We start from the raw sequence: 57,671 nt of genomic DNA on the forward strand, positions 1-57,671 counted from the left end.
GATAACCGCATCTATTCGATTGGCCTGCTCGGCAGTTTTACCGGCCGCATCGGTAGCGGCATGCTGCCGTTTATGACGCCGATCTTCCTGCAGGTCGGTCTTGGCTACAGCCCGTTCCACGCCGGTTTGATGATGATTCCGATGGTGCTCGGCAATATGGGAACCAAACGCGTGGTGGTGCGCATCGTTAACCTGTTTGGTTATCGCAATGCTTTAGTCGGCGCGACCCTTGCGCTGGCGTTAGTGGTGCTGCTGTTCCCGCTGGTGGCGCTGCTTGGCTGGATCTGGCTGCTGCCGGTGGTGCTTTTAATGCAAGGCATGGTGAATGCGATTCGCTTCTCCTCGATGAACACCTTGACGTTAAAGGAACTGCCGGACGATCTGGCTTCCAGCGGCAACTCGTTGTTATCGATGATCATGCAGCTGTCGATGAGTATTGGCGTCACCGTAGCCGGTTTGCTGCTGGGTGCATTCGGTCACGGCGTGGTGACCGACAGCGCGGCGGCGCATCAAACCTTCATTTACACCTATCTGTGCATGGCGCTGGTGATTGCGCTGCCGGCGCTGGTGTTCTGGCGCGTACCGAAGGATGTCAGTAAAAACGTTGACCTTAGAGGCAGGAGCAAAGGATGAAGCGGCCGGTAAAATGGGGCATTGGCGCCAAACTGTTTGCGGCGATTTTTTCCACCTGCATGTTGGTGATCATCACCATGCATTGGGGCGTGCGGCTCAGCTTTGAGCACGGCTTTGTGGACTACATCAAAAAAGGCAACGAGCAGCGCTTAACCCTGCTGAGCGATGCGTTGGCCGATCAGTATGAGCAGCACGGTAGCTGGGATTTTCTGCGTACTAATGACAAGCTGATTTTTTCTATTTTGCGTTCGCTGGAGCAGAATCCTGGCAGTGTTAATCAGTTACCGCCGCACGGCTGGCGCACACAGTTCTGGATTATCGATCAGCAATACAAAGTGCTGTCAGGGCCGCGGCAGCCGGTGCCGCCGGAAGGCACCAGGCGCAATATCACCACCAGCAACGGCAAGATTGTTGGCTGGGTGATTGCCTCTCCGGCTGAACGTCTGACGCGCAGCACCGACATCAACTTTGATCAGCAGCAGCGACGCACCAGCTGGATGATCGTTGCGCTAACCGGTTTACTCGCTGCGTTGGTCACCTGGCTGTTGGCGCGCGGTTTACTGGCACCGGTGAAACGACTGGTAGATGGTACGCACCATCTGGCGGCGGGCAATTTCGCGACCCGCGTGGAAGTCGGCAGCAGCGATGAACTCGGTCAACTGGGCCGCGACTTCAACCTGCTTGCCAGCTCGCTGGAAAAGAATGAAAGCAACCGCCGCGCCTTTATGGCCGACATATCCCATGAACTGCGCACGCCGCTGGCGATTCTGCGCGGTGAGCTGGAAGCGATGCAGGATGGCGTGCGCAAGCTGACGCCGGAAGCCATCAGCTCGTTGCAGAGCGAAGTGGTGGTGCTGACTAAACTGGTCGACGATCTGCATCAGCTGTCGCTGTCCGACGCGGGCGCCCTCGCCTATCGCAAACAGCCGGTTGATCTGGTTAATCTGCTGGAAGTGGTGGCCGGCAGCTTCGGCGAACGCTATCGCAGCCGCGGCTTAACGCTCAATCTGGCATTGCCCGCGCAGGCGGACAGCTTTGGCGATCCCGATCGCCTGATGCAGCTGTTCACCAACTTGCTGGAAAACAGCCTGCGTTATACCGACAGCGGCGGCGCGGTGCAGCTTTCCATGCAGCTGGCCGGCGATAACTGGCAGCTGAGGTTTGCGGATAGCGCGCCGGGCGTCGATCCGGCCCATCAGGCACAATTATTTGAACGATTTTTCCGCGCGGAAAGTTCGCGAAATCGCGCCAGCGGCGGCTCGGGGCTTGGCCTGGCGATCTGTAAGAATATCGCTGAAGCGCATGACGGCAGCATCAGTGCGGATCACTCTGATTTAGGTGGACTGCAAATCACGCTAAACTTGCCGTATGTTCCTCACTAGATATCACTTATGAGCCCGGAAAATAGCGATCCTCTGATCCTTGTTGTAGAAGATGAACCCAAACTGGCGCAGCTGATGATTGATTATCTGCAGGCGTCCAACTATCGCACGCACCACATTGCCGACGGTAACGAGGTGCTGAGCTATGTGCAGCAAACGCCGCCGGATCTGATGCTGCTGGATTTGATGCTGCCCGGCCGCGATGGCTTAACGCTGTGCCGCGAAATTCGTCGTTTCTCTGAGCTGCCGATCATCATGGTGACCGCGCGTACCGAAGAGATTGATCGCCTGCTGGGGCTGGAAATCGGCGCGGATGACTACATCTGCAAGCCGTTCAGCCCGCGTGAAGTGGTGGCGCGCGTCAAAACCATTTTGCGTCGCGTCAAACGTTCGCCGGAAGAAGCGCAACAGGAATCGCATCTGCATATCGATGAAAGTCGCTTTCAGGCGAGCTGGCGTGAACAGCAGCTGGAGCTGACGCCTGCGGAGTTTCGTCTGCTGAAAACGCTGGCGCTGGAGCCGGGAAAAGTGTTCTCGCGCGAGCAGTTGCTCAATCATCTTTATGACGATTATCGCGTAGTCACCGATCGCACCATCGACAGCCACATCAAAAATCTGCGCCGCAAGCTGGAAAGCCTCGATGCGGAACAGCCGTTTATTCGCGCGGTGTACGGCATGGGCTATCGCTGGGAAGCGGACGTCTGCCGCTTGCTGTAGCCTGCAGCGGCTTACATTGATCCAGGTCAATTTACATCGGGTGCGGGCCTGCCTACAATTCCCCACCTTTTGCAGGGCCGTATAATGCGGCCGCTGCACCTGCCATCCACGATGGCATGCTGACCTGATATCAGTGAGAAAATCCATGTTAAAACCTGAACTGCTTTCTCCAGCGGGATCGCTGAAGAATATGCGCTATGCCTTTGCCTACGGCGCTGACGCCGTCTATGCCGGCCAACCACGCTACAGCCTGCGCGTACGCAACAACGAATTCACCCACGAGATTCTGGCCAAGGGCATCAATGAAGCCCATGAACTGGGTAAGAAATTCTACGTAGTGGTCAACATTGCCCCGCACAATGCCAAACTGAAAACCTTTATCCGCGATCTCACTCCTGTGGTGGCGATGCAGCCGGACGCGCTGATCATGTCCGATCCCGGACTGATTATGCTGGTGCGTGAAGCCTTCCCGCAGATGCCGATCCATCTGTCGGTACAGGCCAACGCGGTTAACTGGGCAACGGTAAAATTCTGGCAGCAAATGGGGCTGACGCGCGTAATTCTGTCGCGTGAGCTGTCGCTGGATGAGATCGCCGAAATCCGTCAGCAGGTACCGGAAATGGAGATTGAGATCTTCGTACACGGCGCGCTATGCATGGCTTACTCCGGCCGCTGCCTGCTCTCCGGCTACCTTAACAAACGCGATCCTAATCAGGGAACCTGCACCAACGCCTGCCGCTGGGAATATAAAGTGGAAGAAGGCAAGCAGGACGAGGTTGGCAATATTGTCGGATTCCATGAACCGGTTAAGGTGCAAGAGCCCACGCTCGGCGTCGGCGCGACCACCGACCGCGTGTTCCTGCTGGAAGAGAAGATGAAACCGGGTGAAGTGATGAGCGCCTTCGAGGATGAACACGGCACCTACATCATGAACTCAAAAGATCTGCGCGCGGTGGCGCACGTTGAACGTCTCAGTCAAATGGGCGTGCATTCGCTGAAAATTGAAGGCCGCACCAAATCCTTCTATTACTGCGCGCGCACCGCACAGGTTTATCGTCGCGCCATCGACGATGCCGCGGCGGGCAAACCGTTCGACCCAGCGCTGCTGGAGACGCTGGAAGGTCTGGCGCATCGCGGTTACACCGAAGGTTTCTTGCGTCGTCATACCCATGACAGCTATCAGAACTACGAGCAAGGTTTCTCTATCTCCGAGAGCCAGCAGTTTGTCGGCGAATTCACCGGCGAACGTCGCGGTGACTGGGCGCAGATTGCGGTGAAGAACAAGTTTATGCTCGGGGATGCTGTCGAGATCATGACGCCAGAAGGCAACCTCAACTGCACGCTTGAAACCATGCAGAACGATAAAGGATCGGCGGTGGACGTGGCGCCAGGCGATGGGCATCGCGTGTGGATTCCGGTACCGGAATCAGTCAATCTCGCCTTTGCCCTGCTGCTGCGTAATTTCACCGATGGCAACAGCACCTACGATCCACACGGGAAAAATCGCACTTAATGAAAAGATTTCGGCGAAGTTAGATTAGGATCACAGACCACCTCTTCGCCTCGCTTTAGAATCCCGCCTGCTGCTAACGAGTAAGAATAAAAGCAGGTAGTACCAGGAACCACCTCATTCACCCGCCCGGCTCCCCCGTGCGGGTTTTCTTTTTTCTACGCCACCCAATTTTTCGTCGCCCGCCGATAAAGTTCTCTCCCCGGCTATGCTATAACCTGTGCTCTGTATCTCGCATCAAGGAACTGATAATGCAAAACAAACCGCTGACGCTGCTGATCCTCAATGGGAAAGGCGCAGGTAATGAAGATTTGCGCGCTGCGGTGAATACGCTGCGTGATGAAGGCTTTAATCTGGCGGTGCGCGTCACCTGGGAAAAGGGTGATGGCGATCGTTATGTTCAGGAAGCGGTTGATTTGCAGGCAGAAACCGTGGTGGCCGGCGGCGGCGATGGCACCATCAATGAGATCGCGACTGCGCTAGCGCGCTTGCCTGAACAGCAACGCCCAGCGCTGGGCATTTTACCGCTCGGTACTGCCAACGATTTCGCCACCAGCGTCGGTATTCCTGAAGGCATGGAACCGGCGTTGCGTTTAGCATTGGTAGGAAAAGCGACAACCATCGATTTGGCGCGGGTGAACGGCGATCGCTACTTTATCAATATGGCGACCGGCGGATTTGGCACGCGCATCACCACCGAAACCCCCGAAAAGCTGAAATCGGCGCTCGGCGGCGTATCGTACTTTATTCATGGATTGATGCGCGTCGATGCGCTGAAACCGGATCGCTGTGAAATCAGCGGACCCGGCTTTAACTGGCAAGGCGATGCGCTGGTGATAGGCATTGGCAATGGACGTCAGGCCGGCGGCGGGCAAAAGCTCTGCCCGGATGCGCTGATTAATGATGGCCAGCTCAATCTCAGCATCGTTACCGCGCAAGAGCTGCTCCCAACATTGCTACATTCGCTGACGCGTGATGATGAAAATCCGAATATCGTCAGCGCGCAGTTGCAGTCGCTCACCATCCGTTCACCGCATGAGATGACGTTTAATCTGGATGGTGAACCACTGACCGGAAGTGAGTTTGAGATTGAAGTGATGGCAGGCGCACTGAGCTGCCGCTTGCCGCCGCAATGCCCGTTATTAGCGTGATTTTTCGCGGGTCGCCAATCATGGCGACCCGGTTTCTGATTTACACCTTCATCCAGCGGCGTTCCAGCGCGGAAACCGCTACCGCTTCCAGCACCTTCTGCACCTGCAATCCTTCGGCGAAATCTGGCCACATGCGATCGCCAGCGGCAATGCCATTGATCAAATCGCGGATTTCAACGGTTTTCTGATCGTTGAAACCGATGCCGTGTCCGGCAGAAACGCAGAAATTGGCGTAATCCGGATGTGCCGGACCGGTCAAAATGGTTTTGAAACCCTGACGTCCTGCCGGTTCATCGTGAATGTACAACTCCAGCTCGGCCATACGTTCCTGGGTATAACGCAGCGTGCCTTTAGTACCGGTGACCACATAGGTCAGGCCCATTTTGCTGCCGCAGGCGATACGCGAAGTTTCAAACACGCCGTGCGCGCCGTTTTTAAAGCGCAGCAAGGCGCTGGCCTGATCTTCATTTTCCACTGGCAGCAGACGCGACGTGTCTTTCGGGTCCGGACGCTCTTTTATCACCGTCATCATATCGCCGCTGACTTCTTCAATATCACCGACCAGATAGTGCGCCATATTCACAATATGCGCAGCCAGGTCGCCTAACGCGCCTAATCCCGCCAGCGCTTTCTGGCAATGCCAGTCGAGCGGCGTTTCCGGACGTGCCAGATAATCTTCGTTGTGCGTGCCGTAGAAATGCACCACGTCGCCGATTTCACCGCGAGCGATAATCTCGCGTGCCAGCTGGCTGGTCGGGTTTTTCATGTAGTTGAAACCAACCAGCGTTTTCACGCCCGCCAGCGCCGCCGCTTGCACCATCTCTTCCGCGTCGGCCACGGACAGCGACAACGGTTTCTCGGAGTAAACGTGCTTGCCGTTGCGAATCGCTTCCAGCGCCATCTCTTTGTGCAGGAAGTTTGGCGCACAGATATCAACCACATCGATGTTTGGATCGCGTACCAGCTCACGCCAGTCGCCAGTAGAACGTGCAAAGCCAAAGGTTGCCGCTTGTTTCGCCGCCAGCTCTGGATTAACTTCCGCCAGCATCTCACGCACGATCTCGCCTTTCAGGGCAAAAACTGTGGGTGCCTGAGCGTAGGCAATTGCATGACAACGACCGATGTAACCACTGCCAATCATACCGATTCTGACTTTGTTCATGACTAATCCTGCATTCGGGTAAGAGTTGATGTGGAATATATGTTTCGCTTTTTGCCCCGACAACGGTGAAATGAAATATCTGTGATCATGCATGCGAGGTATCTGACAAAATCGACAAATCAGAATGTAATTTTGCATAGAGTTAGTGATCATCATCACAAAACCGATTCTGTCAGCCGTAATTTTGCCGCGCTGAGTTCGCTCATAGCGTGCAATTGACGCTTTATTCAGCAGTCAGAACGAATTGTGAAAAAGAGTTTTGACAAGGCGAGGTCCGCTCGATAATATGCGCCCCGTTCAAACGATTCCTCTGTAGTTCAGTCGGTAGAACGGCGGACTGTTAATCCGTATGTCACTGGTTCGAGTCCAGTCAGAGGAGCCAAATTTAAAAAACCCGCTCAGGGAAACCTGAGCGGGTTTTTGTCTTTGTAGGTTCGCCATTTAGGGTGACCGCAATTCCCTGGTCGCCATGAATGGCGACCCTACGTGACTGTTCCTCTGTGATTCTGTTCACAACTCTGTAACGCCGACTTGTATGGTAGTATTAGTGCGCGTATTTTTTCATCATTGCATTCCCGTTGGAGTAGATGATGAAAAGTGTAGTGATAGAGCAACCGGGTGAATTGGTATTGGCTGAGCGTCCGCTGCCGCAACCCGCAGCAGGTGAAGTACGCGTGAAGGTGCAATTTGCCAGCATCTGCGGTTCCGATGTGCACATCTGGCACGGTCACAATCCTTTCGCCAAATATCCGCGCGTCATTGGTCACGAATTTTTTGGCCTGATCGATGCGGTCGGCGCTGACGTTGCCGCCAGCCGCATTGGCGAACGCGTAGCGGTCGATCCGGTGGTTAGTTGCGGCAACTGCTATCCCTGCTCCATTGGTCGCCCAAACGTCTGCAAAGAGTTGCAGGTGATTGGCGTGCACCGCGACGGTGGCTTTAGCGAATATGCCGTCGCACCGGCTAAAAACGCCTTCCGCCTGCCGGATAGCATTCCCGACAAACTCGCCAGCATGGTCGAACCTTTCACCATCGCGGCCAATATCACCGCCTTCCTCAAACCACAGCCAAACGATGTAGCACTGATTTACGGTGCTGGTCCCATGGGCCTCACCGCCATTCAGGTGCTGAAAGGCGTGTATGGCGTTGAACAGGTATTGGTGGTTGATCGTCTGCCAGAACGTCTGACGCTGGCGCAGGAAAACGGTGCCGATCAGGTGTTCAACAACAGCGAGATTCCGCTCGCCGCGCAGCTGGAAGGCGTGCAGCCGACGCTGATTATTGATGCCGCCTGCCATCCTTCGATTCTGGCCGAAGCCGCCGCCCTCGCCTCACCGGCGGCGCGTATTGGCCTGCTGGGCTTTTCTGGCGAGCCGTGCAGCATTACGCAGCAAAGTCTCACCAGTAAAGAGCTGTCGCTGTTCACCTCGCGTCTCAACAGCAATCGCTTCCCACAGGTGATTGAGTGGATTGAGCAAGGCCAGATCCAGCCGGAGAAACTGGTAACGCACTATTTCCCGCTGGCCGAGGTTGAGCAAGCCATGACGCTGTTCGAAAAAGATCCCCGCACCTGCTGCAAAGTGATCCTACAAATGGGTTAAGTTAACCCGCACACCAGGTGTCCCCATGCCGGTCCCTTACCCGCCGGCATTATTACTATAAAAAATGACGATGACGGAGTTTCTATGTTTAAGAACCTGCGCTGGACCCTCGTACTGCTGTTGTTCCTGGTGTTTATGATCAACTACCTTGATCGTATCGCCCTCTCTCTGACCGTACCGCTGGTGGAAAAAGACCTGATGATCAACGCCGAACAGTTCGGCATGATTTTCGGTAGCTTCTTCTTCGGTTATGCCCTATTCAACTTCATCGGTGGCTTAGCGACCGATAAATTCGGCCCGACCATCGTGCTCGGCACCGCCGTTGGCATGTGGTCGCTGTTCTGCGGCCTGACCGCGATGGCGACCGGCTTCTGGTCTATGATGATTCTGCGCGTGTTGTTTGGCATGGCGGAAGGCCCCATCTCGGCGTCGGCGAACAAAGCCATTAACGGCTGGTTCCCGAAAAAACAGGCCGCCACTGCGATGGGCTTACTCAGCTCGGGTTCACCGCTGGGTGGCGCGGTTGCCGGTCCGATTGTGGGTTATCTGGCGCTGTCGTTCGGCTGGCGTCCGGCGTTTGTGGTGATCGCCGCGATTGGTTTTGTCTGGCTGGCGCTGTGGTTCTTCTTCGCGTCCGATAACCCGGCGAAAAGTAAGCGCGTATCAGAGGAAGAGCGTGCCTTGGTGGAAAAACTGAAAGCCGAAGAACCGGCTGACGTCATCGACCCAAGCGGCAACGCGCACGGTTTGGGCTTCTATCTGCGCCAGCCGATCATTCTGGTCACCGCCTTCGCCTTCTTCTGCTACAACTACATTCTGTTCTTCTTCCTGAGCTGGTTCCCGGCGTATCTGGTGCAGGCGCACGGCCTCGACATCAAAGCGATGAGCATCACCACCATGATTCCGTGGATTGTTGGCTTCGTTGGCCTGGCGTTGGGTGGCTGGATTTCCGATAAGATTTTCAACATCACCGGCAAGCTGCTGCTTTCACGAAAAATTGTGCTGGTGGTTTCACTTACCGCCGCTGCGATTTGCGTGGCGTTGGCAGGTACGATAAAAGAGGTCAACTCGGCGGTGATCATGATGTCGATCTCGATCTTCTTCCTCTACATCACCGGCGCGATTTACTGGGCGATTGTGCAGGACGTGGTGCATAAAAGCCGTGTCGGCAGCATCAGTGGCTTTATCCATCTGATTGGTAGCCTGTCAGGCGTAATCGGCCCGGTGGTGACGGGCTTCATCGTGCAGCACTCGGGTAAGTTTGACAGCGCCTTCATCCTCGCGGGTGCGGTTGCTGGCGTCGGTGCGCTGCTGGTGTTGCTGGTAATTCGCGAACCCAAGGCCAACAATAAACCGGTTTCAGTGTAAATCTCATGGGGCGCTGAGCGCCCCATTTGCCAAAAGGAATGATTATGTTAGAGCTTGAACGCCTCCCCGCTGATGTCCAACGTCCCGCTTACCATCGCAGCCAACTGAAAACCCGCATGGTGCACATCGGCTTTGGTGCCTTCCATCGTGCGCATCAGGCGCTGGCAACCGATAAGCTGGCTGCACAAGGCAGCAATTGGGGTTACTGCGAAGTGAATCTCAACAGCGGCACGCTGATTCAGGCGCTGCGTCAGCAGGATCTGCTCTACACGCTGACCGAAATGGCCGATGAGAGTTTACACACGCGCGTGATTGGCGTGGTGACGCAAGCGCTGCATGGCAAAGGCGACGGCATTGATTCAGTGATTGAGGCGATGAGCCAGCCGGATGTGGCGATTGTCTCGTTGACCGTGACCGAGAAAGGCTATTGCTACATGCCCTCGAGCGGCAAGCTCAATCCCGATCATCCCGATATTGTGCACGACCTCGCGAATCCTACTGAGCCACGTTCGCTGCCCGGCCTGATTCTGGCGGCCATTATCCGTCGCCGCGAACGCCATCTGCCGCCGTTTAGCGTGATGTCCTGCGACAACATGCCGGAAAACGGCCATGTCACGCGTAACGTGATTACTCAGCTGGCCGAGCGCCACAGCGCTGAACTGGCGGATTATATCCAGACGCACATCACCTTCCCTTCAACCATGGTTGATCGCATCGTCCCGGCAATGACCGATGCGGCATTCGACGCGCTGGCCGAACGTTTAGGCAGCCGCGATCCGGTGGCGGTAGAAGCTGAGCCATTTTTCCAATGGGTCATTGAAGACAACTTTGTTAACGGACGTCCGGCGTGGGAAAACGCCGGTGCGGAGCTGGTCAGTGACGTGCTGCCTTTCGAAGAGATGAAGTTGCGCATGCTTAACGGTAGCCACTCGTTCCTCGCCTATCTCGGTTTTCTCGCCGGTTATGAGCACATCAGCGATTGCATGGCCGATGCCAGCTATCGTGCGGCGGCGCGTGCATTGATGTTGCAGGATCAGGCACCCACGCTGCGTACGCAGGGCGTCGATCTCGAAGCCTATGCCGATTCCCTGATTGCGCGTTACGAGAATCGCGCCATCAAGCATCGCACCTATCAAATCGCCACCGATGGCACGCAAAAGCTGCCGCAGCGTCTGCTGGATAGCGCACGCTGGCATCTGCGCAACGGCACTTCATGCGACTTCGTGTTGCTGGGTGTGGCGGGCTGGATGCGCTACGTCAGCGGCGTGGATGAGCAAGGCCAGGCGATTGAGATTCGCGATCCGCTGAAAGATCAGCTGGCAAACATTGTGGCTAACAGTGAAGACGGTGCAGCGCGCGTTAAAGCATTGCTCGGCCTAAACGCGGTGTTCGGCGACGATCTGCAGCAGCAGCCGGCCTTTGTCTCACGCGTGACCGAACTCTATCAGCAGCTGGTGCATCAGGGCGCGCGCGCCACGGTGCAAAGCCTCGTCACACAAGGCTAAGCGCCTGCACAAATGTGTAGCGCAGACGCAGCGTGCTGATTAGACTGAACCTTTCTTAACGGGCTGGCAGATGCCAGCCGTAATACGGATATTGCTGCATGTCGACTGCCTATACCATAACCACCAGCGAACCGGTAAATCAGCAGATCTATCGTTATCTGCGCAAAGATATTGTGACCTGCGTAATTCATCCGGGCTCGCTGCTGTCGGAGAAGGAAGTGTCGGCGCGTTTTAACGTATCGCGTCAGCCGGTACGTGAAGCTTTCATCAAGCTGGCGGAAGCCGGATTGGTGCAGGTGTTACCGCAGCGCGGCACCTTCGTACGCAAAATCTCTGCCCAGCGCGTGGCTGACGGTCGCTTTATCCGTGAAGCGGTAGAGATCGCCGTGGTACGCCGCGCCGCGCAGGAGATTGGTGCCAGCGGATTGATGGCGCTGGAGCATAACCTGCAGCTGCAGCGTCTCGCCGCTGAACGTCATGACAGCCAGGCCTTCTTAGGGCTGGATGATGAGTTTCACCGCCTGATTGCGGAAGGGATTAACTGCCTGCTGGCGTGGGAAACGGTAGAGAACATTAAAGCCACCATGGACCGCGTGCGTTTTCTGACCTTAAGCGAAGTGTCGCCGCCGGAGCGTTTGATTCAGCAGCATGAAGATATTTATAACGCGTTGAAAGCGCATGATGTTGAAGCCGCTGAGAGCGCGATGCGCCGTCATCTGCAGGAGATGATTTTGACCATTACGCCGATTGCCGAGCGTAATAGTGAGTGGTTTGAAGCGCCGTGATTTGAAGAGGTCGCCATGAATGGCGACCCTAAGTAAGGTCAGCATTTATGCTGACCTTTTTACATTTAGGCTATGGTCACATCTTTTGACAGATAAACATCCTGCACCGCATTAATCAGCTGCACGCCCTCTTTCAGCGTCTTCTTAAACGCCTTGCGCCCCAGAATCAGCCCCATACCGCCAGCACGCTTATTGATCACCGCCGTACGCACTGACTCCGCGATATCCGTTTCCCCGGCAGAAGCGCCGCCAGAGTTGATCAATCCCGCGCGGCCCATATAGCAGTTCGCCAGTTGGTAACGCACCAAATCAATCGGGTTCTCGCTGGTCAGCTTGCTGTAGACGCGCTCATCGGTGTGACCAAACTTCACCGCGTTATAGCCGCCGTTATTCTCCGCCATCTTCTGCTTCACAATATCCGCGCCGATAGTCGCCGCCAGATGGTTGGCCTGGCCGGTTAAATCGGCGCTGGCGTGATAATCGACGCCGTCTTTCTTGAACGCATCATTACGCAGATAGGCCCACAGCACCGTCACCATTCCCAACTCGTGCGCGCGTTCAAAGGCCGCCGAGATCTCTTCAATCTGACGACGCGATTGCTCGGAGCCAAAGTAGATGGTGGCGCCAACCGCCACCGCGCCGAGATTAAAGGCCTGCTCAACGCTGGCGTACAGCGTCTGATCGTATTGCGTCGGATAGCTCAGGGTTTCGTTGTGGTTAAGCTTCACCATAAACGGAATGCGGTGCGCGTAGCGACGAGAAACAGAGGCCAACACGCCGTAGGTGGATGCCACGCAGTTACAGCCAGCTTCAATCGCCAGCTCAACGATGTTTTTCGGATCGAAATAAGCCGGGTTCGCCGCAAAGGAGGCACCCGCCGAGTGCTCAACGCCCTGATCGACCGGCAGAATCGACAAATAGCCGGTGCCAGCCAAACGTCCGGTGTTGTAAAGCGTTTGCATGTTGCGCAGTACGGTGGGAGAACGATTGTTGTCGATCATCACGCGATCAACATAATCCGCGCCTGGTAAATAGAGGCTATCCGCTGGAATGGTCATGCAGCGATGTTGAAGAAGGCTGTCCGCCTCTTTGCCCAATAACTGTACGATGTCCGTCATGTTCGCTCCTGATAAATGGCTGGATTGGAACCGGCCGATGCCGATTCGCCCCCAACAGCCTGGACCGGAAAGCGCCAGGCTGGCAAATTGCTGACTCCATTTTTCAGACGGATGCGCAGTGAAAAAGCGGCAATCTGGCGTTACGCCCTACCACCATTGATGGAAATGGTGCACCGGCCCAATGCCTTTACCGACCTCCAGCGAATCGGCGTGCAACAGCGCCTGTTGTAGCCACGCCTTGGCTTCGGCCACCGTTGCCGCCCAATCATCATGACGCGGACGCAACGCCGCCAGTGCGGCGGAGAGCGAGCAACCGGTGCCGTGCGTGTGGCGCGTATTAACACGCGGCGCGGTAAAGCGCTGGCGTCCGTCGCGGGTAATCAGCCAATCCGGACTTTCGGCATCGCTGAGATGCCCACCCTTCATCAGCACCGCTTCACAGCCGAGATCGAGCAGCGCATCGCCCTGCTGCAACATGGTCTTCTCATCCTGCGCCATAGCGCGTCCCAGCAGCGCCGCGGCTTCCGGCAGGTTCGGCGTGATCAGCGAGACCTGCGGCAGCAGCAATTCACGCACGCTGGCTACGGCATCTGGCGACAATAGCGCATCGCCGCTTTTGGCAATCATCACCGTATCCAGCACCACAAACGGCAGGCTGGCCCGTTTCAGCCGCTCGGCGACCACCTCGACTATCGCGGTTTCGGACAACATGCCGATCTTCGCGGCATCAATGCGCACATCATCCAGCACCGAATCGAGCTGTGCGCCGACAAAATCCGGTTCGATGCGATAGACCGACTGCACGCCACAGGTGTTTTGCGCCACCAGCGCGGTAATAACGCTGGTGCCATAAGCGCCCAATGCGGAGAAGGCTTTGAGATCGGCCTGAATACCCGCGCCGCCGCTCGGATCGGTGCCGGCAATGGTCAAGGCGTTGATGCGTTTCATGCTTTCACCTCCAGCGTCCACAGCGTATCGAGGAAGGTGGCGACAAAGCTGCCCGGCCCTGAAACCTGGCGTGCTGTCAGCTCACCGGCCAACGACATCACGCGGCAAGCCGCAGCCACATGTTGCAGGCGATCGCCTGGCAAGCTGGTGAAGGCCGCCACCACCGCTGACAACGCGCAACCTGTACCAACCACGCGCGTCATCAGCGGGCTGCCACCGGGAATCGAGAATGTCTGCAAGCCATCGGTGACGTAATCGACTTCACCGGTCACCGCCACAATTGTGTTGAAATCACGCGCCAGCTGCTGAGCGGCGCTCAGCGCGGCATCGGCCTGATGCAGGCTGTCGACGCCGCGTCCGCCGGTGGCCTGATGCGCCAGAGCGAGAATTTCTGAAGCGTTACCGCGAATCGCTGCCGGTTGCAGGCTCAGCAACTGCTGGCAGAAGGCGGTGCGCAGGCTTAATGCGCCGACCGCCACCGGATCCAGCGTCCACGGCGTGCCTGCCGCTTGCGCTGCTTGCACCGCCGCCAGCATCGCATCACGACGATCGCAGGTTAAGGTGCCTACGTTGATCAACACCGCATCGGCAAAACCGGCAAACTGCGCCGCTTCCTCAGGATCGATCACCATCGCGGGCGAGACTTGCAGTGCCAGCAGCACGTTAGCGGTAAAGGTTTGCACCACGTCATTGGTCATGCAGTGCACCAGCGGCGCTTGCTGACGCAGCAGTTGCAAAGAGTGCGCGAGTTGCGCGGGGGAAAGAAGGTCAGGCTGTTTCATAAGGCTCCCAACCGGCGATCAAGAAGGCGAATGCGGTCAGGCATCTGACTTCCCTACGCTGGCATTATCCAGATCAGGTCAGCGGGTGTATCTCAGCCCTGTATTAGAGGGGCACCCCGAGTCAAAACTACGTTGGCGAGCATAGGGAACAAGCCAGATTAAAGCAAGCAATCGCCACTTTCTCTGTGGATCTTGCTCGAAAAGTTACATTTTACGCGTTCATCTAACTGATTGAATAAAGTCCTTAAAAACCCTTCTTTTTGCGTGCCATGTCATATTTTGTAATAAATTCCATTGATAATTCGCGTCGCGAAAAATAGCATCCCTCGCAACTTGTTTCATGACGAAACAATACGGATTTATTAATTGTTCATGGAAGCATCACGGAGGATTTGCTATGCGTCGGATTCCACGCGCCCCGCTCTCTGCGGCTATTATCTCTGCCCTGTTTGCCGGTACTTTTGTGCCTGTTCCCTCTGCCCACGCCACGGGTTTTGTCGAAGACTCATCGCTCACTGGCAACCTGTTTTACTGGCAACGTCAGCGCGATCGCAAAGAGATGGATCCGCAAAAAGGCGCGTACGGTCAGTATGATGCCAATCTGCATCACGCCTCTGCTAACGCCAATCTCGACTTCTCATCCGGTTATGCCGGTGATGTGATTGGCCTCGATCTTGCGGCATTTGGCGCAGTGGAGTTAAGTAATGGCGGCCCGGCAGCACCGAATGAAATTGGTTTCAGCAACGCCCGTACGCGCTGGGATGAGGACTGGAGCGGTGATAAGAGCGGCTTAAGTCTTTATAAAGCGGCGATCAAGGCAAAATGGCAGGATAACTGGCTGCGCGCCGGCTATCTGCAACCCAGCGGGCAGACGCTACTGGCACCGCACTGGAGTTTCCTGCCCGGCACCTATCGCGGTGTTGAGGCTGGCACCGTCTTCGATTTTAGCGATGCGGGCGCCCTTTCCGTCTCCTGGATGTGGACGGACGAATACAAAGCGCCGTGGTATCGCGACATGTACAACTTCCGCAAGGCCGATGGCGTGACGGAGATTCCGTGGCTGCAATCCTTTGGTGCCAAATACGATTTCAAAAACTCGCTGGTGCTGGAAGGCGCATACGGCCAGGCGGCGAATTACATGGATCAGTATTTTGCCAAAGCCTCTTATCAGTTGCCGCTGGCCGATGCGCCATTGCGCACCAGCTATCAGTTTTACGGCGCGAAAGATCGTGACAACAGCGGCGTGGGCCAGGTCAACGATGTTTACGATGGCCTCGCCTGGCTGCAGGCGCTGACGTTCGGCTACACGATGGGCGCGTTCGATTTCCGTCTCGAAGGCACATGGGTAAAAGCCGAAGGTAATCAGGGCTTCTTCCTGCAGCGTATGACGCCGTCCTATGCCAGCTCGAATGGCCGCATGGATGTGTGGTGGGATTCCCGCTCTGACTGGAACGCCAACGGTGAGAAAGCGTTGTTCGCCGGTGTGATGGTCGATCTTGGGCACTGGCAATTTCCCGGCTGGCAAGTCGGCACTTCATACGCCTATGGCTGGGACGCGAAGCCTTCCACCAATCCGATTTACGACCAAAACCAGCGCCTGAAAGAGTCGGCGTGGAGCATGGACCTGGTTTACACCATCCAGCAAGGCCGCGCCAAAGACACGCAATTCAAACTGCATTACACCCGCTACGACAATCACAGCGATCTTCCCAGCTACAGCGGCGGTTACGGCAACATCTTCCAGGACGAAAAAGACATCAAATTTATGGTCGTCGCGCCATTCACCCTGTTTTGACCCCGATCTGGCAGGAGCCAGAGACTTACCTCCGTGGAGAAGGATAACAGTATGAAAAAGTTAAAAATTAGTTTACTGGCGCTGAGCGTGATGGGCCTTGCCGCCTGCAGTTCATCCCCGCGCAGTAATCAGCAGGTCGTCGACCAAATCAGCCAGTTCGGCGTGCAGTATCAGGTCACTGACAACCAGGCGGCCGATCACGGCGTGAACTGCGCGAAACTCGGCGCCGATTGGGCATCCTGCAATACCGCCACCATCACGCTGACCAACAACGGCCCGGCGCTCACCAGTAAAAACTGGGCGATCTACATGAGCAACGTGCACGAAACGCTGCGGGTCGATAACGATCAGTTCAAAATGACGCACATCGTCGGGGATCTCACCCGCCTGGAACCCACGGAAAAATTCAAAGGCATCGCGGCTGGCGAGTCGATTGAGATCCCGATCGTGAATGAATACTGGCAGCTGTTTATCACTGACGTGATGCCGCGTTGGTACGTCACCGCCGCCAATGCCTCGCCAAAAATCATCACCAGCACCGATACCGAAAACCTCAGCGACTTCGTTAAGCCGTTTGGCGAACAATGGAAGCGCATCGTCGACGATAAAAACGTGCTGATGCTGCCGCAAAGTCGTTTCACGAAGAATGCCGATGTGGCGCAACTGCCTGCTAACGCGTTGCGCGGACAAATCACCCCAACGCCGCGCTCGGTGAAAGTTCATGCTGCCGATGTTGATCTGAGCCGTGGCGTCGCCTTGCATCTTGAAGTGCTGGCAAGCAATCAAGCGGATGCGGTTAAGCAGCGTTTCGATTTGATGGGGCTCAAACAGCAGTCAGCGGGTTATGCCGTTCATACTCGTATCGCCGTTAATCATTTCCGTGGCGCAGATGCGGTTTCTGGTGCTTATGAACTGCGCATCACACCACGCGGTACCGATATCATTGGTTACGACCAGGCTGGCGTTTATTACGGCTTGATGTCGCTACTCTCGCTGGTACCCGCTGAAGGCAAACCAATTATCGCCACGCTCGAGGCGAAAGATGCCCCGCGCTTTGCCTATCGCGGCGCCTTCCTCGATGTGGCGCGTAACTTCCACAGCAAGCAAGCGGTGCTGCGTATGCTCGATCAGATGGCGGCATGGAAGATGAATAAATTCCACTTCCACCTGACCGATGATGAAGCCTGGCGTATCGAAATTCCCGGTCTGCCAGAGTTGACCGACGTGGGCAGTAAGCGTTGTCATGATCTCACTGAACAGCAATGTCTGCTGCCGCAATTGGGCTCCGGTCCGTTCACGGATAACAACGGAACCGGGCATTTCAGCCGCGCGGATTATATCGAGATCGTCAAATACGCTCAGGCGCGCAACATTGAAGTCATTCCGGAAATCGATATGCCCGCGCACGCGCGCGCTGCGGTGATTTCGATGGAAGCGCGTTATCAGCAGTATATGAAAGCGGGTAAACCGCAGCAGGCCAGTGAATATCGTCTGGTGGATCCAACCGATACCTCGAATACCCGTTCCGTGCAGTTGTACGACCGCACCAGCTATCTCAACCCTTGCCTCGATTCCTCAAAGCGCTTTGTCGATAAAGTGATTGGTGAAGTGCAGGCGATGCACCGTGAAGCGGGCCAACCATTGACCACCTGGCACTTCGGTGGTGATGAAGCGAAAAACATTCGCCTCGGTAACGGCTACAGCGATGTTAAGAACCCGAAAGCGGGAACGGGCATTTTAGACCAAAGCAAAGAAGACAAACCATGGGCAAAATCTCAGGTCTGCCAGGCGGTAGTGAAGTCCGGCAAGGTTGAAGATTTGGAGCATTTACCGAGCCACTTCGCGCTGGAAGTGAGCAAGATGGTAAAAGCCCACGGCATTCCGGTGATGCAGGCCTGGCAAGATGGGCTGAAAGATGCAGCTAACGCGCACGCCTTCGCCACCTCGCGCGTACGCGTTAACTTCTGGGACACGCTCTACTGGGGCGGCTTTGACACCGCTAACGACTGGACGCTGAAAGATTACGAAGTGGTGATCTCGAATCCGGATTACGTCTACATGGACTTCCCGTATGAAGTGAATCCCAACGAGCGCGGCTATTACTGGGGCACACGCTTCAGCGATGAGCGTAAGATGTTTGGCTTCGCGCCAGACAACCTGCCGCAGAACGCTGAAACCTCGGTGGATCGCGATGGCAAAACCTTTGATGCCACCTCGAATAAGCCATGGTCAGGCGCATACGGCATTTCAGTACATCTGTGGAGTGAAACCACGCGTACCGATCAGCAGATGGATTACATGGTGTTCCCACGCCTGCTGTCGGTGGCCGAACGTGGCTGGCATCGCGCGGAGTGGGAGCTGGATTACCAACAAGGCCGCACTTTCAAAGGCGGCGAAACCCAGTTCGTTAACCAGCAACAGCGCAATCAGGATTGGCAGCGTTTCGCCAACCTGTTAGGTCAACGTGAGCTAGGCAAGATGGATAAAGCCGGTATTCACTATCGTCTGCCGGTGCCGGGCGCGCGCGTGGAAAATGGCACGCTGACCATGAACATTGCCTTGCCGGGCCTGCCGCTGGAGTACAGCGTGGATAACGGTAAGAACTGGCAACGATATCTGCCACAGGCCAAACCGACGATTACCACCAACAATAAAGTTTGGGTGCGTAGCGTGAGTCCGGATGGCAAACGTTTCAGCCGCGCCGAACCGTTGTAAAATCAATGCCCCTTGCTACCATGCAAGGGGCAAACTAACCAAAATAATGATCAAGACCGTCTTTTATTAAAAACATAAAGTGATGGAGAATCGCTTTTATATCGGCTAAATCAATTTTTATAAAAACAATATTCTCCACCCCTTTTATTTCTCTTTATCACCAGCATTTAAATCGTAAATTTGAGACAGACCTCGTTTCAGCTTGATAAATATCAATCTCGCATCAGGAGAAAATCGGCCTAATTGCATCCCGGACTTGAAGACCGACACCGCCCCCCAAATCCGGTAGCGATAATGAAATTAAAATTCTTCAGCTTTATTCCGCATGCACACAAATGGCACAACATCCGTATTTCCCGTAAAGGCGCTATTTCACCCACTGGACGAGCCTATTTCTCAACCCATGTTGAAGCTCAATGTAAAGGCTGCGGCGAACGGCTGCATAAAATCTATTACCGCGATATTAGCGATGCGCAAGCCATTCGCTGGATAGGGTAATTATTGTCTGTTTTGAAATAAAAAAAACCCCGCAACACAGGTTGCGGGGCTATTGCGTGGCTATCGCAAAACTTATTCAGCCGGTTTGGTGCGAATCAGATAATCAAAGGCGCTGAGTGAGGCTTTCGCGCCTTCACCGCTGGCGATGATAATCTGCTTATATGGCACCGTGGTGCAGTCGCCTGCGGCGAATACGCCTTTCAGGCTGGTTTCGCACTTGGCATCAATGATGATTTCGCCCATCTTGTTGCGCTCTACCGCACCTTCGAGGAAGGTGGTGTTTGGCAACAAACCAATCTGCACGAAGATGCCGCTCAGCGCGATTTCGTGGCTAGTCTGGTTGTTACGGTCGATGTAAGTCAGGCTGGTGACTTTGCTGCCATCGCCTTTCACTTCAGTGGTCTGGGCGTTCAGAATCACATCAACGTTTTTCAGGCTGCGCAGTTTGTCCTGCAGCACTTTGTCGGCGCGCATTTCACTGGCAAATTCCAGCAGCGTCACGTGTTCAACAATACCGGCCAAATCGATTGCCGCTTCCACGCCTGAGTTACCGCCGCCGATCACTGCGGTGCGTTTGCCTTTAAACAGCGGACCGTCGCAGTGCGGGCAATAGGTTACGCCCTTGGTGCGATACTGCTCTTCGCCCGGTACGCCCATGTTGCGCCAGCGTGCGCCGGTAGCAATGATAATGCTGCGTGATTTCAGTACCGCGCCAGATGCGGTTTCAATCGCGTGCAAACCGCCCTCTTTCGCCGCTGGAATCAGCTTGATGGCGCTCTGGGTGTCAATCACATCGACGTCGTAATCATCAACGTGAGCACGCAGAGAACCGGCCAGCTTCGCGCCTTCGGTTTTCGGTACAGAGATGTAGTTTTCGATGTCTACGGTGTCCAGCACCTGACCACCGAAACGTTCGCCCATCAGGCCAGTACGGATGCCTTTACGTGCAGAATAAATGGCCGCAGCCGCGCCCGCCGGGCCGCTGCCGACGATCAGCACTTCGTAGGCATCACGTTTGTTCAGCTCTTCTGCCGCACGCTTCTCTGCGTTGGTGTCCACTTTACCGACGATTTCCGCCAGGCTCAGACGGCCCTGACCAAACTCTTTGCCATTGAGGAACACCGCCGGCACGCCCATCACGTTGCGTTCGGTGATTTCGTTCTGGAACATACCGCCGTCAATTGCGGTATGGCTGATGCGCGGGTTCAGTACCGCCATCAGGTTCAGCGCCTGTACCACGTCAGGACAGTTGTGGCACGACAGTGAATAATAAGTTTCGAAGTGGAAGTCGCCTTCCAAAGCCACAACCTGATCCAGCAGGCTCTGCGCTTCTTTCGAAGGGTGTCCACCGGTTTGCAACAAAGCTAAAACCAGTGAAGTAAATTCGTGGCCCATTGGCGAACCGGCAAAGCGCGGACCGCTGTGGCTGCCTGGATTAGTGATCAGGAAAGAGGGTTTACGAACCGGACGATCGTTCTCTTCACGGAAGCTGACTTTGTCTGACAAGCCCGCGATATCGGCCAACAGAGAGCGAATCTCTGCGGATTTGGCGCCATCATCCAATGTGGCAATCAACTCAACCGGTTTCGTTAGTTTCTCAAGGTAAGCCTTGAGTTGGGTTTTTAAATTGGTGTCGAGCATAGTGAGTTCCTGTCATGAAAATCGGGTGCCGTAGCACCCGATAGAGAAAGATCGAATGGCGCAGTGTTGACTTAGATTTTGCCAACCAGGTCCAGTGATGGAGCCAAAGTTGCTTCGCCTTCTTTCCATTTTGCCGGGCAAACTTCACCTGGGTGAGAAGCAACGTACTGTGCTGCTTTCACTTTGCGGATCAGGTCAGATGCGTCACGGCCAATGCCTTCTGCAGTGATTTCGATCGCCTGGATGATGCCTTCCGGGTCAACGATGAAGGTACCGCGATCTGCCAGACCTTCGTCTTCGCGCATGATTTCGAAGTTACGGGTCAGCGCGCCAGTTGGGTCACCGATCATCGCGTATTTGATTTTCGCGATGGTGTCTGAAGAACCGTGCCAGGCTTTGTGGGTAAAGTGCGTGTCAGTAGAAACAGAGTAGATATCTACACCCAGTTTCTGGAACTCTTCGTGATGGTCTGCAACGTCACCCAGTTCGGTTGGGCATACGAAGGTGAAGTCAGCCGGGTAGAAGAAGAAAACACTCCATTTACCTTCAACGTCTTTCTCGGTGACTTCGATGAATTCGCCGTTTTTGAACGCTGCGTTTTTAAATGGTTTGATCTTGGTATTAATGATGGACATGGTGACCTCCGTTAAAAGATGTGATGCAGGCTACAGAATTTTCGGGCCAACTTCTAATATGCAGACGTTATCAATTAGATAACCAAAAGCTATCAAAGCGCCGACGCCAGCTTTCATGCGGCTCGCGCGGGCATTCTACACAAAAATGGCGCGGTTCTGACAGGCTTTATCTTTTTGCGGTGAAACTGCTACTTTTACGTTGGGTAATAGACATGAGGCGGTCGCCATGAATGGCGACCCTACGATTTAGCGGGTATGGGTTTCGTAGGGTGCGCATTTATGCGCACCTGGCAACGTCACAGATTACCCCCCAAATGGAGCTTTTGCGTGCAAATCCGTTTTTTTGACGAAGCCGATCGGCCTTTTCTGCGCACACTGTACCTTGCCGCGCGACGCCATAACTGGACGTGGCTGGATGGCGATGATTGGCAGTTAGAAGATTTCGATGCGGTGATTTTGGGCGAAACCGTGCTGGTCGCCGAACTGGACGGACATCGCGTGGGTTTTGCGGCGGTGCTGGATAATGACAACTTCCTGCATAGCCTGTATGTCGATCCAAATGCGCAAGGACAAGGCGTGGGCAGCGCGCTGTTAGAAAAAGTGCAGTCGCGATTTAGCTCGACTGGCGCATTGAAATGTTTGCAACAGAATCAGGCGGCGCTGGATTTCTATCTCAAACACGGCTGGCGGCGTGAAGCGGTTGGCGAGAGCGAGCAGGGAAAATATGTGCTGATGCATTTTCCGCTGGCGACACGCGCCAGCGGAAATGGACGACGTTAAACGGCGCGGAAGGCAATATCGCCAGGGATAATTTCTCCCTGCCAATAGAGCTGCGCCGCGACGCGCCCCGCCAGCTGGCGGTAGAGCGCGGTGAAATCACTCTCCGGACGGCGCACTACGGTAGGTTCGCCATCATCCAGATCTTCACGCAACGTAATGTGCAGCGGCAGTTGTGCCAGCAAACGCGTGTTGTAATCTTCCACCAGCTTCTGCGCCCCGCCGGTGCCGAAAATCGGCTCGTGATGTCCGCATTGGCTGCAGATGTGCATGCTCATGTTCTCGACTACGCCCAGCACCGGCACGCTGACTTTCTCGAACATCACCATGCCTTTACGTGCATCAATCAAGGCAATGTCCTGCGGCGTGGTGACCACTAACGCGCCGGTCACCGGCACGTTCTGCGCCAGCGTCAGCTGAATATCGCCGGTGCCTGGCGGCATATCGAGGATCAGATAATCAAGATCCGGCCACATGGTTTCGTTGAGCAGCTGCATCAGGGCTTTGCTGGCCATCGGCCCGCGCCACACCATGGCGTTGTCGTCGGTGACCAGATAACCAATTGAATTAGTTGCCAGGCCATGCGCCATGATCGGTGCCATATGCGTGCCATCCGGTGAAGTCGGACGCTGGTTTTCGGTGCCGAGCATGTTAGGAATCGACGGACCATAAATATCCGCATCGAGAATTCCCACGCGCGCCCCTTCGGCAATCAGCGCCAGCGCCATGTTCACGGCGGTGCTGGATTTACCCACGCCACCTTTGCCTGAACTGACGGCGATGATGTTCTTCACACCGGTCGCGCCCGGATGATTTTTCACCCGCTTCAGCGTGGCTATATCGTGACGCAGCCGCCAGTCAATGGCGCTGGCATCGGTCAGGCGCAGCAGCTCGGCGCTGGTTTTCGCTTTCAGCTCTTCAAAGGCGCTGGCCCACGCGAACGGCATCACCAGTTCGATATGCAGCTTGTCATCCAGCAGCGCGACGTGGCGCAGCGCTTTCAGCGTGGTCAGGTTGTGTTGCAGCGTCGGATGTTCAAAGTCACTCAGCACGCCGATAACCAATGCTCGCAGCGCTTCAGGTGAATGATGTTGCTGGGATTGTGAAGTCATCCCCTCTCCTTGTTTATTCTTCACGCCAGATTGCGGCGGTGTCTGTTCAATAGTATCAGATAGGCGCTAAAAGTGATGGGGATGTGCAGCTGTGTTTACGGCAGAGGGTGCTTCGGTTACCATCATTCCCCTAAATAATTCGTGTTGCAGGAAGGCGGCAAACGAGAGAATCCCAATGAGCTTACTCAAGTAAGTGATTTGGGTGAGCGAGAGAAGACAACGCGCCTGCAACGCGAAGTATGACGGGGAAACCCGCTTTTTCATCAATGGAACGCTACGCAATCATGACTATAGTCACTAAAAAAATTCTGGTAACGTGCGCGCTGCCGTACGCAAACGGTTCAATCCATCTCGGTCACATGCTTGAACACATTCAGGCTGACATTTGGGTCCGTTACCAGCGAATGCGTGGCAACCAGGTTCACTTCATCTGTGCAGACGACGCCCACGGCACGCCAATTATGCTGAAAGCGCAGCAGTTGGGCATCGCGCCGGAGCAGATGATCGCAGAGATGAAGCAGGAGCACGAGACCGATTTCGCCGGCTTCAACATCGGCTATGACAACTATCACTCCACGCACAGCGATGAAAACCGTCAGCTGTCCGAACTGATTTATGGTCGTCTGAAAGAGAACGGTTTCATTAAGAACCGCACCATCTCTCAGCTGTACGATCCTGAGAAAGGCATGTTCCTGCCGGACCGTTTTGTGAAAGGCACCTGCCCGAAATGTAAGTCACCGGATCAGTATGGCGATAACTGCGAAGTGTGCAGCGCGACCTACAGCCCAACCGAGCTGATCGACCCGAAATCTGTTGTTTCAGGCGCGACGCCGGTGCTGCGTGATTCCGAACACTTCTTCTTTGATCTGCCCTCTTTCAGCGCGATGCTGCAGGCATGGACGCGCTCTGGCGCACTACAAGAGCAGGTGGCGAACAAGATGCAAGAGTGGTTCGAGTCTGGCTTGCAGCAGTGGGATATTTCGCGCGATGCGCCTTACTTTGGCTTTGAAATTCCTGGCGCGCCGGGCAAATACTTCTACGTCTGGCTGGATGCGCCAATCGGTTACATGGGTTCATTCAAAAACCTGTGCGACAAGCGCGGCGATATCGATTTCGACGAGTTCTGGAAGAAAGATTCCACCACCGAGTTGTATCACTTCATCGGTAAAGACATCGTCTATTTCCACAGCCTGTTCTGGCCGGCGATGCTGGAAGGCAGCAACTTCCGCAAGCCAACCAACCTGTTCGTACACGGTTATGTGACGGTGAACGGCGCGAAGATGTCCAAATCGCGCGGCACCTTTATTAAAGCCAGCACCTGGTTGCAGCATCTGGATGCCGACAGCCTGCGTTACTACTACGCGGCCAAGCTCTCCTCGCGCATCGACGACATCGACCTGAATCTGGAAGATTTCGTGCAGCGCGTGAATGCAGATGTGGTGAACAAAGTGGTGAACCTGGCGTCACGTAATGCGGGCTTCCTGACCAAACGCTTTGGCGGCAAGCTGGCGAGCGAACTGGCCGATCCGGCGCTGTATCAGACCTTTGTTGATGCCTCTGAGAAGATTGGCGAAGCCTGGGCGAGCCGCGAATATAACCGCGCGATCCGTGAAATCATGGCGCTGGCCGATCTGGCGAACCGCTATGTCGATGAGCAGGCACCTTGGGTGGTGGCGAAGCAAGAAGGCCGCGATGCCGACCTGCAAGCGATCTGCTCAATGGGTATCAACCTGTTCCGCGTATTGATGACCTGGCTGAAGCCGGTGCTGCCATCGCTGACCGAACGCACCGAAGCCTTCCTGCAGAGCGAGCTGAGCTGGGATGCGATTGCCCAACCGCTGCTGGATCATGAAGTAGCACCGTTCAAAGCGCTGTATGGCCGTATCGAGATGACCAAAGTTGACGCGCTGGTTGAGGCCTCGAAAGAGGATGCAGCTGCGGCGAACAAACCTGCGGCAACAGGTCCTTTGGCGGATGCGCCGATTGGCGACACCATCACCATCGATGATTTCGCCAAGGTCGATATGCGCGTGGCGCTGATCGAGAAAGCTGAGCTGGTTGACGGTTCCGACAAACTGCTGCGCCTGGAGCTGGATTTGGGTGGCGAGAAACGTCAGATTTTCTCTGGCATTCGCGCAGCCTATCCGGATCCTTCTGTGCTGGTCGGCAAAATGACCATTATCGTGGCTAACCTCGCGCCGCGTAAAATGCGCTTCGGTATTTCAGAAGGCATGGTGCTGTCCGCGGGCCCAGGCGGCAAAGACCTGTTTGTGCTGTCCGTCGATAGCGGCGCAGTACCGGGAATGCCGGTTAAGTAAGCTAACAAGCCGCCTCAGGGCGGCTTTTTTGTGCCTGTTGATCCTACAAAGGATTGGCGCGTTTTTCGTAAGGCCGCCATTTATGGCGACCAGCTCAGACAGTACTGTGATCGCTAGCACGCTAATCGCTTAATGCGTATGATAAAGCGCTACGAAAACAGGAGCCTGACATGCCTGCCGTTCTCTCTGCTTGTTGGCGCTATGTGCGCGCCTTCGTCATCATCTATGCAGCGCTTTATGCCGGAATAGGGATTTCTGCCCTGCTCCCGATAACCATTCCTGGCAGCATCATCGGCATGCTGCTGCTGTTCCTGTTACTTGGGCTGCAAATCATGCCGGTAGAGTGGGTGAAACCCGGATGCCATTTACTGATCCGCTATATGGCGCTGCTGTTTGTGCCGATTAGCGTCGGCGTGATGGGCTATACCGATATTCTCACCGCGCAGTTTGGACCGATTGTGGTGTCGTGCATTGTCAGTACTTTTATGGTGCTGCTGATTGTGGGGCTCAGCGCAGAACGTTTGCAGCGCCCGCAGGAGAAGCCGAATGAGTGATGCATGGTGGTCGCTGCCGCTGACCGTAATCGCCTATTTTCTGGCGCGTAAACTGGCGGCGAAAATCAATATCTCCATCGTCAATCCATTGCTGGTGGCGATGGCGATTGTCATTCCGATTCTGCTGCTCACCAATCTGCCTTACACGCGCTATTTTGCTGGCAGCAGCCTGCTCAATCAGTTGCTGCAACCGGCGGTTGTCGCGCTGGCGTTACCGCTGTATGAGCAGATGCATCAGATTCGTGCGCGCTGGAAAACCATCATCAGCGTCTGTTTCATCGGCAGCATTACGGCGATGGTGTCGGGTACCGCGATTGCGCTGTGGATGGGCGCAACGCCGGAAATCGCCGCCACCATTATGCCGAAATCCGTCACCACGCCGATTGCGATGGCGGTCTCTGCTTCGCTGCACGGTATTCCCGCTATCAGCGCTATCTGCGTGCTCATCGCTGGTGTACTGGGTGCGGTGTTTGGCCATATGCTGCTTAATCTGTTTAAGGTGAAAAACAAATCTTCGCGCGGATTGGCAATTGGTAACGCTTCGCACGCGTTAGGCACCGCGCGCGCCGCCGAGATCGATTATCAGGAAGGCGCCTTCAGCTCACTGGCTTTGGTGATTTGCGGCATCATCACTTCGTTACTGGCACCGTTCCTTTTTCCGCTATTAATGCATTGGTGGGGCTGAAACTTGCGAGAGATCTCGCAAAGTTGAAACAACCCAATCAGCTTGCATTGTCAGAGCGACTTGGATCACATATAAAACCTCTGGCGGCGCATCGCCGCTAACGCGTAACTGAGGCCATCACATCATGCATTCACGATTCCTTACTGCTTTTTCTGCCCTGCCCGCTGCGCTGCAAGCTGCGATTCAGCCGCTGCTCGATGCGCCGGATTTCCATGGCGTATTGCGTCCGCAGGATGTCGCGCAACTGAAACAGCTTACCGGTCTGGATGATGATGCGCTGGCGCTGGAACTGCTGCCGCTGGCGGCGAGCTGCGCGGTGGCAACCGTATCAAATTTTAATGTCGGCGCGATCTCACGCGGCGTCAGCGGCCATTGGTACTTCGGCGCTAACATGGAGTTCCTGCACACGCCGCTGCAGCAGACGGTGCACGCCGAGCAAAGTGCCATTACGCATGCCTGGCTGTGCGGTGAAGAGAAACTGGCGGCGATTACCGTCAATTACACGCCGTGCGGACATTGCCGTCAGTTTATGAACGAGCTGAACAGCGGCACGGCGATTCGCATCAGCCTGCCGGGACGCGCCGTTAGCACGCTGGGCGACTATTTACCGGATGCGTTTGGTCCAGCCGATCTCAACATCACAGAACGTTTGCTGACGCCGATCGACCATGGTTTTGCGCTTGCAGGCGATGCATTGCAACAGGCTGCCATTACCGCCGCCAATCACAGTCACGCGCCATACAGTAAAAGCTACAGCGGCGTGGCGTTGCGCAGCCAGAGCGGCAAGGTCTTTACTGGCCGCTATGCGGAAAACGCCGCCTTCAACCCAAGCTTGCCGCCGCTGCAGGCCGCACTGATTTTGATGAACATGAGCAATGTGGCGCTGGAGACTATTCAGCAAGCGGTTTTGGCAGAATGTCAGGAGAGCACGCTGAGTCAGCTGGATGCGACACGCGCTACGCTCAAGGCGTTAGGATGTGAGGATTTTTCACTTACTTTAGTTTCGAAAACATCAGTTTAGTGATCCTTTTACCGCTTTTGTGACCTTCTGTTAACAAAAGCTGTACATCTGCAGGAATTTTCATAGGATCGGGCGCCAGAACCTCTTCACTTCAAGATGGACTGGCGTTACCTTTTCCCGGCGATACGTCAGAAAACACTGCAACCGGAGCAAGCACTGCATGGAACTCGACTACGAAAGTAAACGCCCGCTGTATATTCCTTATGCGGGTCCGATCCTGCTGGAATTTCCGCTGTTGAATAAAGGCAGCGCCTTCACCCTCGAAGAACGTAACGAATTTAACCTCAACGGCCTGCTACCGGAAGCGGTAGAAACCATCGAAGAGCAGGCAGAACGTGCCTGGCGCCAGTTCCTGGATTTCAAAAATAACAACGACAAGCATGTCTATCTGCGTAACATCCAGGATACCAACGAAACCCTGTTCTACCGGCTGCTCGACAATCATCTGGAAGAGATGATGCCGATTATCTACACCCCAACGGTCGGCGCCGCCTGTGAACACTTCTCTGAAATTTACCGTCGCGCGCGCGGCGTGTTCATCTCTTACAACAACCGCGACCGCATCGAAGACATGCTGCAGAACGCCACTAAGCAGAATGTAAAAGTGATCGTGGTGACTGATGGCGAACGTATTCTCGGTCTCGGCGATTTGGGTATCGGCGGCATGGGCATCCCAATCGGTAAGCTGTCGCTGTATACCGCGTGTGGCGGCATCAGCCCGGCTTACACCTTGCCGGTTGTACTGGATGTCGGCACCAACAACCAACAGCTGCTGAACGATCCGCTCTATATGGGCTGGCGTCATCCGCGCATTACTGGCGAAGAGTACGAAGAGTTCGTTAACGAGTTCATTCAGGCAGTGAATCGTCGCTGGCCGAACGTGCTGTTGCAGTTCGAAGACTTCGCGCAGAAAAACGCCATGCCGCTGCTGGAGCGCTATCGCGATGAGATCTGCTGCTTCAACGACGATATTCAAGGCACCGCCGCGGTGACCGTCGGCACTTTGATCGCCGCCAGCCGCGCTGCCGGCAGCCGCCTGTGCGAGCAGAAAGTGGTGTTCCTTGGTGCCGGTTCTGCCGGTTGCGGTATCGCCGAGCAGATCATCGCGCAGATGAAGTCGGAAGGTTTGAGCGATGATGAAGCGCGTGGCCGTGTGATGATGGTCGATCGCTTCGGTCTGCTGACCGACAAACTGCCGAACCTGCTTAATTTCCAGAGCAAGCTGGTGCAGAAGAGCGACAGCCTGAAAGATTGGGATACCAATAGCGATTCAATTTCTCTGCTCGACGTGGTGCGCAACGCCAAGCCGGATATTCTGATCGGCGTGTCTGGTCAACCTGGCCTGTTCACTGAAGAGATCATTCGCGAGATGCACAAGCACACCAAGCGTCCAATCGTTATGCCGCTGTCGAACCCGACGTCACGCGTGGAAGCGACGCCAGCCGACATCATCGCCTGGACTGACGGTGCCGCGCTGGTTGCCACCGGCAGCCCGTTCTCACCGGTCACCTGGAAAGGGAAAACCTATCCAATCGCCCAATGCAACAACTCCTATATCTTCCCTGGCATCGGTTTGGGTGTGATCGCTGCGGGCGCAAGTCGCGTGACGGACTCGATGCTGATGACCGCCAGCCGCGCACTGGCCGACTGTTCGCCGCTGGTTAACGACGGCGAAGGTCCGGTTCTGCCGGAGATCAAAGATATTCAGGGCGTGTCCAAGCTGATTGCCATTGAAGTGGGCAAGGCCGCGCAACTGGCTGGCGTGGCGGTGGTGACCTCGGAAGATGTGCTGTCGAAAGCCGTTAGCAACAACTTCTGGCTGCCGCAGTACCGTAATTATCGTCGTACCTCGATTTAATCGAATTTATGGCCGGATCGCTTAGATCCGGCCATGCTTAAAAATCCAGCGCATAATTGGCCTTAGCTTGCTTCCCCCGCCCGCCTCAAGTAGCCTTTATCCATTCTGAATTCTACCAACCGAGTGCTCGCGCGCATGATTAAACGCGTTTTCTTTGGTCTGTTTTTCATCATCTTACTGATGGTGGCGACCGCGCTCGGCCTGGATCGCTGGATCAGCTGGAAAACCGCGCCCTTTATTTACGAAGATGTCACATCGCTGCCGCATCGTCAGGTCGGCGTGGTCTTGGGCACAGCCAAGTATTACCGCACGGGCGTCATCAATCAGTATTACCTCTATCGCATTCAGGGCGCGTTGAACGCCTATAACAGCGGCAAGGTCAATTACCTGCTGCTGAGCGGTGACAATGCGCAGCAAAGCTATAACGAACCAATGACCATGCGCCGCGATTTGATTAAAGCGGGCGTCGCGCCGTCGGACATCGTGCTAGATTACGCCGGGTTCCGCACGCTGGATTCGATTGTGCGCACGCGCAAAGTGTTCGATACCAACGATTTCATCATCATTACCCAGCGCTTCCACTGTGAGCGTGCGCTGTATATCGCGCAGCATCTTGGGATTCAGGCGCAGTGTTATGCGGTGCCGTCGCCGAAAAACATGTTGTCGGTACGTTTCCGCGAAGTGGGTGCACGTTTGGGTGCGCTGGCGGATTTGTATTTGATGAAGCGCGAGCCACGTTTCCTCGGCCCGCTAGTGCCGATTCCTGCGGTGCATGAAGTGCCAGAAGATGCGCAGAGTTATCCGGCGGTGACGCCAGAGCAGTTGCTGGAGCTGGAAGAGAAACTGCAGAAGTAAGTGTTAGCGGTGCATTTTTAGGGTCGCCATTTATGACGACCGCCAATGTAAAAAGGGCCGCATTGCGCGGCCCTTAGTTTGCTGTGTGATGTTTTATTTTTTACGTGCGTACTTCAGTGAATCCAGCGCCACGGCGAAGATAATGATGCCGCCCTTGATGATGTACTGCCAGTAAGGGTTTACGCCGATGTAGGTCAAACCGTAGTTGATCACGGTAAAGATGATGACACCTGTCACCACGCCCGCTACAGAACCCACGCCACCGGCAAACGACACGCCGCCGACCACACAAGCCGCAATTGCATCAAGCTCATACATAAAGCCGAGGTTGTTGGTGGCGCTGCCGATACGGCCCGCTTCCAGCATCCCGCCGAACGCGTAGAACACGCCAGACAACGCATACACCAGAATCAGGTTGAACGGTACGTTTACGCCAGACACTTTCGCCGCTTCCGGGTTACCACCGATAGCGAAGATGTTGCGGCCGAAACGGGTTTTATTCCACAGCACCCAAACAAATACGATGGCAATCACGGCGTAGAAGGTGATGAACGACAGTTTGAAGTCACCGAAACGCAGGAAGCCTTGGGCAAATTTGGAGAAGCCAGGATCAAAACCGGCAATCGGCGATGCACCCACAAAGTCGTAATAGAGTGAGTTGATGCCGTAAACGATAATCATGGTGCCCAAGGTGGTGATAAATGGCGTTACCTTGAGGTAAGCAATGATCACACCGTTCACCAGACCAATCACGCCGCCGATGATGCACACGGTCAGGATAACTACCGGAATTGGCACGGTATCCAAATGTGGGAACACTTTGTTCGCGTTATCCATCGCCTGCAGCAGCGTGGCGGCAACCACCGCCGCTAAGCCTACCTGACGACCCGCTGAAAGGTCCGTACCTTGAGTGACAATCAAACCGGCCACGCCCAATGCGATAATAATACGCACCGAGGATTGGGTCAGAATGTTACTCAGGTTCATTAAACTTAAGAACGTTGGATCCTGGAAAATAATAATTGCCAGCAGTACAAACAGGACAACGTAAATGCCGCCCTCTTTTAACCAGGTTAGCGCATTCTTTTTAGTAGTCGCTTTCATGTTAAAGCCCTTGCTTCATTAAAGGTGTAATGACGCTAAACGCAGGATTTCATTCTGCGAGGTCGTTTTGGTATCAACAATGCCTGCTACCTGGCCATTACTCATCACTAAAATACGATCGGTAATACCCAACAGTTCTGGCATTTCAGAAGAGATAATAATGATGCCCTTCTCTTTCTTCGCCAACTCAGCAATAAGTTGGTAGATTTCGAATTTCGCGCCCACATCAATCCCGCGCGTCGGTTCATCCAGCATCAATATTTCCGGCTGCGTTAATAACCAGCGACCAATGATCACTTTTTGTTGGTTACCACCGGAAAGCGAACCAATTTGCGTATGATGACCCGGCGTTTTCACGCGCATCGAATCAATAACCCATTGGGTATCGCTTTTCATGCGTTTATTATCGAGCAGCCCCATGCTGGATTTATACTTTTTAATATTGGAGATAAGCGAGTTAAAGCCAATATCCAGATACGCATAAATACCGGTGGAACGACGCTCTTCCGTCACCAGCGCAAAACCGTGGTTAATGGCTTCGTTGGCGCTGTGGTTATTAATCGCCTTACCGTGCAATTTAATCGTGCCGCCCGACTTTTCGCGAATCCCAAACAGGGTTTCGACGATGTCGGTACGCTTGGCTCCCACCAAACCGGCAATACCAAGAATTTCACCTTTACGCAGATCGAACGAGATATCACGAATCGAAGGCTGACGCAGTGAGGTTAAATGACGCACCTCAAGAATGGTTTCCCCCGGCACGTTGGTCTTGTCCGGGAAACGCTGGTTCAATGAACGGCCAACCATCATCGAGATGATCTTGTCCATATCCAGCCCTTCCAGCGGCTGAGTGGCGATCCACTGCCCATCACGCAAAATGGTGATCTCATCGCACAGCTGGAATATCTCTTCCATCTTATGCGAGATATAGACAATGCCGCAGCCGCGATCTTTCAGCTTACGAATAATAGTGAACAAGTGATTCACTTCTTTTTCGGTCAGCGATGATGTCGGCTCATCCATAATGACGATCTTCGCGTCATAGGAAAAAGCTTTGGCGATTTCGATCATCTGCATCTGCGAGACAGATAAGGTGGCGACTTTATCGCGCGGATCGATATCAATATCTAATTCATCAAAAATCGCTTTGGTATCGCGATACATTTTATCCTGATCGACAAATACGCCTTTACGTGGATAACGGCCAAGCCACATGTTATCCATGACGTTGCGTTGCAGAACCAGGTTTAATTCCTGATGCACCATGGAAACGCCATTTTCCAGCGCCTCTTTGGAGCTCTTATAATCAATTTCCTCACCCTGAAACAGGATGCTCCCCGTATCCTTTTTATAAATCCCAAACAGACATTTTAATAATGTAGATTTCCCGGCGCCGTTTTCTCCCATTAATGCATGAACGGAGTGCGGCCGCACTTTTAAATTCACATTATCTAAGGCTTTAACCCCTGGAAATGATTTCGAGACATTCGTCATCTCCAGCAGATATTCACGCTGTGTGGTCGGATTCTCACTGGCCATAATTTACCTGGCTAAATAAAGCGTTGGTCAGATGCAATAAGGCGCGGCGAAATGCCGCGCCCAGGATGAATTACTTCACAAACTGCGACAGATTTTCTTTATCTACTGGTACGTAAGGAACACGTACGATTTTGTTTTCCATCTTGAAGTTAGTGCCAGCGGTTGGCTCTTTGCCATTGGCCAGATTGTTAGCAATATCCAGCGTCGCTTTTGCCTGGTTTTCCGCATCGTTCAACACGGTACCGGCCAGGGCGCCTGATTTCACCAGCGCCAGCGCTTCTGGCAGTGCATCGACACCAAACACTGGAATGCTGGTTTTGTTGTGCGCTTTCAGCGCTTCAACCGCACCCATCGCCATCGCATCGTTGTTGGCGATAATCACTTCAATCTTGTCGGCGTTCGGGCCAGAGAGCCAGGCGTCAACTTTGTCTTTTGCCTGTGCGGTATCCCACATCGCGGTATCCATCGCCAGCTGCTGCGTTTTCAGACCGTCTTTGTTCAGGGTATCGATCACGTATTTGGTACGCGCTTCAGCATCCGGATGGCCCGGCTCGCCTTTCAGCAGTACGAACTGAATCGTACCGTCTTTGTTCAGATCCCACGCTGGCGTGGCTTTCCAGTGCTTCTCGATCAGCTGACCCTGGATGATGCCAGACTCTTTAGAGTCGGTACCGACGTAATACGCTTTCGGATAGCTGGCCAGCACTTTAGCGTTAGGTTCTTTGTTGAAGAACACCACCGGCACATCGTTACCGCGCGCTTTATCAATCACCACTGCCGCAGCAGCCGGATCCACCAGGTTGATAGCCAGCGCTTTCACGCCTTTTGCCATCAGCACGTCAATCTGGTCGTTCTGTTTGGACTGGTCGTTCTGCGAGTCGTTCATCAGCAGCTGAATGCCGCCCAATGATTTCGCTTCTTTCTCAATGTCCTTACGCACCATCGACATGAAGTTGTCGTCGTATTTGTAAATCGTCACGCCAATGCGGGTATCGGCGGCGTGCGCAGTTGCACCAAACATCATGCTGGCAACCAGTGCTGTGAGCGTGAAAACCTTCTTATTCATGGTATCTCCGGTTTTTTATGTAGGGCATTTCATTGCGCTATTTGCCTGCGGGCAAACAGCGCCGTCGGTTGTAAACCTGATAATGGGCGGACGCGTAACGCAAAGCCGGGCCACCATCGCAATCCTGACTTCCCTGTAGGTAAACGCTTCCTGAAGAGTGTTGTGAACTATTTCAATCGGCTACTGAAACCTGCTGGGAAGAGGATTTCTCAGCGTTACATGATGTTTCAGTCCGGTAAGACGCTGCCATCATAGTGAGCGGCATGTTAATTAACTGTGAATGCAATCACAGATTGGAAACGGTTACACTGAGCTATCGCCTGAATTAGTGACCGACTCCACAATTTGCCGCTGGGCGACAGAATGGCGACGTACCAGCGTGGGCATAAAGCAGTGTGATGCATTGATATCCAGTTCACCGGCCGCACCTTTGAGCGCCAGCTCAGTGGCAAGTTTTGCCATAGAAACAATAGGATAACGGACCGTAGTTAACTGCGGATCGGTGTAACGGGAGATGGGAATGTCATCAAAGCCAATGACAGAGAAATGCTGCGGAACCTGGATGCCGTTGTCCTTCAAAGCGGTCAATGCACCCGCTGCCATGCCGTCATTGTAGGAAAACACCGCTGTTAAATGTAAGTTACGACCCAGTAATTCCACCATCGCTGCTTCGCCGCCTTGCATGTCAGGTTCAGCATGAGCAATCCATGACTCCTGCGGGCGAATTCCCTGCTCTGACAAGGCCTGCAGCCAGCCTTCGCGCCGTTGCGTCACATCCTCAATCGGGTGACTGGAGCTAAGAAAGCCGATGCGTTGATGTCCCTGTTGTAACAGCATGCGCGTGGCTACCTGTGCGCCGGTGACGTTATCCAGGCAAACGCAGCGGTGTTCATAACCAGGAATAGTTCGGTTAACCAATACCATACCCGGAACCTGATCCATAAATTGCGTCAGTTCAGCGTCTGAAAGCGTTTTCGCGTGCACCACCAATGCGTTGCAACGTTGACGTATCAGCACCTCAATTGCGTGACGTTCTTTCTCTTCCTGATGCCAGGAGTTACTGATTAACACGTGTTTATGCACGCGCTGCGCCACGGTATCGACCGCTTTCACCAGCGCGCCAAAGAAGGGATCGGAAACATCCATCACCACCACGCCAATAGTGTCACTGATTTGCGTGGCCAGCGCCTGGGCGTTGGCGTTCGGGCGATAGCCTAACGCGTCAACGGCGGCCAGCACGGCTTCACGGGTATCGGCGGTGACTGCACTGCTGTTATTGAGCACACGCGACACGGTGGCTACTGACACACCGGCCTGACGGGCGACATCACGAATCGTTATCATGCAGCTGTTCCACAGAGGCTGAAAATGCGCGACAAGCGCGTAACGGCGCTATTCTGTCAGGGCATCTGGCACGACTACGTGAATCACGTCACACCAATGAAAACGGTTACATACAATTCTGCAACCTTTGTGATGAACATCATTATCTGAGCGAGGAGGAAGGGCCAGGTTTTCCAGCGGCAAGACGCGTCAGTTTGCGCCAGATCCACTCCATTGGCCCCTGCGGGAAGACGCGTAGCCACAGCACGGAAAACAGGATATTAACCAGCCAGATAGCCGGTACAAAGGCCAGCAAGTGCAGGCGATCAAACTTGAGGAACAGGTTGAAGCGGTAGAACAGCGTGGTGCAAATCAACGTCTGTAACAGGTAATTGCTCAATGCCATGCGGCCAACGCATTGAATGGCATAACTGATGCGCGTTGACGCAATTTGCGGCCAGAATCCGAGGCAAAGTGCGGCGTAACCGAGGCTGATAAACGGGCTGGCGAGATCGCGCGGCACCTGCAGGAAGAAGCCGGTCCAGCGGAATTCCCAGCCAATCATCCACTGCGCGGCGATGCCAGGAATGGCGATCAGCCAGCCGATGGTCAGCAGCAGCGCCGCCGAACGGCGATAGTGCTGCACGCTGAATTGCCCGCTGAACCAGCCACTGCGCATCAATGCCGCTCCAATCAACATCAACCCCGCCAGCTGCCAGCCATATTGTGACGCCAGCGCCATTAGGCCGGACGACAAGTGATCCAGCCGATTCTGCACTGCTTCCCAACCGCCGAGCAGTTTCCAGTAGCTTTCATATTGCAGATCCGCCGCACCCGGCAGCCAGGAATTCGTTGGGTTGGGACTGGAAATTAAGCCGAATACCACCAACACGCCACAGCCGACCAAATAGAGTAATGCGCCGGTTTGTAACAACGCGCGGTCGGAGGGCACATCACGCAGCATGCGCCAGATAATCAGCCCAATCAGGCCGTAATCCAGCAGGATGTCACCTTCCCAGAAAAAGATGCCGTGAATGAAACCGAGCAGCACCAGTAGCGTCAGACGCGCCGACATCCAGCGGCTGCCGCGCGGTGCCTGCATGTAAAGGCCAGCACCAAACAGCAAGGCAAACAGCGTGAGGAATTTCAGCTGCGCCAGGCCATCCATGATCGCCCATGTCCAGGCATCAGATGTTGAAGCCTCTCCGCGCCACGCCGGATTGAGATAGGCCGCCGATGGCAACGCAAAGCCGACAATGTTAAGCAGCAGGATGCCAAGAATGGCGCAACCACGAATGAAATCCAGCGCGAGATAGCGTTGCATCGAGTGCCCTGACGGAGAGAGGAAATCGGGCGACAAGCTGTCGCCCAAACAGATTAGCTGTGGCGAACCGCGCGCAAAAACTCCTGGCGCGTGTTCTGGCTGGATTTGAACAGGCCGCCCAGCGAGGTGGTGGTGGTGGCGCTGGTGGCATCTTTCACGCCACGCGCTTTCACGCAGTAATGCACCGCATCAATCGACACCGCGACGTTATTGGTGCCCAGCAGTGTTTGCAGCGCCACCAGCACTTGCTGCGTCAGGCGCTCTTGCACCTGCGGACGCTGGGCAAAGAACTGCACGATACGGTTGATTTTCGACAGGCCAATCACTTTCTCTTTCGGGATATACGCCACGGTGGCTTTGCCATCGATAATCACAAAGTGGTGTTCGCAGGTGCTGGTCAGCGTGATATCGCGCACGGTGACCATCTCATCCACTTTCATCTTGTTTTCGATGACGGTGATTTTCGGGAAGTTGGCGTAATCCAGACCTGAGAAAATCTCATCCACATACATCTTGGCGATGCGATGCGGCGTCTCCATCAGGCTGTCGTCTTCCAGATCCAGGTTCAGCAGTTGCATGATTTGCGTCATGTGGCCGGCAATTTCGCGTTTACGTGCGTCGTCATCCATTTCACGCACCGGGGCGCGTAGCGGCGTTTCCAGACCACGCGCCAACAGCGCTTCGTGAACCAGGGCGGCTTCCTGACTTAAGATACTCATTTACTCTTCTCCGGCAGGTGATGCGCCCGCGGGTCTTCGCCCACGGGGGAAATTCTGAGCGCGTATTGTGAAATACTCCGCGCCCTTAATCCAGTAATCATTCCGATAAGCTTTTCATCACTTACTGCGACGTAAAACCAGCATCCCGGCAACGATTAAACTGGCGCCCGCCACCCACAGCGCCGGTTCCAGTTGATGCCACAGCATGCTGGAAATCCACGACAGCAGCGGACCGGCCAGCTGCCCGACCGCATAGCCGGTGGTGAGCAAACCGGCAAGATAGCGCGCATGCTGCGGTGCCAGCTCACGCCCATATTGCAACGCCAGTTGCACTACGCACAGGAATCCACCGCCAATCAGTGCCGCGCCCAGCATCAGGCCATTTAAACCCGGCAGCACAATCGCGGCGATGACGCCCAATGCCTGCGCCCACAGCACCATCGCTAAACGCGCATGGCTGCTGCCCCAGTGACGCGTCAGGATGCCTAACACGATGCCGATCACCGCCGCGCCGCCAAACACTGGCCAGACAAACTGGGCAAAGGCGCTGTCAGGAAAACGCGCCGCCGCCATTTGCGACAAAAAGGTGGCGGGCAGAATGTAGCCAAATCCGGCAAGGCTGTAGCTCAGCACCAAGCGCTTAAGATCGCCATTCAGCACCAGCGGCGATGCAGCTTGATCGGGACGATGCAATTGGCCGGTACGCGGCAGAAAACGCGCAATTGCGGCAATCAACAACAGTGCCAGCAAACCATACGCCGCCCACGCAAAGGCCGCACTGACGCCGCTGGCATGCAGCGCCACGGCCAGCATGCCGCTGATAAAGATGCCGGTGCCGGGGCCGGCAAACACCGCTGCCAGCAAGCCCGGACGGCCATGATGATGCAGCTGATCGCTGGCCCATGCCGCCAGTAACACCATGGCCCAGCCGCTGGCCCAGCCAATCAGGAAACGAATCAAGCCATGTAACCACGGACCGCTGACGCAGGCCGACAGCAGCGTTAATATCACCGCGCCCCACACGCCCGCCTGTAAGCGCCACTCGACGCGTTTGCGCGCACGCATCGCATCAAAAGAGCCAAACAGATAACCGAGATAGTTGAGTGCTGCCACCAGGCTGGCGCTGGTGAGCGTCAATTGATGGTCATGAATCATCAGCGGAACCTGCGGCGTGAAAGCAAATCGCCCAATCCCCATCGCAACCACTAAACTTAAGAACGCGCTAAGCGCGACACGAAACGCCATACCGACCTCAGGATGTTTTATCACTTGTCACTAGCATGCATGACGTTTAAACTCACGGAAAGTGAATAATACTAACCAAGTTGTTTACGAGAAGAGAATATGGATTTAGTACAGCTCCGCATGTTTTGCTCCGTAGCCGAATCCGGTTCGCTGGCGCGTGCCGCCGAGCAACTCCATCGCGTACCTTCCAATCTCACCACGCGTCTGCGCCAGCTGGAAGATGAAATTGGCGTTGATCTGTTTATTCGTGAGAAGCAACGCATTCGTTTGTCGCCAATGGGCCACAATTTCCTCAACTATGCGCAGCGCATCCTGGCGCTGAGCGATGAAGCGCTGAATATGGCGCGCGCCGGTGAGCCGGGCGGTAATTTTGCGCTTGGTTCGATGGAGAGCACCGCCGCGACGCGGTTGCCCGCGCTGTTGGCGGCCTATCACCAGCGTTTTCCCGCCGTGGAACTGTCGCTGATCACCAATACCTCCGGTGAAATCATCGACAAGGTGCGTGAAGGTACGCTGGCTGCCGCGCTGGTGGATGGCCCGGTGGCGCACGACGATCTCAACGGCTGCATTGCCTTTAACGAGCAGATGGTGCTGATCACCAGCCCGGAACATGCGCCGATTGCCAGCGCGCGCGATGTGCAAGGCGACACGCTGTTTGCGTTCCGCAATAGCTGTTCCTACCGCACCAAGCTGGAAGCCTGGTATCGTGAAAGCCAGACCGCGCCAAGCAGCGTGATGGAGATTCAGTCCTATCACGCGATGGTAGCGTGCGTGGCCGGTGGCGCGGGCGTGGCGATGATTCCCGCCTCGGTGCTGGCGCAAATGCCCGCACGCGCACGCGTGCAGGAGCATGCGTTACCGCCCGCTTACCGCGATACCGCCACCTGGCTAATGTGGCGACGCGATGCGTTTACTCCCAACGTGGAAGCGCTGAAGTATTTGATTATTGAACTGTTTGACGATCGCCCGGTTAACGACGAATTGCGGCATCCGCTGCACGCTGCCGAGTGATTTTCTTTTTTATCGACATCACGACCATCGGGGCTTTTGTCCCGCATCTACAGGAAGAGGGATTGCATGAACATGATTAAAACCCGCGCCGCCGTTGCCTGGGCAGCTGGCGAACCGCTGAAAATCGAAGAAGTGGATCTGATGCCACCACAAAAAGGTGAAGTGCTGGTGCGCATCGTGGCCACCGGCGTGTGCCACACCGATGCTTACACCTTGTCTGGACAAGATCCGGAAGGTGTATTCCCGGCGATCCTCGGCCACGAAGGCGGCGGCGTGGTAGAAGCGGTCGGTGAAGGCGTGACCAGCGTTGCCGTGGGCGACCACGTGATTCCGCTTTACACCCCAGAGTGCGGCAAGTGTAAGTTCTGTCTCTCGGGCAAAACCAACCTGTGTCAGGCGATTCGCGCCACCCAGGGCAAAGGTTTGATGCCAGACGGCACCACCCGCTTCTTCAAAGACGGCAAGCCGATTTTCCACTACATGGGCACCTCAACTTTCTCTGAATACACCGTGGTACCGGAAATCTCGCTGGCGGTGATCAGCAAAGAAGCGCCACTGGAAGAAGTGTGTCTGCTGGGCTGCGGCGTCACCACCGGCATGGGCGCGGTGATGAACACGGCCAAAGTGAAAGAAGGCGATACCGTGGCGATCTTCGGCCTCGGCGGCATTGGTTTGTCAGCGATCATTGGCGCGAAAATGGCGAAAGCCGGCCGCATCATCGGTATCGATCTCAACACCAGCAAATTCGATCTGGCGCGCAAACTGGGTGCCACCGATCTGATCAACCCGAAAGATCACGATAAGCCGATTCAGGATGTGATCGTTGAACTCACCGACGGCGGCGTCGATTTCTCCTTCGAATGCATCGGTAACGTCAACGTGATGCGTTCGGCGCTGGAGTGCTGCCATAAAGGTTGGGGCGAATCGGTGATCATCGGCGTTGCTGGCGCGGGCCAGGAGATTTCTACCCGTCCATTCCAGCTGGTGACCGGTCGCGTATGGCGTGGTTCCGCATTTGGTGGCGTGAAAGGCCGCTCACAGCTGCCGGGCATCGTGCAGGATTACCTCGACGGTAAATTCGCGCTGAACGATTTCATCACCCACAAACTGCCGCTGGAAGAGATTAACGACGCCTTTGATCTGATGCATGAAGGGAAATCAATTCGTACGGTGGTGCATTTTACTAAGTAATCAGGAGACGTTATGGCTTCCACTTTGGAGCTGTTAGAAGAGCATCGCATCTTTGGTGGCTGGCAGCAGCGCTGGCGTCATCAGTCGGCGGTGCTGAACTGTCCGATGACCTTCAGCATTTTTCTGCCGCCGCCGCAGAGTGACGCGCCGCCGCCGGTGGTGTGGTTTCTCGCTGGGTTGACCTGCAGCGATGAGAACTTCACTACCAAAGCCGGTGCACAGCGCGTTGCTGCTGAGCTGGGTTTGGTGCTGATTATGCCGGACACCAGCCCGCGCGGTGACGAGGTGGCGAACGACAGCGGTTACGATCTCGGCCAGGGCGCAGGTTTCTACCTCAACGCCACGCAGCAGCCGTGGGCGGCGAACTTCCGCATGTTCGATTACCTCAACAGCGAGTTGCCGGAGTTGGTGGCGGATAACTTCAAGCTGAGCGATCGTCAGTCGGTGATGGGGCATTCGATGGGCGGACACGGTGCGCTGGTGCTGGCACTGCGTCTCGGCGGGCGTTTTGCGTCTGCTTCGGCTTTCGCGCCGATCGTCAATCCGACTGAAGTGCCGTGGGGCCAGAAGGCCTTTGCCGCTTATCTGGGTGAAGATCGTCAAACGTGGCGTGAATGGGATAGCTGCCTGTTGATGCGTGACGTGGAACAGCGCTTGCCGATTCTGATTGATCAAGGGGATAGCGACCAGTTCCTCGCCGATCAACTGCGTCCAGAGCGACTGGAAGCCGTAGCGCGTGAGCAAGGTTTCCCGCTAGAGTTACGCATTCAGCCGGGTTATGACCACAGCTACTTCTTTATCGCCAGCTTCGTGGAAGACCATCTGCGTTTCCACGCGAAGCATTTGTTGGTGTGACAAGGTCGCCATAAATGGCGACCTTACGTAGGGTGCGCATTCATGCGCACCTGAATTACACCAACGTCTCCGCCAGCCCGTCGATCATCACCTGCGGCATGCCGCGTGAGCAGTGCTCGATACGGCCGCGCACGCCATACACCTGCGCCAGCGTCTCTGGCGTGATCACCTGCGATGGCTCGCCGTCCGCCAGCAGATTGCCATCCTTCAGCATCAGCGCGTGATCCGCATGACGCAGCGCGATGTTGATATCGTGCACCACCACCACCGTCACAATATTGCGCAGTCGGGTTTCACGACGCACCAGATCCATTACGTGGAACTGGTAGTTGAGGTCCAGCGCGCTAAGCGGTTCATCCAGCAGCAGCAGTTCCGGACGACGAATCAACGATTGCGCCAGGCCAACCAACTGCTTCTGTCCGCCCGACAGCTGATCGAGATAGCGCATGGCTAAATGCGCGATGCCGAGTTGCTCAAGCAGATGCATGATCTCCGCTTCGCTCGAGGCGCTGTGCAAGCCACCCGACGCGCGCTGCGCCACGATAATCGACTCCAGCACGTGCAGATGCACGCCAGCCGGCAAACTTTGCGGCAGATAAACTACGCGCTGCGCCCGGCGGGCAAACGGCTGGCCCATCAGCTCTTCACCGTTCAGCCACAGCTCGCCCTGCCCTTTGCCGAGACCGGCCAGCGCGCGCAGCAGCGTTGATTTGCCGCAGCCGTTAGGACCGAGCAACACGGTGATTTTGCCCTGCGGCAGTTCCGGCACGTTAAGATCTTCAATCACCTTGCGCTTCGGGTAACCGGCGGAGAAATTACTCAGACGTAATCCCTGTTCCATTACACCGTCCCCCGATGACGCAGAATAATGCTGAGGAAGAACGGCACGCCGACCAGCGAAGTCACAATCCCCACCGGAATGATCACGCCGGGAATCAGGTTTTTCGACGCCACCGAGGCCAGCGACAGCACCAGTGCACCGACCAGCGCGCTGGCTGGCAGGTAATAACGGTGATCTTCACCAAACATCATGCGCGCAATGTGCGGCGCGACTAGGCCGATAAAGCCAATCGGGCCGACAAAGGCCACCGCCAGCGCGGAGAGAATACTAATGCGCAGCAACGTCGCCAGGCGCAGACGGCGTACGTCGATACCAAAGCTCACCGCACGATCTTCGCCAAGGCGCAGCGCGGTCAGCTTCCAGCTGCTGAGCATTGAGAACGGAATCAGGATGGCAAAGGCGGCGGTTAACACGCCGAGCTTTTCCCACGACGCGCGCGCAAGGCTGCCCATGGTCCAGAATACCAAGCCCTGCAAGGTATCTTCGCTAGCGATGAACTGCATCATCGAGACTAATGCGTTGAAGGTGAACACCAGCGCGATACCAAACAGCACCACGCCAGAGGTTGAAACTTTGGTCCAGCGCGTCACGCCATCCAGCATCAAGGCGGCAAACAGCGCAAACACAAAGGCGTTGGCGGAGATAAACCACTGATCCGGTACGCCCGGAATGCCGATACCGAGGATGATCGCCAGCGCCGCACCAAAGGCCGCCGCCGACGAGACGCCGAGCGTAAACGGGCTAGCGAGCGGGTTATTCAGAATGGTTTGCATCTCAGCACCGGCAAGGCCAAGCGAGAAGCCCACTACCACCGCCATCAAGGCGTACGGTAAACGGATATCCCAGACAATCACGCGCGTGCCGGCATCGACCGCATCGGGATGGGTCAGCGTTTGCCATAATGTATCGAGGGAGAGCCCAGCCGGGCCGAGCGTGAAATCAAGAATTACTGAGGCCAGTATCGCCAGCACCAGCACGCCAATTAACAACAGTCGCTGGCGCAGTACCTGACGATAATGTGTGATGGTATCGGTTTCGAGGCCGTTTTCCGCCAGCAGCGTGGCGTCGGTGGTACGCATTGTTCTACCCGTTTCTTGTCGAAATCATAACGGCAGCCACAATAGTGCAGGTGATAATAATTATCAATTCAATCTGAGTAACAAAGCTTAAAAAGCAGGTGCGCAAAAATGCGCACCTTAACGTAAAAATCACTCTTTAAACGTCGGGAATTCCATCTCGCTGTATTTCACGAAGCGCGATCCGCGTGTCAGCTTGTAACCCAACCAAATCACCAGGAACAGCGGCAGGCCAATATAGGTCGCGGCCACGCCATACCAATCAATGCGGTCGGCAAGGAACGCCTGATAGTTCTGCCCCAGCGTGATGATCAGACACAGAATAAAGGCGAAGATCGGTCCCAGCGGGAAGAAGCCCGAACGGTACGGCAAATCGGCAAGGCTGTGGCCCTGCGCGATATAACCGCGACGGAAACGGTAATGGCTGATGGCGATACCCAACCAGGCGATAAAGCCGGTCATACCCGAAGTGTTCAGCAGCCACAGGTAGACTTCCTGGTTACCAAATTTCGAGCTCAGGAAGCACAATCCCGCCACCACGGTGGTGGCAATCAGCGCGTTACGCGGCACGCCACCTTTAGACAGCTTGCCGAAAATACGTGGCGCTTTGCCTTCACGTGCCAGGTTGAACAGCATGCGCGTTGAGGCGTACATACCGGAGTTACCCGCGGACAGCACCGCCGTCAGAATCACCGCGTTCATCACCGCTGCCGCTGAGAGCAGACCGGCATTCTGGAACACCAGCGTGAACGGGCTGATGGCGATATCGGTGACGTCGTTATGCAGCAGCTTCGGATCGGTGTACGGCAGAATCAGGCTAATGATCAGAATGGCAAAGATATAGAACAGCAGGATTCGCCAGAACACCTGACGCACCGCGCGCGGGATGTTCTTCGCCGGGTCCTGGGATTCACCGGCCGCGATACCAATAAGTTCGGTACCCTGGAAGGAGAAGCCGACAATCATCGCCACGCCAATCATTGCGGCAAATCCACCGGCAAACGGCGCTTCGCCGACGGTCAAGTTGTGCCAGCCAGCGTTTTCTGCGCCACGCATAATGCCGGTGATCATCAGCACGCCCACCACAATAAAGATGATGACGGTGGTCACTTTGATCAGCGAGAACCAGTATTCCGCTTCGCCGAAGCCTTTTACGGAGATGTAGTTGAGCAGGAACATCAGGCCGAGGAACAGTGCGCTCCAGATCCAGCCGGGCGTGTCCGGGAACCAGTAGTTCATGACGAGCTGCGAGGCGACGAGGTCAACGGCGATGGTGACCGCCCAGTTGTACCAATAGTTCCAGCCCAGCGCGAAACCGAAGCCTTCTTCAACGTATTTCGAACCGTAAGTGGAGAAGGAGCCAGAAACCGGCATAAATGCCGCGAGTTCGCCGAGGCTGGTCATCAGGAAGTAAACCATCAAGCCGATGAGCGCATAAGAGAGCAGCGCGCCGCCAGGTCCGGCCTGAGAAATGGTGGCACCCGAGGCGACAAACAGGCCGGTACCGATGGAGCCACCAATGGCGATCATGGTGAGATGACGCGCTTTTAATTCACGGCGCAATCCAGGTTGTTGTGTTGTTTTTGAGTCATTATGCATGTGTAAACGCTATGCTGGATAAAAATGAGGCGAGATTGTAGCAGCTAGCCCCAAGCTGTATAGCATTCACGTCGGGTTATTAGTTACCTTCATGATCGGCCAGGAATTATTAGCCGCAGCGTGTTTAGCGCTGCGATTATTCTCGGCAATACGACAGGAAACGGCTCAAAGCTTTGGAGACATGCTTCTGTCGATGATGGATGCGATACAGCGTACGCGTCAGGCGCGGCAGCGGGATCAATACTTCCACCAGCGTGCCGGCTTCCAGCAGATCTTCAATCACCCGCCGCGACAAACAGCTGATGCCCATGCCGTGACGCACCGCGTGTTTAATCGCCTCTGAGTTGCCCAACTCCATGCCGAGCTGAAACTGCGGCAGATGCGACAGCAGCAGATAATCGACGATCTCACGCGTACCCGAGCCGCGCTCGCGAAGAATCCACGGTGCGGCGGCGAGTGTTTCCAGCGTAATCGGCTGCTGCAGGATGGCGGCATCCGGCGCAGCAAATACCACCAGCTCATCTTCCAGCCACGGCTCGCTGATAATATCCAGCTCGTGACATGGACCTTCGATCAAGCCGATATCGACGCGAAAATCCGCCACCGCATTAATCGCATCCTGGCTGTTGCCGACGCTCAGCTCGAGCGGCAGCGCGGGAAAATCACGGCGATAGGCAGCGATCATGCCGGGCAGCAGATAATTGCCGATGGTGCTGCTGGCGAACAGGCGAATCGCCCCATTATCTTCTTTAAACAGCTGTTCGATTTCACCCGCCTGCTCCATCAAACCCACGGCGCGCGGATAGAGTAAACGTCCATGCTCATTCACCACCAGCCGCTTACCGACGCGGTCAAACAGCTGCACGCCAAGCTGGTTTTCCAGATCCGCTAACGCGGCGCTCACCGCCGACTGCGACAGCGCCAGCACTTGCGAAGCCTGGGTTGTCGAGCCGCTTTTCAGCACTTCGGTAAACACTTCAATCTGCCGCAACGTGATGTGCATGTGTCCCTCTTATATTACTTATTCTGGTTAATTATAAATATATTATCAATTTTATTTTTATACCAGTGCAGCGCACGCTTAAGGCAGAGATTGAATGTTAGAAGGTCGCCATAAATGGCGCCCCTACAGGAGAAAAGTATGGCTGAGTTAAGCGTGAATAAAACCCCGTTTCATCTACATCACTGGCTGCCGGGTTTGCTGCTGACCATCGCGATTGCCGGTATCGCGGCATGGCTTGGCAATCAGTCATGGTTGGCCGGTGCCGGATTCGGGGCGCTGACGTTAGCGATTATTTTGGGCATCGTGCTCGGCAACACCCTTTATCCACAGATTGCCGGAGCCTGTGACAGCGGCGTGCTGCTGGCGAAACAGCGCTTGCTGCGCCTCGGCATCATCCTGTATGGCTTTCGTATTACCGTACAGCAGATTGCTGATGTCGGTCTGAGCGGCGTGCTGATCGATGCGATGGTCCTCAGTTCAACTTTCCTGCTGACCTGTTTTATCGGCATTCGTATGCTGAAGATGGATCGTGAAACCGTGTGGCTGATTGGTGCGGGCAGTAGCATTTGCGGCGCGGCGGCGGTGCTGGCGAGTGAACCTATCGTTAAAGCTGCGCCGTCAAAAGTGGCGGTAGCGGTTGCCACCGTGGTGCTGTTTGGCACCGTTGGCATCGTGCTGTATCCGCTATTGTGGTCGCTGCTGCCGACTATTAGTGCAGAACATTTCGGCATCTTTACCGGATCGACGCTGCATGAAGTGGCGCAGGTTGTCGCGGCTGGGCATGCAATGGGTGCAGAAACCGAGAATACTGCGGTGATCGCTAAAATGCTGCGCGTGATGATGTTAGCGCCCTTCTTACTGATTCTGGGCAGCTGGCTGAAGCGTCAACGTAGCCACAGCGCGCAGCAGCAATCAATCAGTTTCCCGTGGTTCGCGCTGCTATTTATTGTGGTTGCGCTATTTAATTCGTTGCATCTGCTGCCTGCTAACGTGGTTAGTACGCTGAATCAGCTGGCAAATCTGCTGCTGGCGATGGCGATGGCGGCGCTGGGTTTAACCACGCGTTTCAGTGCCTTAAAGCAGGCCGGTTTGAAACCGCTGCTGCTCGGCTTGGTGATGTTTGGCTGGTTGATTGTTGGCGGCGGAGCACTCAATGTGCTGGTGCAACATTTCATGGCGTAATCGCATCCGCTATAGTGAGCGCTTTGCAGTAGCAATCGCCCAATCAGGAGAGCGGCATGAAATATATCGGCGCACACGTCAGTGCATCAGGCGGCGTGGACCAGGCAGTTATCCGTGCCCACGAACTCGAAGCCACCGCGTTTGCTTTGTTCACCAAAAATCAGCGCCAGTGGAAAGCAGCACCGCTGTCAGGAGAAGTGATCGATGCGTTTAAAACCGCCTGCGATCGCTATAACTTCACCTCTGCGCAGATCCTGCCGCACGATAGCTATCTGATTAACCTTGGCCATCCGGTGATGGAAGCATTGGAGAAATCGCGCGAAGCTTTCCTCGATGAGATGCAGCGTGCCGAGCAGTTGGGTTTGACCTTGCTGAACTTCCATCCCGGCAGCCATCTTAAGCAAATTGATGAAGAAGCGTGCCTGAAGCGTATCGCCGAATCGATCAACATCGCACTGGATAAAACCAGCAGCGTGGTGGCGGTGATCGAAAACACCGCTGGCCAGGGCAGCAACCTCGGTTTCCGCTTCGAGCACCTCGCCACCATTATTGAACACGTGGAAGATAAGTCGCGCGTTGGCGTGTGCATTGATACCTGCCATGCGTTTGCGGGCGGTTACGATCTGCGTACCGAAGAAGCCTGCGCGGAGACGTTTAGCGATTTTGAACGCATCGTCGGTTTCCAATATCTGCGCGGGATGCACCTGAATGATGCCAAGAGCACGCTGGGCAGTCGCGTCGACCGCCATCACAGTTTGGGTGAAGGCAATATTGGCAAAACCGCATTTAGCTGGCTGATGAAGGATAAACGTTTTGACGGCATTCCGATGATTCTGGAAACCATCAATCCCGATATCTGGAAGGATGAGATTGCGTGGCTGAAGTCAGAGCAGCAGGGTTAATGATTTAACCAGGTCGCCATGAATGGCGACCCTACGTAATGGTTCTGTATTGATGCCAGCCATAAACGAAAGGGAGCCGAGGCTCCCTTTTTCATGTCTGGCGAAGATTACGCTGCTTTTACCAGCTCTTCTTCCGGACGTTTCAGGATGGCGTAGCCAAGACCTGCCACCGCAGTACCAATCACAATCGCCATCAGATAACCCAACACTGGGGTAATCGCGCCAGGAATCAGCAGGACGAAAAGACCACCGTGCGGTGCCATCAGTTTCGCGCCAATCGCCATGGAAATCGCACCGGTTACCGCGCCGCCAATGATACAGCATGGCAGCACACGCATTGGGTCACGCGCCGCAAACGGAATGGCACCTTCAGAGATAAAGCACAGACCAAGTACCAGCGCCGCTTTACCGCCTTCCTGCTGACCTTTGTTGAACTTACGACGCGCAACAATCGTCGCCAGGCCCATCGCCAGCGGTGGCACCATACCGGCCGCCATAATTGCCGCCATCGGTGCGTAGGTTTGTGAACTGAGCAGACCAACACCAAATGCGTAAGCCACTTTGTTCACCGGACCGCCCATGTCGGTACACATCATGCCACCGAGAATCGCGCCCAGCAGTACTGCGTTCGCCGTACCCATGTTTGCCAGCCAGGTTGTCAGGCCAGTCATGATGCCAGCAACCGGCTTACCAACCACGTAAATCATCAGCAAACCGGTAATCAAACTCGCCACCAGCGGAATGATCAGAATCGGCTTCAACGCTTCCATACTCTGCGGCAACTTCACTTTGCTGCTGAGCATCTTCGCGGCGTAACCCGCAATGAAACCGGCGATGATGCCGCCAAGGAAACCGGCGTTAATGCTGGTGGCGATCATACCGCCAATCAAACCTGGCGTCAGACCCGGGCGGTCCGCAATCGAGAAGGCAATGAAGCCGGCCAGAACGGGCACCATCAGCGCAAAGGCGCTGCCGCCACCAATCTGCATCAGTGCCGCTGCTAAGGTGCCCGGCTCTTTAAATGCGGTGATACCAAAGGCGAATGACAGCGCGATGCTCAAACCACCAGCGACCACCATCGGCAGCATGTACGAAACACCAGTCAGCAGGTGACGATAGGCACCGGCTTTCTCTTTGCTGTCGCCATGCGCGCTAGCCGCCTGATTGCCGCTCGGCTGATAGGTTTTCGCTTCGGCCTGCGCTTTATCCAGCTCCTGCGCGGTTTTCTTCAGCGCCAGACTGGTTGAGGTGCGGTACATCGGCTTACCGGCAAATTTCGCCAGATCCACATCGATATCAGCCGCGACGATCACCAGATCGGCTGCCGCCACTTCTTCTGGCGTAATCGCGTTGCCAGCGCCCACAGAACCACGGGTTTCGACTTTCACCCACCAGCCACGCTTGGTCGCTTCGGCCTGAATAGCTTCGGCGGCCATAAAGGTATGGGCAACGCCAGTTGGGCAAGCGGTCACCGCCACGATGCGTTTCTGCCCACCGCTCTGCGCCGCCACTGGCGCGGCAGCGGTTGCTGCAGCAGCAGGCTGCCAGGTTTTGGCACTCGCTTTGGCTTGATTGATTGCCGCCAGCGGATCGCGCAGCGCTTGCTGCACATCAACCAGCGCCAGCGATTTACCCGCCAGCTCTGCGTCGTTTGGCGCATTATGGCCAGCAACCAGCACCAGTTCAGCTTCGGCGGCATTATCGGTCAGCGTCAGTCCGGCTTGTGCCGCCGTCGCACGTAAGCGTTCCAGCGCCAGATGTCCTGAAGCCAGTCCCAGTGAAGAATCTTTTATCAGCAGCGTTTTCATTATCGCTCTCCTGCTGTTAGTTAACGGGTTGTAAGTCGACGCGCGCCATCATCGCGGCCAACTGAGTACGATCTTTAACGCCAACGTTGCTTTGGCTGACGGCCATCGCCGCCACTGCCGTTGCCAGACGCAGCGTGTGCTCGCTGGATTCACGCATCAGTAAGCCGTAAATCAGGCCGCCGACCATCGAATCGCCGGCACCAACGGTGCTGACCACTTCACAAGCAGGCGGTTTGGCGATCCATTCGCCAGAAGCATTCACCCACAGCGCGCCTTCCGCACCGAGAGAAATCACCACGTGCGCAATACCTTGCTCACGCAGTTCATGTGCAGCACCAATCACGTCCTGCAGCGCAGGCAGTTTGCGACCAGCCCAAATCTCCAGCTCGCGGCGGTTCGGTTTCACCAGCCACGGCGCGGCTTTCAGACCGGCGACCAGCGCTTCGCGGCTGCTGTCGAAGATGATGCACGGGCACAGTGTGCGCAGATCGCTCATCCACTTGGTGAACGCTTCTGGCGCTACGCCGGCTGGCAAGCTGCCGCTAACGCACACCATGTCGAACTGGCCCAGCCAGGTGAGTGAATCAGCGGTGAAGCGCTCCCAATCCTGCGCGGTGACGTCAAAACCGGAGAAATTCAGGTCGGTTACATCGCCGTCTTTTTCGGTCAGCTTAACGTTGATACGCGTACGGCCCTGCACCACCTGAAAACGGTTAGCAATGCCGAGCTCGCTGAACAGCTGCTGAAAGCCGTCCTGATTCTCTTTACCGAGGAAACCGCCGACGGTGACATCAATACCCAGATCCTTCAGCACCTTGGCAACGTTGATGCCCTTACCCGCCGCGTGCAGACCGGTGGTTTTCACCAGGTTAACTTCACCGCGCTCAATTTCTGGCGTGTAACCGACCAGATCGTAAGCCGGGTTTAAGGTAATTGTTGCGACACGACGACTCATGCTGCCCCCTCGCCTAAACCGGCGTTAATGGCTTCTTCAATCGCGTTCAGCGCCTGCTGCGCATCATCACCGCTGGCGGTAAAGCGCAGGCGATGGCCTTTTTTCACGCCCAGCGCGACGACTTTCATCAGGCTACGGCCGTTAGCGGGTTTACCGCTGCCGTCGAGATTGGTCACAGTGATATCGCTGTTGAACTGTTTGATCACAGTAACCAGCGCCGTGCCCGGACGCGCATGCAATCCGTGTTCGTTGCGAATGGTGAACTCCGCGGTCAGCAGCTCAGCGGCTTCATCGACTTCGCTGGTCAGCAGCGCCAGAATCCCGGCGGCATCGGCCTTCAGCAGACGTTCAGCTTTGTTGGTTAGCAGCAAGTTACTGAGGTAGCCCAGCACCTCCAGCGGACGCTGATCGTTAGCCGCCACGGTCAGCAGCAGCGCAACGTTTTCGCCCTGATGCTGGAATGGCACAGCGGTGCGGCTGACAGCCACTGCGCTGCCAATATTGCCGTTAGCGCTGTCGCTCAGCCAGATGCCCTGACCCAGGCTCAGCGGTGCCCGTGAAATCACGTCAGCAATAAAGGACGCGTCTACCGCGCATGCAGCCTGCAGACGACCGGCGTTCAGTGCCTGTAAGGTGATCAAATCGCTGGCCGCTACATCAACGGCAATCAGCGAGGTATCGAATTTGAATTCTGCCGCCTGGTTTTCGCCCATCAGCAAGGCTCGCAGATCTTCCGCAGAAGCGGTTTTCAGCTGTTCAGCAATGCTGTCGTCGCTTAATACGTGGGTGAGCTGGCGCAGCAACGCGAGGTGTTCATCAGACTTGGCAGCAATACCGATCGCCACATACGCCGTTTGCCCCTCGCCCCAATCCACGCCCTGCGGGAACTGATAAACCTGTACACCGGTTTTCAGTACCAGGTCGCGAGTGTCGGTGGTGCCGTGCGGAATGGCAATGCCGTTACCCAGGAAAGTGGTGGTTTGCTGTTCGCGCGCCAGCATGCCGTTAACGTAGCCTTCGGCCACATTGCCCGCAGCGGTTAACGCAGCGGCAACCTGGCGAATGGCCTCTTCTTTATTCTGTGCGCTAGCACCGGTATGAATGGCCTGAACTTCGAGCTGGAACATATCTCTCCTCGCTTGCTGTATTGAATCGTTTCAGCTAGATGTTGAAAAAAGATGCTATGCATCGCGGACTTAGCCGGAATGACAACGCTGAAACGTTTCAGGGAATATGGTACAGCCACGAACAGCAGGCAAGAAAATGCGCGATCTGAGTAGCAGATTTTTGACGTCCCGCACACTTCATGTTGGATTTAAGATTTTTACCGGCAGGCAGGCTGATGCTTTTGCTGTACAGGCAACCGGCACTAAGCCAAATTCTTCAGCTCGGCGTCAGCAACCGGTTCAAGGTGCGGTATCGGCTTCCAGTTTTAACAAGAACGTCATAGCGCTATCACGGCTGCTGCCGCACATTTCCGCGCTCGGTTGTAAACCGGCACAGACCGCAGGACGCAGCGGTGAACCAAAGATTTTGCAGCGCTGCTGCTCATCGAGCTGCACGCAACGGGTGTTGGCCGGCTTACCGTGTGGCATGCCAGGAATCGGGGATGAGATTGAGGGGGCTGTGCAACAGGCACCGCACTGGTCACGACAAAACATCATGCGCTCCTGTAGACATTTCGCCGCGACAATAACAGTCTGAGCCCGCGAATGCCATGCACCGGCAACAATTTTACATTGCCTCGCTTGCCAGTTTTTCGCCGCGCGAGTAACGTGACGCGCATTAACCTCCTGTCAGCGAGAAAACCACCATGCCAAAGGCAAATGAGATCAAAAAAGGGATGGCTGTCACCTGGAACGGCAAACTGTTGCTGGTGAAAGACATTGATGTACAGAGCCCAAGTGCTCGCGGTGCCGCGACGCTTTATAAGATGCGTTTTACCGATGTCCGCACCGGCCTGAAAGTGGAAGAGCGCTTCAAAGGCGACGATATTATTGACGCCATTTCGCTCAGCCGCCGCGCCGTCACCTTCTCTTATATAGATGGTGATGAGTATGTGTTTATGGATGACGAAGACTACACGCCGTACAACTTCAAGAAAGAGCAAATCGAAGAAGAGCTGCTGTTTATTCCTGAAGGCGGCATTCCCGGCATTCAGGTACTGACGATGGACGGCCAGGTATTGGCGCTTGAATTGCCACAAACCGTCGACATGGAAATTGTTGATACCTCGCCGGGCATCAAAGGCGCCTCCGCCAGCGCGCGATCCAAACCCGCGGGCATGAGCACCGGCTTATCCATTCAGGTGCCAGAATATCTGAGCAATGGCGATCGCATCCGCATTCATATTGCGGAACGTCGTTACATGGGACGCGCTGACTCATAACGTGCTTCCGTCCGGCCGCCGGTGATTGTTATAGTATAACAAGGCCGTGCGTGCCGGATGCCCCTCATCCGCGCGCGATTTATTCTCTTTTTTTGGGAGCCCTTTTGTGACGCGCGTAAACCTCATCACCGGATTTCTCGGCAGCGGAAAAACCACCACGCTGCTACATCTGTTAACCAACAAACCCGCCGACGAAAATTGGGCGATTCTGGTCAACGAATTTGGCGAAATTGGCATCGACGGCGCACTGCTCGCCGATCGTGGTGCCACGCTGAAAGAGATTCCCGGCGGCTGCATGTGCTGCGTTAACGGCTTGCCGCTGCAGGTTGGGCTGAACATGCTGCTGAAGCAGGCGAAACCCGATCGTCTGATTATCGAACCCACCGGTCTTGGCCATCCTAAACAGCTGCTGAACATGCTGCGTGCTGCGGTCTATCAACCCTGGATTCAGGTGGATGCCACCTTAACGTTGCTCGATCCGCGCCAGCTCGCCGACGCACGCGTGGTGGAGAATGAGAACTTCCGCGATCAGCTGGTGGCGGCCGATGTCATCGTGGCGAACAAAAGCGATCGCTGGAGCGATGAGGATCGTCAGCGTTTACAGGATTGGCAGCTGCAATTTTTGGGTGAGCGCCAGCTGGTAGAAGCGGCCTGGGGTGCGATCGATCCCGCGCTGCTGACGCAACCCGCCTTGGCGGATCGTGCGGTTCCCGATGCAGCCCACCACCACCACGCTTCCCGCCCACAGGGCTTAGCCGCACTGAAACTGGATGGTCAGGCGCGCTGGCGTCGGGCGCTCAATGAAGGCCAGGGTTATGCTTCCTGCGGCTGGATTTTTGATGAGGAAACCGTGTTCGATACCATTGCCGCACTAGAGTGGGCGCGGCTTGCGCCGGTGGATCGCGTTAAAGGCGTACTGCGCACGTCGGACGGTTTAGTCAACATCAATCGCCAGGGCGAAGACTTGTTTATCGAAACGCGCCCTACTACACCGCCGGATAGCCGCATCGAATTAATCCATCATCAGCCCGTAGACTGGAACCTTTTGCAGACCGCCTTGTTGAAGATTCGTTTAAATTAGATGCGTTAGGTTGCCCCGTTGTTTTCACTTTGGATTTATTTTTTTATGCGCGCGTCACGATTAATCACCATCCTGCTGCTGAATGCGCTAGGGATAATGCTGTTTATTTCATGGTACCTGCCGCCCGATCACGGGTTCTGGTTTGGTATCGATAAAGCCATCTTTTATGGCTTCAATGACCAGATGGTTGACCATCACGGCTTCGCGCTGTTAGTGGCCATCACTAACTTTCGCGGCTTCGATGTGGTTTCACTGCTGGCGATGGGTGCGCTGTATCTGTGCTTCTGGCGTCGCGAAACACCGCAAGGACGCCGTCGCATGCTCGCGATTGGCATCACCATGTTGCTAAGCGCCGTGATCCTGAACCAGCTCGGCCATCTGCTGCCGGTGCAACACTCCAGCCCAACGCTGTTCTTTGACAATGTGCATCGCGTAAGCGAACTGACCGGCATCCCGGCCAAAGATGCCTCGAAAGATAGCTTCCCGGGCGACCACGGCATGATGCTGATGATCTTCACCTGCTTTATGTGGCGCTATTTCGGCTTCCGCGCGTTTCTGGTGGGACTGGCGATTAGCGTGGTGTTTGCTCTGCCACGCGTGATGGCGGGTGCGCACTGGTTTACCGATATTGCTGTCGGTTCGTTGTCGGTGGTGCTGGTTGGCATGAGCTGGTGCCTGTTGACGCCATTCAGCGATAAGCTAGTCAATTGGCTGGACCGTTCGTTGCCGGGCAAATATAAGCCGCGCAGGTAATTGTTAAGCGCGAGTGATCATAGAATAAAAAGTCGATCGCTCGCGCTTATTTAAAACCTGAATAAACTATTAGCAAACTAACATTATTCAGGTAAAAGAAAAGATTATGATGAAAAACGCGGAACAATAGCCTTTATCTTAGTCTGTCCAGCCCGAACCCTCTTAAAATCGGCCTTAGCGCCAGAATTACCCCCTTATTGCACCGCTGTTTGGCTATTAAATCGCTGCCAATTGTTGATAAACTAGCCATTGTGTTACAGATTGATTTCACATCGAAAAAACCTTTGAATATTTATATAAAAGCACTCGCCACGCGGTCTGTAATCGGTTAACCTCAAATCCGATTAGTAAGCAACAGCATAAAATGCGGTGCTTAAAGCTACAAAAATGTGTGCATTAACACATTTTAGTAATTAAGGATTTGTCTTAGACGGCCGTACTTATTAATCTCAACCCGTTTTGTCATCTGGCTGACGACATTCTGTCGTAAGGAAACCGAAGGAATTCACGTACAATGGTCAAGTCTCAACCAATACTGAGATACCTCAGGCGGATCATTCCCGCAGTTGCTCTGGCAACACTATTATCAGCATGTAGCAGCACCCATAACGGTCAGAACGCGAATAACGAGAATCATGAAGTTAACAACCAGAATGGTTTTTTACTTCAAGCGTCTCAGGACGAATTTGAACAGATGGTGCAGAACGTGGACGTTAAGTCCCGCATCATGGAACAGTACAGTGACTGGAAAGGTGTACGTTATCGCTTAGGCGGCGACACCAAACGCGGCATTGATTGTTCTGCTTTTGTTCAGCGCACCTTTCGCGAGCAGTTTGGTTTAGATTTGCCACGCTCAACGTCAGAACAGCAAGACACCGGCAAAGAGATTTCACGCAATAAATTGCGCGCAGGTGACTTAGTGCTGTTCCGCGCCGGTTCTACCGGTCGCCACGTTGGCATTTATCTCGGCAACGATAATTTTGTTCACGCATCCACTAGCAGTGGCGTGATGATTTCCAATCTGAATGACAGTTATTGGAAAAATCGTTACCGTGAAGCGCGTCGGGTTCTCGCTAAAAACCCGAGCTAACGTATTCTTTTGAAGATCCTCTCAGCCAGAGAATCAGAAAACGCTGCCCCGGCAGCGTTTTTTTTTCGCCCACTGTTTTTAACTCAAATCCAATCGATAAAAAGTAATTGAGAATCAAAAATATAACGAGACATTCTTCGCGCTCTCGTTATATTCTCGTTGACTTCCTGATACCCAAACATCGCCCTTCAGACGCCGTGATTACTGCGATGTCGGCAGGACTCTGGGTAATGACCAAAGTGATAAACATAATAAAAAATGGCAAGACAAGGGGAATACACTCCATGCCACTTTCGGGGACATTAAAACGCCACGCCAGCTACTCAAGACGCATCGCCTGGAGTAGCGTAATCATCGGCACGTTGTTTTTTCTGCTTTTTGTCACCGTCCTGTTAACACTGACCTGGCAAAAACGCGTACAACAACATCAACAGCTACTGGCTCACAGCCGTGACGATTTACAACAGGTCATTACAACCCTGGTGGATA

Annotated in this window: 51 protein-coding genes, 1 tRNA gene and 1 riboswitch (2 of these 53 running past the window's edge); of the genes, 30 read left to right on the top strand and 22 right to left on the bottom strand. The window is 55.1% G+C overall.

Going from position 1 to position 57,671, the window contains the following annotated elements; genetic code table 11:
• The 5 genes from mdtD to yegS form a co-directional block, all read left to right on the top strand.
• Nucleotides 1-633, top strand: partial view of a multidrug transporter subunit MdtD gene (mdtD, locus tag ACXIZX_RS12305; RefSeq protein WP_479404263.1) — the 3' end only. 774 nt of this gene lie to the left of the window's left edge; the window shows 633 of its 1,407 coding nt (coding positions 775-1,407); its start codon lies beyond the left edge, outside the window; the stop codon is at nt 631-633.
• Complete coding sequence (gene baeS / locus ACXIZX_RS12310) at nt 630-2,015, top strand: envelope stress sensor histidine kinase BaeS (RefSeq protein WP_479404264.1); 1,386 nt, start codon at nt 630-632, stop codon at nt 2,013-2,015. Before mdtD ends, baeS begins: the two co-directional genes overlap by 4 nt.
• A 9-nt stretch (nt 2,016-2,024) precedes the next feature.
• Complete coding sequence (gene baeR / locus ACXIZX_RS12315; protein ID WP_008104910.1) at nt 2,025-2,732, top strand: envelope stress response regulator BaeR; 708 nt, start codon at nt 2,025-2,027, stop codon at nt 2,730-2,732.
• A gap of 145 nt (nt 2,733-2,877) precedes the next feature.
• Entirely contained in the window at nt 2,878-4,245 is a 1,368-nt protein-coding gene (gene trhP, locus ACXIZX_RS12320; protein WP_479404265.1) for a prephenate-dependent tRNA uridine(34) hydroxylase TrhP, read from the top strand.
• A 248-nt stretch (nt 4,246-4,493) separates the two neighbouring features.
• Nucleotides 4,494-5,393: a lipid kinase YegS gene (gene yegS / locus ACXIZX_RS12325; protein ID WP_091003741.1), complete on the top strand. Its 900-nt coding sequence runs from the start codon at nt 4,494-4,496 to the stop codon at nt 5,391-5,393.
• Between the two features lie 40 nt (nt 5,394-5,433).
• Here the strand turns inward: yegS and ACXIZX_RS12330 are convergent, their stop codons facing one another.
• Nucleotides 5,434-6,555: a Gfo/Idh/MocA family protein gene (locus tag ACXIZX_RS12330; RefSeq protein ID WP_479404266.1), complete on the bottom strand. Its 1,122-nt coding sequence runs from the start codon at nt 6,553-6,555 to the stop codon at nt 5,434-5,436.
• Nucleotides 6,556-6,861: 306 nt separating this feature from the next.
• Between ACXIZX_RS12330 and ACXIZX_RS12335 the strand changes: the two genes are divergently transcribed.
• The 5 genes from ACXIZX_RS12335 (at nt 6,862) to ACXIZX_RS12355 (ending at nt 11,814) form a co-directional block, all read left to right on the top strand.
• Nucleotides 6,862-6,937 (top strand) — tRNA-Asn (locus ACXIZX_RS12335).
• Between the two features lie 208 nt (nt 6,938-7,145).
• Nucleotides 7,146-8,156, top strand: a complete 1,011-nt coding sequence (locus ACXIZX_RS12340) for a Zn-dependent oxidoreductase (protein ID WP_179450120.1) — start codon at nt 7,146-7,148, stop codon at nt 8,154-8,156.
• 84 nt (nt 8,157-8,240) lie between these two features.
• Nucleotides 8,241-9,524 carry an MFS transporter gene (locus ACXIZX_RS12345; protein WP_061717761.1) on the top strand — a complete coding sequence of 428 codons (1,284 nt, stop codon included), beginning with the start codon at nt 8,241-8,243 and terminating at the stop codon, nt 9,522-9,524.
• A 44-nt stretch (nt 9,525-9,568) separates the two neighbouring features.
• On the top strand, nt 9,569-11,029 hold the full coding sequence (locus tag ACXIZX_RS12350; RefSeq protein ID WP_479404267.1) for a mannitol dehydrogenase family protein: 1,461 nt from the start codon (nt 9,569-9,571) through the stop codon (nt 11,027-11,029).
• 98 nt (nt 11,030-11,127) lie between these two features.
• Complete coding sequence (locus ACXIZX_RS12355; RefSeq protein WP_061717765.1) at nt 11,128-11,814, top strand: GntR family transcriptional regulator; 687 nt, start codon at nt 11,128-11,130, stop codon at nt 11,812-11,814.
• Nucleotides 11,815-11,879: 65 nt separating this feature from the next.
• On the opposite strand, the gene fbaB is transcribed toward ACXIZX_RS12355, so the two are convergent.
• The 3 genes from fbaB to thiM all read right to left on the bottom strand — a co-directional run bounded on the left by fbaB (nt 11,880) and on the right by thiM (nt 14,662).
• Nucleotides 11,880-12,932: a class I fructose-bisphosphate aldolase gene (fbaB, locus tag ACXIZX_RS12360; RefSeq protein WP_008104917.1), complete on the bottom strand. Its 1,053-nt coding sequence runs from the start codon at nt 12,930-12,932 to the stop codon at nt 11,880-11,882.
• 147 nt (nt 12,933-13,079) lie between these two features.
• The gene (gene thiD, locus ACXIZX_RS12365) at nt 13,080-13,880 is read right to left on the bottom strand and encodes a bifunctional hydroxymethylpyrimidine kinase/phosphomethylpyrimidine kinase (RefSeq protein ID WP_061717769.1); all 801 of its coding nucleotides are present in this window, start codon (nt 13,878-13,880) and stop codon (nt 13,080-13,082) included.
• On the bottom strand, nt 13,877-14,662 hold the full coding sequence (gene thiM / locus ACXIZX_RS12370; RefSeq protein ID WP_479404268.1) for a hydroxyethylthiazole kinase: 786 nt from the start codon (nt 14,660-14,662) through the stop codon (nt 13,877-13,879). Before thiM ends, thiD begins: the two co-directional genes overlap by 4 nt.
• A 33-nt stretch (nt 14,663-14,695) precedes the next feature.
• A riboswitch (TPP riboswitch) is annotated at nt 14,696-14,791 on the bottom strand.
• 268 nt (nt 14,792-15,059) lie between these two features.
• Between thiM and chiP the strand changes: the two genes are divergently transcribed.
• The 3 genes from chiP to ACXIZX_RS12385 all read left to right on the top strand — a co-directional run bounded on the left by chiP (nt 15,060) and on the right by ACXIZX_RS12385 (nt 19,670).
• Complete coding sequence (gene chiP / locus ACXIZX_RS12375) at nt 15,060-16,457, top strand: chitoporin ChiP (protein ID WP_479404269.1); 1,398 nt, start codon at nt 15,060-15,062, stop codon at nt 16,455-16,457.
• Nucleotides 16,458-16,508: 51 nt separating this feature from the next.
• On the top strand, nt 16,509-19,172 hold the full coding sequence (locus ACXIZX_RS12380) for a family 20 glycosylhydrolase (protein ID WP_479404270.1): 2,664 nt from the start codon (nt 16,509-16,511) through the stop codon (nt 19,170-19,172).
• A 294-nt stretch (nt 19,173-19,466) separates the two neighbouring features.
• Nucleotides 19,467-19,670 (top strand): hypothetical protein, encoded by a 204-nt coding sequence (locus ACXIZX_RS12385; RefSeq protein WP_479404271.1) that lies wholly within the window; start codon nt 19,467-19,469, stop codon nt 19,668-19,670.
• Between the two features lie 72 nt (nt 19,671-19,742).
• On the opposite strand, the gene ahpF is transcribed toward ACXIZX_RS12385, so the two are convergent.
• Together ahpF and ahpC are read right to left on the bottom strand one after the other, a co-directional pair.
• Complete coding sequence (ahpF, locus tag ACXIZX_RS12390) at nt 19,743-21,311, bottom strand: alkyl hydroperoxide reductase subunit F (RefSeq protein WP_008104932.1); 1,569 nt, start codon at nt 21,309-21,311, stop codon at nt 19,743-19,745.
• Nucleotides 21,312-21,382: 71 nt separating this feature from the next.
• Nucleotides 21,383-21,946: an alkyl hydroperoxide reductase subunit C gene (gene ahpC / locus ACXIZX_RS12395; RefSeq protein WP_007889514.1), complete on the bottom strand. Its 564-nt coding sequence runs from the start codon at nt 21,944-21,946 to the stop codon at nt 21,383-21,385.
• 327 nt (nt 21,947-22,273) lie between these two features.
• Here ahpC and ACXIZX_RS12400 point away from each other — a divergent pair, with 327 nt between their 5' ends.
• On the top strand, nt 22,274-22,726 hold the full coding sequence (locus tag ACXIZX_RS12400; RefSeq protein WP_061717777.1) for a GNAT family N-acetyltransferase: 453 nt from the start codon (nt 22,274-22,276) through the stop codon (nt 22,724-22,726).
• Here ACXIZX_RS12400 and apbC read toward each other — a convergent pair.
• The gene (apbC, locus tag ACXIZX_RS12405; RefSeq protein ID WP_479404272.1) at nt 22,723-23,835 is read right to left on the bottom strand and encodes an iron-sulfur cluster carrier protein ApbC; all 1,113 of its coding nucleotides are present in this window, start codon (nt 23,833-23,835) and stop codon (nt 22,723-22,725) included. The two genes, ACXIZX_RS12400 and apbC, sit on opposite strands and share 4 nt — an antisense overlap.
• A gap of 284 nt (nt 23,836-24,119) precedes the next feature.
• Between apbC and metG the strand changes: the two genes are divergently transcribed.
• The 6 genes from metG (at nt 24,120) to sanA (ending at nt 31,126) form a co-directional block, all read left to right on the top strand.
• Nucleotides 24,120-26,153: a methionine--tRNA ligase gene (metG, locus tag ACXIZX_RS12410; RefSeq protein WP_479404273.1), complete on the top strand. Its 2,034-nt coding sequence runs from the start codon at nt 24,120-24,122 to the stop codon at nt 26,151-26,153.
• A 170-nt stretch (nt 26,154-26,323) separates the two neighbouring features.
• Nucleotides 26,324-26,707: a CidA/LrgA family protein gene (locus tag ACXIZX_RS12415; protein ID WP_479404274.1), complete on the top strand. Its 384-nt coding sequence runs from the start codon at nt 26,324-26,326 to the stop codon at nt 26,705-26,707.
• On the top strand, nt 26,700-27,392 hold the full coding sequence (locus ACXIZX_RS12420) for a CidB/LrgB family autolysis modulator (protein WP_293792942.1): 693 nt from the start codon (nt 26,700-26,702) through the stop codon (nt 27,390-27,392). Before ACXIZX_RS12415 ends, ACXIZX_RS12420 begins: the two co-directional genes overlap by 8 nt.
• A gap of 124 nt (nt 27,393-27,516) precedes the next feature.
• Nucleotides 27,517-28,413 carry a cytidine deaminase gene (cdd, locus tag ACXIZX_RS12425; RefSeq protein ID WP_479404275.1) on the top strand — a complete coding sequence of 299 codons (897 nt, stop codon included), beginning with the start codon at nt 27,517-27,519 and terminating at the stop codon, nt 28,411-28,413.
• A gap of 160 nt (nt 28,414-28,573) precedes the next feature.
• Nucleotides 28,574-30,271 (top strand): NAD-dependent malic enzyme, encoded by a 1,698-nt coding sequence (locus ACXIZX_RS12430; RefSeq protein ID WP_008104950.1) that lies wholly within the window; start codon nt 28,574-28,576, stop codon nt 30,269-30,271.
• Between the two features lie 135 nt (nt 30,272-30,406).
• Nucleotides 30,407-31,126, top strand: a complete 720-nt coding sequence (sanA, locus tag ACXIZX_RS12435; protein WP_008104952.1) for an outer membrane permeability protein SanA — start codon at nt 30,407-30,409, stop codon at nt 31,124-31,126.
• Between the two features lie 93 nt (nt 31,127-31,219).
• On the opposite strand, the gene mglC is transcribed toward sanA, so the two are convergent.
• The 7 genes from mglC to ACXIZX_RS12470 all read right to left on the bottom strand — a co-directional run bounded on the left by mglC (nt 31,220) and on the right by ACXIZX_RS12470 (nt 39,446).
• On the bottom strand, nt 31,220-32,230 hold the full coding sequence (gene mglC / locus ACXIZX_RS12440) for a galactose/methyl galactoside ABC transporter permease MglC (RefSeq protein WP_007889502.1): 1,011 nt from the start codon (nt 32,228-32,230) through the stop codon (nt 31,220-31,222).
• 18 nt (nt 32,231-32,248) lie between these two features.
• Nucleotides 32,249-33,769 carry a galactose/methyl galactoside ABC transporter ATP-binding protein MglA gene (mglA, locus tag ACXIZX_RS12445; protein WP_008104954.1) on the bottom strand — a complete coding sequence of 507 codons (1,521 nt, stop codon included), beginning with the start codon at nt 33,767-33,769 and terminating at the stop codon, nt 32,249-32,251.
• Between the two features lie 70 nt (nt 33,770-33,839).
• Nucleotides 33,840-34,835 (bottom strand): galactose/glucose ABC transporter substrate-binding protein MglB, encoded by a 996-nt coding sequence (mglB, locus tag ACXIZX_RS12450; protein WP_008104956.1) that lies wholly within the window; start codon nt 34,833-34,835, stop codon nt 33,840-33,842.
• 303 nt (nt 34,836-35,138) lie between these two features.
• Nucleotides 35,139-36,179 carry an HTH-type transcriptional regulator GalS gene (gene galS, locus ACXIZX_RS12455; RefSeq protein ID WP_479404276.1) on the bottom strand — a complete coding sequence of 347 codons (1,041 nt, stop codon included), beginning with the start codon at nt 36,177-36,179 and terminating at the stop codon, nt 35,139-35,141.
• A gap of 142 nt (nt 36,180-36,321) precedes the next feature.
• A complete protein-coding gene (gene yeiB, locus ACXIZX_RS12460) occupies nt 36,322-37,482 on the bottom strand; it encodes a DUF418 domain-containing protein YeiB (protein ID WP_479404277.1) in 1,161 nt (386 codons plus the stop codon).
• A gap of 53 nt (nt 37,483-37,535) precedes the next feature.
• Nucleotides 37,536-38,201, bottom strand: a complete 666-nt coding sequence (gene folE / locus ACXIZX_RS12465) for a GTP cyclohydrolase I FolE (protein ID WP_008104975.1) — start codon at nt 38,199-38,201, stop codon at nt 37,536-37,538.
• Between the two features lie 117 nt (nt 38,202-38,318).
• Complete coding sequence (locus tag ACXIZX_RS12470; protein ID WP_179450091.1) at nt 38,319-39,446, bottom strand: YbfB/YjiJ family MFS transporter; 1,128 nt, start codon at nt 39,444-39,446, stop codon at nt 38,319-38,321.
• 99 nt (nt 39,447-39,545) lie between these two features.
• On the opposite strand from ACXIZX_RS12470, the gene ptrR reads away from it, so the two are divergent.
• The 3 genes from ptrR to fghA all read left to right on the top strand — a co-directional run bounded on the left by ptrR (nt 39,546) and on the right by fghA (nt 42,503).
• Nucleotides 39,546-40,457, top strand: a complete 912-nt coding sequence (gene ptrR, locus ACXIZX_RS12475; RefSeq protein WP_061717793.1) for a putrescine utilization regulator PtrR — start codon at nt 39,546-39,548, stop codon at nt 40,455-40,457.
• Nucleotides 40,458-40,523: 66 nt separating this feature from the next.
• A complete protein-coding gene (locus tag ACXIZX_RS12480) occupies nt 40,524-41,648 on the top strand; it encodes an S-(hydroxymethyl)glutathione dehydrogenase/class III alcohol dehydrogenase (RefSeq protein ID WP_008104982.1) in 1,125 nt (374 codons plus the stop codon).
• A gap of 12 nt (nt 41,649-41,660) precedes the next feature.
• Nucleotides 41,661-42,503 (top strand): S-formylglutathione hydrolase, encoded by an 843-nt coding sequence (fghA, locus tag ACXIZX_RS12485; RefSeq protein WP_479404278.1) that lies wholly within the window; start codon nt 41,661-41,663, stop codon nt 42,501-42,503.
• Between the two features lie 55 nt (nt 42,504-42,558).
• Here fghA and ACXIZX_RS12490 read toward each other — a convergent pair whose 3' ends face one another.
• The 4 genes from ACXIZX_RS12490 to yieE form a co-directional block, all read right to left on the bottom strand.
• Complete coding sequence (locus tag ACXIZX_RS12490) at nt 42,559-43,344, bottom strand: ABC transporter ATP-binding protein (RefSeq protein ID WP_179450089.1); 786 nt, start codon at nt 43,342-43,344, stop codon at nt 42,559-42,561.
• Complete coding sequence (locus ACXIZX_RS12495; protein WP_154181553.1) at nt 43,344-44,423, bottom strand: FecCD family ABC transporter permease; 1,080 nt, start codon at nt 44,421-44,423, stop codon at nt 43,344-43,346. Before ACXIZX_RS12495 ends, ACXIZX_RS12490 begins: the two co-directional genes overlap by 1 nt.
• 129 nt (nt 44,424-44,552) lie before the next feature.
• Nucleotides 44,553-46,019 carry an amino acid permease gene (locus tag ACXIZX_RS12500; protein WP_179450087.1) on the bottom strand — a complete coding sequence of 489 codons (1,467 nt, stop codon included), beginning with the start codon at nt 46,017-46,019 and terminating at the stop codon, nt 44,553-44,555.
• Nucleotides 46,020-46,155: 136 nt separating this feature from the next.
• Nucleotides 46,156-47,022, bottom strand: coding sequence for a DNA-binding transcriptional regulator YeiE (yieE, locus tag ACXIZX_RS12505; protein WP_061717796.1), 867 nt, complete (start codon nt 47,020-47,022; stop codon nt 46,156-46,158).
• A gap of 138 nt (nt 47,023-47,160) precedes the next feature.
• On the opposite strand from yieE, the gene ACXIZX_RS12510 reads away from it, so the two are divergent.
• Together ACXIZX_RS12510 and nfo are read left to right on the top strand one after the other, a co-directional pair.
• Nucleotides 47,161-48,204, top strand: a complete 1,044-nt coding sequence (locus tag ACXIZX_RS12510) for a YeiH family putative sulfate export transporter (RefSeq protein ID WP_277966190.1) — start codon at nt 47,161-47,163, stop codon at nt 48,202-48,204.
• A 56-nt stretch (nt 48,205-48,260) separates the two neighbouring features.
• Complete coding sequence (gene nfo, locus ACXIZX_RS12515; RefSeq protein WP_008104999.1) at nt 48,261-49,106, top strand: deoxyribonuclease IV; 846 nt, start codon at nt 48,261-48,263, stop codon at nt 49,104-49,106.
• A 107-nt stretch (nt 49,107-49,213) separates the two neighbouring features.
• On the opposite strand, the gene fruA is transcribed toward nfo, so the two are convergent.
• The 4 genes from fruA to ACXIZX_RS12535 all read right to left on the bottom strand — a co-directional run bounded on the left by fruA (nt 49,214) and on the right by ACXIZX_RS12535 (nt 53,530).
• Nucleotides 49,214-50,914, bottom strand: coding sequence for a PTS fructose transporter subunit IIBC (fruA, locus tag ACXIZX_RS12520; protein ID WP_479404279.1), 1,701 nt, complete (start codon nt 50,912-50,914; stop codon nt 49,214-49,216).
• Between the two features lie 16 nt (nt 50,915-50,930).
• A complete protein-coding gene (gene fruK, locus ACXIZX_RS12525; RefSeq protein WP_008105004.1) occupies nt 50,931-51,869 on the bottom strand; it encodes a 1-phosphofructokinase in 939 nt (312 codons plus the stop codon).
• Nucleotides 51,866-52,996, bottom strand: a complete 1,131-nt coding sequence (fruB, locus tag ACXIZX_RS12530) for a fused PTS fructose transporter subunit IIA/HPr protein (protein WP_479404280.1) — start codon at nt 52,994-52,996, stop codon at nt 51,866-51,868. The genes fruK and fruB overlap by 4 nt, the downstream gene beginning before the upstream one ends.
• 279 nt (nt 52,997-53,275) lie before the next feature.
• A complete protein-coding gene (locus ACXIZX_RS12535; RefSeq protein WP_008105007.1) occupies nt 53,276-53,530 on the bottom strand; it encodes a YkgJ family cysteine cluster protein in 255 nt (84 codons plus the stop codon).
• A gap of 152 nt (nt 53,531-53,682) precedes the next feature.
• Here ACXIZX_RS12535 and yeiP point away from each other — a divergent pair, with 152 nt between their 5' ends.
• From yeiP to ACXIZX_RS12560, 5 genes are all read left to right on the top strand, one after another.
• A complete protein-coding gene (yeiP, locus tag ACXIZX_RS12540) occupies nt 53,683-54,258 on the top strand; it encodes an elongation factor P-like protein YeiP (protein WP_008105009.1) in 576 nt (191 codons plus the stop codon).
• A 106-nt stretch (nt 54,259-54,364) separates the two neighbouring features.
• Nucleotides 54,365-55,339 (top strand): CobW family GTP-binding protein, encoded by a 975-nt coding sequence (locus ACXIZX_RS12545; RefSeq protein ID WP_479404281.1) that lies wholly within the window; start codon nt 54,365-54,367, stop codon nt 55,337-55,339.
• Nucleotides 55,340-55,384: 45 nt separating this feature from the next.
• Nucleotides 55,385-56,092 (top strand): phosphatase PAP2 family protein, encoded by a 708-nt coding sequence (locus ACXIZX_RS12550; RefSeq protein ID WP_479404282.1) that lies wholly within the window; start codon nt 55,385-55,387, stop codon nt 56,090-56,092.
• A 514-nt stretch (nt 56,093-56,606) separates the two neighbouring features.
• Nucleotides 56,607-57,182: a bifunctional murein DD-endopeptidase/murein LD-carboxypeptidase gene (gene mepS / locus ACXIZX_RS12555; RefSeq protein ID WP_008105015.1), complete on the top strand. Its 576-nt coding sequence runs from the start codon at nt 56,607-56,609 to the stop codon at nt 57,180-57,182.
• Between the two features lie 284 nt (nt 57,183-57,466).
• On the top strand, nt 57,467-57,671 hold the 5' portion of the coding sequence (locus ACXIZX_RS12560) for a cyclic di-GMP phosphodiesterase (protein WP_154155883.1). It continues 1,361 nt past the right edge of the window; the window shows 205 of its 1,566 coding nt (coding positions 1-205); the start codon lies at nt 57,467-57,469; its stop codon lies off the right edge, out of view.

It is taken from the genome of Candidatus Pantoea symbiotica, assembly GCF_056491525.1.

Excerpts from the sequence above, each read along its gene's own strand:
- cdd (WP_479404275.1), top strand. The coding sequence starts at position 27,517 with ATGCATTCACGATTCCTTACTGCTTTTTCTGCCCTGCCCGCTGCGCTG.
- nfo (WP_008104999.1), top strand. The coding sequence starts at position 48,261 with ATGAAATATATCGGCGCACACGTCAGTGCATCAGGCGGCGTGGACCAG.
- ACXIZX_RS12510 (WP_277966190.1), top strand. The coding sequence starts at position 47,161 with ATGGCTGAGTTAAGCGTGAATAAAACCCCGTTTCATCTACATCACTGG.
- ACXIZX_RS12490 (WP_179450089.1), bottom strand. The coding sequence starts at position 43,344 with ATGGAACAGGGATTACGTCTGAGTAATTTCTCCGCCGGTTACCCGAAG.
- ACXIZX_RS12415 (WP_479404274.1), top strand. The coding sequence starts at position 26,324 with ATGCCTGCCGTTCTCTCTGCTTGTTGGCGCTATGTGCGCGCCTTCGTC.
- thiD (WP_061717769.1), bottom strand. The coding sequence starts at position 13,880 with ATGAAACGCATCAACGCCTTGACCATTGCCGGCACCGATCCGAGCGGC.
- sanA (WP_008104952.1), top strand. The coding sequence starts at position 30,407 with ATGATTAAACGCGTTTTCTTTGGTCTGTTTTTCATCATCTTACTGATG.
- ACXIZX_RS12430 (WP_008104950.1), top strand. The coding sequence starts at position 28,574 with ATGGAACTCGACTACGAAAGTAAACGCCCGCTGTATATTCCTTATGCG.
- metG (WP_479404273.1), top strand. The coding sequence starts at position 24,120 with ATGACTATAGTCACTAAAAAAATTCTGGTAACGTGCGCGCTGCCGTAC.
- ACXIZX_RS12470 (WP_179450091.1), bottom strand. The coding sequence starts at position 39,446 with ATGGCGTTTCGTGTCGCGCTTAGCGCGTTCTTAAGTTTAGTGGTTGCG.
- yegS (WP_091003741.1), top strand. The coding sequence starts at position 4,494 with ATGCAAAACAAACCGCTGACGCTGCTGATCCTCAATGGGAAAGGCGCA.
- mglB (WP_008104956.1), bottom strand. The coding sequence starts at position 34,835 with ATGAATAAGAAGGTTTTCACGCTCACAGCACTGGTTGCCAGCATGATG.
- ACXIZX_RS12550 (WP_479404282.1), top strand. The coding sequence starts at position 55,385 with ATGCGCGCGTCACGATTAATCACCATCCTGCTGCTGAATGCGCTAGGG.
- ACXIZX_RS12495 (WP_154181553.1), bottom strand. The coding sequence starts at position 44,423 with ATGCGTACCACCGACGCCACGCTGCTGGCGGAAAACGGCCTCGAAACC.
- thiM (WP_479404268.1), bottom strand. The coding sequence starts at position 14,662 with ATGAAACAGCCTGACCTTCTTTCCCCCGCGCAACTCGCGCACTCTTTG.
- ACXIZX_RS12380 (WP_479404270.1), top strand. The coding sequence starts at position 16,509 with ATGAAAAAGTTAAAAATTAGTTTACTGGCGCTGAGCGTGATGGGCCTT.
- yeiB (WP_479404277.1), bottom strand. The coding sequence starts at position 37,482 with ATGCAACGCTATCTCGCGCTGGATTTCATTCGTGGTTGCGCCATTCTT.
- ACXIZX_RS12330 (WP_479404266.1), bottom strand. The coding sequence starts at position 6,555 with ATGAACAAAGTCAGAATCGGTATGATTGGCAGTGGTTACATCGGTCGT.
- trhP (WP_479404265.1), top strand. The coding sequence starts at position 2,878 with ATGTTAAAACCTGAACTGCTTTCTCCAGCGGGATCGCTGAAGAATATG.
- ACXIZX_RS12535 (WP_008105007.1), bottom strand. The coding sequence starts at position 53,530 with ATGTTTTGTCGTGACCAGTGCGGTGCCTGTTGCACAGCCCCCTCAATC.
- fghA (WP_479404278.1), top strand. The coding sequence starts at position 41,661 with ATGGCTTCCACTTTGGAGCTGTTAGAAGAGCATCGCATCTTTGGTGGC.
- mglC (WP_007889502.1), bottom strand. The coding sequence starts at position 32,230 with ATGAAAGCGACTACTAAAAAGAATGCGCTAACCTGGTTAAAAGAGGGC.
- fruA (WP_479404279.1), bottom strand. The coding sequence starts at position 50,914 with ATGAAAACGCTGCTGATAAAAGATTCTTCACTGGGACTGGCTTCAGGA.
- baeS (WP_479404264.1), top strand. The coding sequence starts at position 630 with ATGAAGCGGCCGGTAAAATGGGGCATTGGCGCCAAACTGTTTGCGGCG.
- fruB (WP_479404280.1), bottom strand. The coding sequence starts at position 52,996 with ATGTTCCAGCTCGAAGTTCAGGCCATTCATACCGGTGCTAGCGCACAG.
- ACXIZX_RS12480 (WP_008104982.1), top strand. The coding sequence starts at position 40,524 with ATGAACATGATTAAAACCCGCGCCGCCGTTGCCTGGGCAGCTGGCGAA.
- apbC (WP_479404272.1), bottom strand. The coding sequence starts at position 23,835 with ATGACTTCACAATCCCAGCAACATCATTCACCTGAAGCGCTGCGAGCA.
- mglA (WP_008104954.1), bottom strand. The coding sequence starts at position 33,769 with ATGGCCAGTGAGAATCCGACCACACAGCGTGAATATCTGCTGGAGATG.
- ACXIZX_RS12500 (WP_179450087.1), bottom strand. The coding sequence starts at position 46,019 with ATGCATAATGACTCAAAAACAACACAACAACCTGGATTGCGCCGTGAA.
- fbaB (WP_008104917.1), bottom strand. The coding sequence starts at position 12,932 with ATGACGGACATCGTACAGTTATTGGGCAAAGAGGCGGACAGCCTTCTT.
- ACXIZX_RS12385 (WP_479404271.1), top strand. The coding sequence starts at position 19,467 with ATGAAATTAAAATTCTTCAGCTTTATTCCGCATGCACACAAATGGCAC.
- baeR (WP_008104910.1), top strand. The coding sequence starts at position 2,025 with ATGAGCCCGGAAAATAGCGATCCTCTGATCCTTGTTGTAGAAGATGAA.
- galS (WP_479404276.1), bottom strand. The coding sequence starts at position 36,179 with ATGATAACGATTCGTGATGTCGCCCGTCAGGCCGGTGTGTCAGTAGCC.
- ACXIZX_RS12350 (WP_479404267.1), top strand. The coding sequence starts at position 9,569 with ATGTTAGAGCTTGAACGCCTCCCCGCTGATGTCCAACGTCCCGCTTAC.
- mepS (WP_008105015.1), top strand. The coding sequence starts at position 56,607 with ATGGTCAAGTCTCAACCAATACTGAGATACCTCAGGCGGATCATTCCC.
- ACXIZX_RS12420 (WP_293792942.1), top strand. The coding sequence starts at position 26,700 with ATGAGTGATGCATGGTGGTCGCTGCCGCTGACCGTAATCGCCTATTTT.
- ACXIZX_RS12345 (WP_061717761.1), top strand. The coding sequence starts at position 8,241 with ATGTTTAAGAACCTGCGCTGGACCCTCGTACTGCTGTTGTTCCTGGTG.
- fruK (WP_008105004.1), bottom strand. The coding sequence starts at position 51,869 with ATGAGTCGTCGTGTCGCAACAATTACCTTAAACCCGGCTTACGATCTG.
- yeiP (WP_008105009.1), top strand. The coding sequence starts at position 53,683 with ATGCCAAAGGCAAATGAGATCAAAAAAGGGATGGCTGTCACCTGGAAC.
- ptrR (WP_061717793.1), top strand. The coding sequence starts at position 39,546 with ATGGATTTAGTACAGCTCCGCATGTTTTGCTCCGTAGCCGAATCCGGT.
- ahpF (WP_008104932.1), bottom strand. The coding sequence starts at position 21,311 with ATGCTCGACACCAATTTAAAAACCCAACTCAAGGCTTACCTTGAGAAA.
- chiP (WP_479404269.1), top strand. The coding sequence starts at position 15,060 with ATGCGTCGGATTCCACGCGCCCCGCTCTCTGCGGCTATTATCTCTGCC.
- ahpC (WP_007889514.1), bottom strand. The coding sequence starts at position 21,946 with ATGTCCATCATTAATACCAAGATCAAACCATTTAAAAACGCAGCGTTC.
- folE (WP_008104975.1), bottom strand. The coding sequence starts at position 38,201 with ATGAGTATCTTAAGTCAGGAAGCCGCCCTGGTTCACGAAGCGCTGTTG.
- yieE (WP_061717796.1), bottom strand. The coding sequence starts at position 47,022 with ATGCACATCACGTTGCGGCAGATTGAAGTGTTTACCGAAGTGCTGAAA.
- ACXIZX_RS12340 (WP_179450120.1), top strand. The coding sequence starts at position 7,146 with ATGAAAAGTGTAGTGATAGAGCAACCGGGTGAATTGGTATTGGCTGAG.
- ACXIZX_RS12355 (WP_061717765.1), top strand. The coding sequence starts at position 11,128 with ATGTCGACTGCCTATACCATAACCACCAGCGAACCGGTAAATCAGCAG.